The following is a 57,384-nucleotide window of genomic DNA, read 5'->3' on the forward strand; positions in this document are numbered from 1 at the left end:
GCCGGCGATGGGCCGCGAAGCGGCCCCGCGATTTCAAGGTTGTTACATAAATTGCCGGGGCCGCTTTGCGGCCCATCGCCGGCAAGCGCGGCTCCCACAGGGTCAGTGCAGGGCTACTGCTGGCCGATGGACTGCAGGTACTCCGAGCGATCATCACTGCGCTGTGCCACGCAGGTATCCCAGGCGGCCTGGAACGCCTTGCTGCCAGGCTTCTCGGCATAGGTCTCGACCTTGCAGTCGGCATCACGCAGCTGCGCCCACAGCTTCTCGGCGGCCTCCATGCGCCCGACCAGGGCCGTGGCCTTGTCGCCTTCGTCGGCATATTGGTCGCGAATGCGCTGGATCAGGTCGTCATACGCCGATTTCAATTCGCGCTCGGCGGTCTGCTTGTTGAATGCCGCGCAAGCGAAGGTCTGCTGGTCGCTCTCGACGTTGTCGCACGGAGTGCTTTCTTCCTCGCCGGCGTGGGCGCCCGAGACGACCGCCAGCAGTACCAGCCATGCCATTGATTTCATCCGTTTTCTCCTTAACAGGCTGACGAATCGGCTGGATTCTCGCTCAGCCGCAGAGAAGACGATAGCTCCCTGACGAAATGTTCATGAAACGGCGTGAGATGTCGTTATCGAGACTGTCTCTCATCCCCAGGCGGCGTGCCAGAGGCCGCGATGTCGCGCATTGACGCTTTCGGCAAACCCCCTGTCGTTTTTGCATCGGGGCGCCTTTGGGCACAGGCATATGCTGGCCCCAAAGCGCCGGCAGAAGATTCGGCGCGGCCCAAATCAACAAAGGGGACAGCCTGATGAGCCCAGCCGAACTTCACGCCGACAGCATCGTCATCGACGGCCTGATCATTGCCAAATGGAACCGCGAGCTGTTCGAGGACATGCGCAAAGGCGGGCTGACTGCGGCCAACTGCACGGTGTCGGTCTGGGAAGGCTTCAAGGCGACGGTCGACCAGATCGCCGCCAGCCAGAAGCTGATCCGTGACAACAGCGACCTGGTGATGCCGGTGCGCACCACCGCCGACATCCGCAAGGCCAAGGAACTGGGCAAGACCGGCATTCTCTTCGGCTTCCAGAACGCCCATGCGTTCGAAGACCAGATCGCCTACGTCGACGTGTTCAAGCAGCTGGGCGTGGGCATCGTGCAGATGTGCTACAACACCCAGAACCTGGTCGGCACCGGTTGCTACGAGCGTGACGGCGGCCTGTCGGGCTTCGGCCGTGAGATCGTCGCCGAGATGAACCGCGTCGGCATCATGTGCGACCTGTCCCACGTCGGCTCCAAGACCTCCGAGGAAGTCATCCTCGAATCGAAGAAGCCGGTCTGCTACTCCCACTGCCTGCCTTCGGGCCTGAAGGAACACCCGCGCAACAAGTCGGACGCCGAACTGAAATTCATCGCCGACCACGGCGGCTTCGTCGGCGTGACCATGTTCGCGCCGTTCCTGGCCAAGGGCATCGACTCGACCATCGACGACTACGCCGAGGCCATCGAGTACACCATGAACATCGTCGGTGAAGACGCCATCGGTATCGGTACCGACTTCACCCAGGGCCACGGCCAGGACTTCTTCGAGTACCTGACCCACGACAAGGGCTACGCCCGTCGCCTGACCAACTTCGGCAAGATCATCAACCCGCTGGGCATTCGCACTGTCGGCGAATTCCCCAACCTCACCGAGACCCTGCTCAAGCGCGGCCATTCCGAGCGCGTGGTACGCAAGATCATGGGCGAGAACTGGGTCAACGTCCTCAAGGACGTCTGGGGCGAGTAAGCCGCTCTCCAAGCCTGATAGCCCCTGCCAGCAACGCCGGGGCACCCACATAAAAATTTTATGGAGTTGAGTTTCCATGGCCAAGATCGCCCCGCAATTGCCAATCGAAGTCGACAGCGAGACCGGTGTCTGGACCAGCGACGCCCTGCCGATGCTGTATGTGCCGCGCCATTTCTTCGTCAACAACCACATCGGCATCGAGGAAGTGCTGGGCGCCGACGCCTACGCCGAGATCCTCTACAAGGCCGGCTACAAGTCCGCCTGGCACTGGTGCGAGAAGGAAGCCGAATGCCATGGCCTGGAAGGCGTGGCGGTGTTCGAGCACTACATGAAGCGCCTGTCCCAGCGCGGCTGGGGCCTGTTCGAGATCCAGGACATCGACCTGGATAAAGGCACCTGCAGCGTCAAGCTCAAGCACTCCGCGTTCGTGTACGTCTATGGCAAGTGCGGGCGCAAGGTCGACTACATGTTCACCGGCTGGTTTGCCGGCGCCATGGACCAGATTCTCGCTGCCCGCGGCAGCAAGATCCGCACCGTGGCCGAACAGGTCTACGGCGGGTCGGAAGAAGGCCACGAAGATGGCCTGTTCGTTACAAAGCCGTTGTAAGCCGGAGATAGCGTCATGGCATTCGAAGCAATGTTCCAGCCGATCCAGATCGGCAAACTGACCATCCGCAACCGTGTACTCAGCACCGCGCACGCCGAGGTCTACGCCACTGACGGCGGCATGACCACCGACCGCTACCTGAAGTACTACGAAGAGAAGGCCAAGGGCGGCATCGGCCTGGCGATCTGCGGCGGCTCGTCGGTCGTCGCCATCGACAGCCCGCAGGAGTGGTGGGCCTCGGTCAACCTGTCGACCGACCGCATCATCCCGCACTTCCAGAACCTCGCTGACGCCATGCACAAGCACGGCGCCAAGATCATGATCCAGATTACCCACATGGGCCGCCGCTCGCGTTGGGACGGCTTCAACTGGCCGACCCTGATGTCGCCGTCGGGCATCCGTGAACCCGTGCACCGCGCCACCTGCAAGACCATCGAGGTGGAAGAGATCTGGCGCGTGATCGGCAACTACGCGCAGGCTGCGCGGCGTGCCAAGGAGGGCGGCCTGGACGGCGTGGAACTGTCGGCCGTGCACCAGCACATGATCGACCAGTTCTGGAGCCCGCGGGTCAACAAGCGTACCGACGAATGGGGCGGCACCTTCGAAGGCCGGATGAAGTTCGGCCTGGAAGTGCTGAAGGCCGTGCGTGCCGAAGTCGGTGACGACTTCTGCGTCGGCATGCGTATCTGCGGTGACGAGTTCCACCCCGATGGCCTCAGCCACGAGGACATGAAGCAGATCGCCGCGTACTACGACGCCACCGGTATGCTCGACTTCATCGGTGTGGTCGGCTCGGGCTGCGACACCCACAACACCCTGGCCAACGTCATCCCCAACATGAGCTACCCGCCGGAGCCGTTCCTGCACTTGGCGGCCGGCATCAAGGAAGTGGTCAAGGTCCCGGTGCTGCACGCGCAGAACATCAAGGACCCGAACCAGGCCACGCGCATTCTGGAAGGCGGCTACGTGGACATGGTCGGCATGACCCGTGCGCACATGGCCGACCCGCACCTGATCGCCAAGATCAAGATGGGCCAGATCGACCAGATCAAGCAGTGCGTCGGTGCCAACTACTGCATCGACCGCCAGTACCAGGGCCTGGATGTGCTGTGCATCCAGAACGCCGCGACCTCCCGTGAATACATGGGCGTGCCCCACATCATCGAGAAGACCACCGGCGTCAAGCGCAAGGTGGTGGTGGTAGGCGCCGGCCCCGCCGGCATGGAAGCGGCCCGCGTGGCAGCCGAGCGCGGCCACGACGTGACCCTGTTCGAGAAGAAAGACCAGATCGGCGGGCAGATCACCATCGCCGCCAAGGCACCACAGCGTGACCAGATTGCCGGTATCACCCGTTGGTACCAGCTGGAGCTGGCGCGCCTGAAGGTCGACCTGCGCCTGGGCACCGCCGCTGACGTGGCGACCATCCAGGACCTGCGCCCGGACGTCATCGTGCTGGCGGTGGGTGGCCATTCGTTCCTTGAGCAGAACGAGCACTGGGGCGCCGCCGAAGGGCTGGTGGTCAGCAGCTGGGACGTGCTCGACGGCAAGGTCGCGCCGGGCAAGAACGTGCTGGTGTACGACACCATCTGCGAATTCACCGGCATGTCGGTGGCCGACTTCATCGCCGACAAGGGCAGCCAGGTCGAGATCGTCACCGACGACATCAAGCCGGGCGTGGCCATGGGCGGTACCACCTTCCCGACCTACTACCGCAGCATGTACCCGAAAGAAGTGATCATGACCGGCGACATGATGCTGGAAAAGGTCTACCGCGAAGGCGACAAGCTGGTGGCGGTGCTGGAGAACGAATACACCGGCGCCAAGGAAGAACGCGTGGTCGACCAGGTGGTGGTGGAAAACGGCGTGCGTCCTGACGAGCAGCTGTACTACGCGCTGAAGGAAGGTTCGCGCAACAAGGGCCAGATCGACGTGGAGGCGCTGTTCGCCATCAAGCCACAACCGATCCTCAGCCAGCCGGGCGAGGGCTACCTGCTGTACCGCATCGGCGACTGCGTGGCCCAGCGCAACGTGCATGCGGCGATCTACGACGCCTTGCGCCTGTGCAAGGACTTCTGATCGATCTGTTGGCACACACCGGCCCCTGTGGGAGCGGGCGTGCCCGCGAAAGCGTCAGCATGAACAACAGAGTTGTCTGATCTGACGCATTCGCGGGCACGCCCGCTCCCACAGGGCCGGTGCAGGATTCCAGGGGCCTGAACCCCTTGCAACCGCTGTTGTGGGAGCCTCCCATGTTGAACACCCTTCTACCCATCCTGCTGTTCGCTGCCCTTGGCCTGGCAGTGCTCGGCGCCCTGCGCCGGGTGCGCATGTGGCGGCGTGGTCGGCCGAGCCAGGTCAACCTGATCGGCGGCCTGCTGGCCATGCCGCGGCGCTACCTGGTCGACCTGCACCACGTGGTCGAGCGCGACAAGTACATGTCCAAGACCCACGTGGCCACCGCTGGCGGCTTCGTGCTGTCCGCACTGCTGGCGATCCTGGTGCACGGCTTCGGCCTGCAGAGCAAGATCCTCGGCTACGCGCTGCTGGTCGCCACGGTGATCATGTTCACCGGCGCCATCTTCGTCTTCAAGCGCCGCCTGAACCCGCCTTCGCGCCTGTCCAAGGGCCCGTGGATGCGCCTGCCGAAAAGCCTGCTGGTGTTCGCCGCCAGCTTCTTCATCGCCACCTTGCCGGTTGCCGGCATCCTCCCGGCCAACACTGGCGGCTGGGTCATGGTCGGCATCCTCGGCCTGGGCGTGCTGTGGGGTGTGTCGGAGCTGTTCTTCGGCATGACCTGGGGCGGCCCGATGAAGCACGCTTTCGCCGGTGCCCTGCACCTGGCCTGGCACCGCCGCGCCGAACGCTTCGGGGGCGGGCGTTCCACCGGCCTCAAGCCGCTGGACCTGGAAGACCCGAGCGCGCCGTTGGGCGTGGAAAAACCGGTGGACTTCACCTGGAACCAGCTGCTCGGCTTCGACGCCTGCGTGCAGTGCGGTAAATGTGAAGCGATGTGCCCGGCATTCGCGGCCGGCCAGCCACTGAACCCGAAAAAGCTCATCCAGGACATGGTCATCGGCCTGGCCGGCGGCAGCGATGCCAATTTTGCCGGTAGCCCGTACCCCGGCAAGCCGATCGGCGAGCACAGCGGCAACCCGCACCAGCCGATCGTCAACGGCCTGGTCGACGCCGAGACGCTGTGGTCGTGCACCACCTGCCGCGCCTGCGTCGAGGAATGCCCGATGATGATCGAGCACGTCGATGCCATCGTCGACATGCGCCGCCACCTCACCCTGGAAAAGGGCGCGACCCCGAACAAGGGCGCCGAGGTGCTGGAAAACCTGATCGCCACCGACAACCCTGGCGGCTTCGCCCCGGGCGGGCGGATGAACTGGGCAGCCGACCTCAACCTGCAACTGCTGTCGGAGGTGAAGTCCACCGAAGTGCTGTTCTGGGTCGGTGACGGTGCCTTCGACATGCGCAACCAGCGCACCCTGCGTTCGTTCGTCAAGGTGCTCAAGGCGTCGGGCGTGGACTTTGCCGTGCTCGGCCTGGAAGAGCGCGACAGCGGCGACGTGGCGCGCCGCCTGGGCGATGAAGCGACCTTCCAGCAACTGGCCAAACGCAATATCCAGACCCTGGCCAAGTACAAGTTCCAGCGCATCGTCACCTGCGACCCGCACAGCTTCCATGTGCTGAAGAACGAGTACGGCGCTCTGGGTGGCGAGTATCAGGTCCTGCACCACAGCACCTACATCGCCGAACTGATCGCGGCCAAGAAGCTGAACCTCGGCCAGCACAAGGGCGGCAGCGTCACCTACCACGACCCGTGCTACCTGGGCCGCTACAACGGCGAATACGAAGCCCCGCGTGAAGTGCTCAAGGCGCTGGGTATCGAAGTGCGCGAAATGGAGCGCTCGGGCTTCCGTTCCCGTTGCTGCGGTGGCGGTGGCGGTGCGCCGATCACCGACATCCCGGGCAAGCAGCGGATTCCGGACATGCGCATGGACGACATCCGCGAGACCCAGGCCGAGCTGGTGGCCGTGGGTTGCCCGCAGTGCACCGCGATGCTCGAAGGCGTGGTCGAACCGCGCCCACAGATCAAGGACCTCGCCGAGCTGGTGGCCGATGTGCTGATCGAAGAGGAAACCCCTGCGGCCCCAAAGTCGCCAACGGTTAAACGCGAAACTGCGGAGGTGCATTGATGAGCGACATCATCCGCCGCGATCCACGCGCCGAGTGGATCGCCCGTAACCGTCTGCATCCGCTGCACGCGGCGATGCAGACGCAACAGACCCGCTGGATGGGGCCCAACGGCCTCATTCGCAAGAACCCCCATGCCATCGCCGCAGGTTTCATCGGCCCGGCCGGCCTCAAACGCATCGACCGCAGCGGCGCCCAGCAGGGCACGGGTGTCGGCGGGCGGCGCACGGCGGCAGCCGAAGTGCAGCTGCCGCTGCATCAGGTACCGGCGCCGGCGTTCTACATCGCCGTGGTGCCGGACATGGTTGGCGGCCGCCTGAGCAGCCACGACCGCGACCTGCTGGGCTTGGCCCACGGCCTGGCTGGCAGCGACGGCGCAGTGCTGGCGGTGGTGTTTGGTGAACACAAGGAGAGCAACTTTTCCACAGCCGGCGTCGACCGCCTGCTGGTGCTCGAAGGCGAAGAATTTGAAGGTTATGCACCGGAGCAACTGGTCCAGGGCCTGCGTGCTGTGGATAACCAGTTCACCCCGCGCCACTGGCTGCTGCCCGACAGCCGCAGCGGTGGCGGTGAGCTGGGGCGGCGCCTCGGCGCGTCGCTTGGCGAGCGCCCGGCGACGCGGGTCTGGCAGGTCAAGGACGGCCAGTGCATCGGCCGTGCCGGTGCTGGCCAGCAAGACCTGCAGCGCGCCGTGCCGCGGCTGATCCTGGGCGCGGCGGAGTGTGCCGAGCCGGTCAGCGAAACCCGTCACGAAGCGCTGCCGGTGGAGTTGTCCACAAGCGTGGTGCGCAGCCTGTCGCGCATCGAGGACCTGGGCTCGGTGGCCGTCGACCCGGCGACCATCGCCATGGCCGAGGCCGAATTCATTGTCTCGGGCGGCAACGGCGTCAAGGATTGGGACCTGTACCACAAGGCCACGGCGGCCCTCGGCGCCACCGAAGGCGCCTCGCGGGTGGCGGTGGACGACGGCTTCATGCCGCGCAACCGCCAGGTCGGTGCCACCGGTACCTGGGTGACTGCGCGGGTCTATGTGGCTGTGGGTATCTCGGGCGCGATCCAGCACCTGCAGGGCATCGGCGCCTGCGACAAGGTGGTGGCGATCAACATGGACCCAGGCTGCGACATGATCAAACGGGCCGACCTGTCGGTGATTGGCGACAGTTCGGCGATTCTCCAGGCACTGATCGAGGCTGTGGACAACTTCCGCAGCGGCGGCCAGCGCGACGCGGCATAAGGGCACGAGCATGAGTACGAAAGTGATCAGCCTGGTTTCCATTGGTGCCCACCCCAGCTCCGGCCGCGCCCGCCGCGCCGAGCAGGATGCCCGCGCCGTGGAGTTGGGCTTGCAGCTGGCTGGGGATAACTTGCAGGTGGTGCATGCCGGCGACCCGCGGGAAGAGGCGCTGCGCGCCTACCTGGGCATGGGCCTGGACCACCTGGATGTGCTGGAACAGCCGGCTGGCGCCGATGTGCTGGGCGTGCTGGGGGATTACCTGCGCGATGCTGGCGCCCAGCTGGTGCTGACCGGCAGCCAGGCCGAGACCGGTGAAGGGTCGGGCATGCTGCCGTTCCTGTTGGCCGAGAAGCTCGGCTGGCCGCTGGTGGTGGGGCTGGCCGAAGTGGAGTCGATCGACAACGGTACTGCCCAGGTGCTGCAAGCGCTGCCACGTGGCCAACGGCGCCGTCTGAAGGTGCGCCTGCCGTTGCTCGCAACTGTGGATAACGCTGCGGCCAAACCGCGCCAGAGCGCCTTCGGCCCGGCACGCCGGGGAGTGTTGGCGGCGCGCAACGTGACGATTATCGAGGATGAACTGCTGGCCGAAGCCGAGCTGCAGCCGGCAAGGCCACGGCCCAAGCGGCTCAAGGTGATCAAGGCCAAGAGCGGCGCGGACCGGATGAAGGCCGCCACGGCCAAGGCCAGTGGTGGCGGCGGCAAGGTGCTGAAGGATGTTTCTCCACAGGAAGGCGCTGAAGCCATCCTCAAGCTGCTGGTGGAGGAGGGCGTGTTGCGCTAAGCCTGACCGCGCTTTTTTTGTAGGAGCGGCCTTGTGTCGCGAAAGGGCTGCAAAGCAGCACCGGCAATATGTGCAACTGCGCTGATATCCTGGGGCTGCTACGCAGCCCTTTCGCGACACAAGGCCGCTCCTACAAAAAGCGGTTATTGCCGGACCACGTTGAACGCCCAGTTCGCCAGCCCTTCGGTCACCGCTTCGAATGACACCCTCTGCCCCGCCGACAATCCCTCGTTTCTTGTTGCACAGCGCAGCACCAGGTAGTCCGCCTGCTGTCCCTCGGCACTGATCACGCCCATCCCGTGACCGTCATGAAACCATTTCACAGAGCCTGTCTGGCGGCTGTGCATAAGTCGTTCCTTCGAGTGATGTCTAAATGATGGCTTTCACTCAAACATACGGTGGATTTCAGGGATACTGGCAAAAATGCTAGGTCTCTGTGGTTTTGCCCACGGAATCTGTTCGCCAAGGTGTGGATAAAGTGTTTGTGATTTGCTGAAGCCAGCGTATTTAAAAGGCTCCAAGAACTTGATCAGAAAATGAACAGGCTTTTGGATGAGCGCTTTCCCAGATCTGAGGTTGCGCCTTCATAGATTGCCCACAATCACTGTTGGTGACCTTGTGGATAACATGTTTGGACTCGTTGGCAGGCACCGTGATTCAAGGCCTATGGCAATTTGATCAAAAAACGATCATTTGTCAGTTGGCAACGCTGGATACCGTGTGAATTGGGCGTATCAGGTACTTATGCACAAGGCGAGACGAGCAGTTTAGGGAGTTGTTAAGAATTTCTGTTCATCGATCTGTGGACAAGGTGTTCGAGTTTACCAGCAGGCCTTATGGAATAAGGCTTCCAGGGAATTGAGCAAATTTTGTACAGTGGTGTGAAAAGCGCTGCGCCCGCACAAGGATCGCCATTACCACAACTGCTATAGAGAGGGCTGTGGATAAACTGTCTGCTTTATTGGTCTGCCGGCAGAATCCACGCGTTCGTCTGATCGAGCAAAGAGTACACACCTGAGCACCTAGCATTTCTGCCAGTTTCGCAAGCTGGCAAACCCGATTAGTTTTGTCGTTGACAGACTCCTGTAACGCGAACGCAAAAATATGCCTCCTGTTCGTTTGTTAACGACCTATCACAACCGTTCAATGTTCGCTGAAGTCGAAGCGTCCATGCGCGCCTATACACCTTACGGTTATCGTGCTGATCAAGGTGGTCCAGTCTTGGGGTTCACTGGGCAACCACGTGATGCAATCACCGGCTGTTATCTGCTTGGTAATGGCAGGCGTGCATTCAATCCCCGCTTGATGCGTTTTCACAGTCCGGATGACACGAGCCCTTTCTCAGCGGGTGGGCTAAATGCCTACGCATATTGTGCTTGTGATCCGATCAATCGCAGTGATCCGTCTGGGCGGTCATGGTTGAATTGGCTGGTGCAAGGCATCTTTGCGACCGGTAATGCAGTAACGATCGGCGCAGGCGTGAGCTTCAGGGGGAATCACCATGCCAATCCTTCTGCCGGATTGGTCTCTCGGACTCAGCGCCTGACCGATCAATACATCCCTCGCGCCTTAACCGCTGGCGGCGTTTCGGGTTTGGTCGCACGTGCCGCCGCAGTTGGCTCAATGATCAATCCCGCTCGTGCGCCAATGTTTACTCAATTAGGCAGTATCGCAAATGCTGTTTCCGGAACGCTGGTCGTTTCGGCAGCGCTCATCTACGAGGGGCGTGCTGCTTATCGCTGGTGGAATCAGGCTGCTGTCGCAGGGCGTCGACCTGGCCATGCCTTGATGCGCGGCGCTTATGAGGCCACAAGCCTCGATTTGGTGGGCAGTGCAGCAAGGTTTGTTGGGCGCGGTGTCGCTCGTGCATGGAGTGCTGTCGTTGCTTTTGCGGGGAGGGTGGCGAATGTCGTAATTGGGGCGGAAGAGAGAGCAAACGATCCCGTTGCCCGTCACTGGGGCCTGCACACGAGTACCTATGACATCAGGCACACAGACCAAGAAAGCCATTTGTGAACATTGCCAATTCCTGAGCCTGTGCCAGGCGAGTTCCAGCAATAGGTGGCCCCTGGCATTGGAGACGTATTGATCATGGACTATTTGCCTTATGGCCACTCATCTCGTTTGGGTCGCAGCGGGTTGGCATTCTGTGGAGAACATCGTGACGCAATGAGCGGTGTCTATCACTTGGGCAATGGTCATCGCACCTATAACCCAAGACTCATGAGATTCCACAGTGCTGATGCTCTGAGCCCATTCGCTGTTGGTGGCATCAATGCCTATGCCTATTGCTCCAACGACCCCGTCAATCGAGTCGATCGCAATGGCGCGTTCTCCGTAACTAACTCAATCTTCCTGACAGTCTTGGTAGAAGGCGCACTTAACGTCATCGACGGGGTCTTTTCAGCGCTTAAGGTAGTCGTTCAGGGGCGTTTGCAGAATTCCGCGCCTTCACTTCCCCAACAACTCCAGGTATTAGCCAAGACTCACAAGGGGACTTTGAAAGTCGTGGCATCTGCTTTGGTTTGGGGCGAGCAAGGGGGGCCAGCCATCCCATTGCTAAAGAACAGTATCGTGGTAGGGGCTGCGGCCACGGGCCTAGGTGTCGCGGAGCGTCTTGTGAACATCCAGCAGCACGCGGCAGTGGTGGCTCCCTATCTGTGGGAAAACCCCGCCCAGATCCCCGGTGTGGCTTTGGATGCGCTGGGAATTCTGACAGGAGTAACTCAGGTGCTGACCTTAAGTCGCATTGCTCTTCGGACGATTCGTGAAAACCGGGGGGGGCCCGTTACTCGCCTGTGAAGGTAAGAACCAGGCAACCAATCGCTTGCTTGCCTGGTTCAAACCTGTTTATTGCGCCTGCACTTCCTTCAGATACGGCGCCGGCTCCGCCCCCAGGTTGTTGAGCAACCGCTGGCTGTACCAGTCGATGAAGTTGACCACACCAAACTCATAAGTCTTCGAGTAAGGCCCAGGCTGGTAAGCCGTGGAGTTGATCCCGCGTTGGTTCTCTTCGGCCAGGCGACGGTCCTGGTCGTTGGTGGCGTCCCACACCTTGCGCATGCGCTCCGGGTCGTAGTCCACGCCTTCGACGGCATCCTTGTGCACCAGCCACTTGGTGGTGACCATGGTCTCCTGGGCGCTGATCGGCCACACGGTGAACACGATCATGTGGTCGCCCATGCAGTGGTTCCACGAGTGCGGCAGGTGCAGGATGCGCATCGAGCCGAGGTCCGGGTTCTTGATGCGGCCCATCAGCTTCTGGCAGGCCTGCTTGCCGTCCATGGTCATCGACACGGTGCCCTTGAGCAGCGGCATGCGCACGATGCGGTTACGCAGGCCATGACTCTTGTGCAGGTACGGGATCTTCTCGGCTTCCCAGGCGGCGGCGGACGCGGCCACATGGTCCTTGAAGGCCTGGTCGGCGCGCGGGTCGTTGGTGTCGTCCCACTCCAGCAGGGTCTGCAGCAGCTCTGGGTGCGAACCGGAGCAGTGGTAGCACTCGCGGTTGTTCTCCAGCACCAGCTTCCAGTTGGCCTTTTCCATCAAGGTGGTCTGCACCGCCACCTTGGTGTTTTCCATGTCGTACGGTTCCATGTAGTGGTCCAGGGTGGCCAGGAACTCGTCGATGGCAGGCGGGTTTTCCGCCAGGCTGATGAAGATGTAGCCGCCGGCGACCTTCACGTGCACAGGCTTGAGGCCGTACTCCTTCATGTCGAAGTCGGCGCCCATTTCGGTGCCGGCGAACAGCAGGCGGCCATCCAGCTCGTAGGTCCACTGGTGGTAGTGGCAGACCAGCTTGGCCACCTTGCCTTTGTCGCTGACGCACAGGCGCGAGCCGCGGTGGCGGCAGACGTTATGGAAGGCGTGCACCTTGCCTTCAGCACCACGCACCACCAGGATCGGGTTCTTGCCGATCTGCAGGGTGATGTAGTTGCCCTTGGCCGGGATCTCGCAGGTCATGCCGGCGATCAACCATTCCTTCTGGAAGATCTCCTGCATGTCGATCTGGAACAGACGCTCGTCGGTGTAGAACGGCTGGGGCAGCGAGTAGGTGCGCTCGCGGGTCTGCAGCATCTCGGCGGTGGCCTTGCGTGCAGGTTCCAGTGGATCGCCCAGGCTCAGGGTTGCGGTGACGTCCATCGTGTATTCCTCGGGGCCGCGTGCGGCCGGCAAAAGGTGGCTAATCGTTATTGTGGTGCCGCAAGGCTGCTCTTGAAAAAACAGCGAATTCTTTTGCCGTGGAGTGTGCGTCCGAAGACGCCATGAACCGTATCCATGGGCGACATGGCCGATTTGAATTACGACGCGCCAGCCCTTGTAGCGCGGGGCTGGTCGCGATAAGCACGTCGATGTCGCTGGCAGGAATGTACGCAGCCGGAAGCTTGCGCATTATCCAAGCCATAAAAAGGGCCATAGTCGGCCGCTGGAGATGAACATGTCCGATACCTTCCTCAATCCGGTCACCACCCAGACCTGGGCCAACGGCCGCCACATCGTGCGCTGCGTCAAGGTCATCCAGGAGACCTGGGACGTGCGCACCTTCTGCTTCATGGCCGACCAGCCGATCATGTTCTTCTTCAAGCCCGGGCAGTTCGTCACCCTGGAGCTGGAGATCGAAGGCAAGCCGGTGATGCGCTCGTACACCATCTCCAGTTCGCCGTCGGTGCCCTACAGCTTCTCGATCACCGTCAAGCGCGTGCCGGGCGGGTTGGTGTCCAACTTCCTCCACGACACCATGCACGAAGGCGCCGAGCTGCCGGTGCACGGGCCGGTGGGGCTGTTCAACGCCATCGACTTCCCGGCGGGCAAGGTGCTGTACCTTTCCGGTGGCGTGGGCATTACCCCGGTGATGTCGATGGCGCGCTGGTTCTACGACACCAACGCCAACGTCGATATGGTCTTCGTGCACAGCGCCCGCTCGCCGAAAGACATCATCTACCACCGCGAGCTGGAGCAGATGGCTTCGCGCATCCCCAACTTCAGCCTGCACATCATCTGCGAGAAGCACGGGCTGGGTGAGCCGTGGGCGGGTTATCGCGGCTACCTGAACCAGCGCCTGATGGAGCTGATCTCGCCCGATTACATGGAGCGCACGATCTTCTGCTGCGGCCCGACGCCGTACATGACCGCAGTCAAGCGCATGCTCGAGGCGGTTGGCTTCGACATGAAGAACTACCACGAGGAATCGTTCGGCGCGACGCCAGCGGAAGCCAAGGCCGATGCGGTGGAGCATGCCGAACAGGCGGCCGATGCGCCGGAAGTGGCGGCTTCGGACCTCAACCTGGTGGAGTTCATCGGCAGCGAGAAGAGCATCCGCGTCGCCCCGGGCGAGACCGTGCACGCGGCGGCGGCGAAAGTCGGGCTGATGATTCCGAAAGCCTGCGGCATGGGTATCTGCGGGACCTGCAAGGTGCTCAAGCTGGGCGGCGAAGTGGAGATGGAGCACAACGGCGGGATTACCGAGGAAGACGAAGCCGAGGGCTACATCCTGTCGTGCTGCAGTGTGCCGAAAGGGGATGTGCGGATCGATTACTGATCCAGTGGCCAGTCTGGACTCTTCGCGGGCACGCCCGCTCCCACAGGGTCTGCGGTGAACCTTGTGGGAGCGGGCGTGCCCGCGAATGCTTTCAGGTGCGGAACCGGGCTACCAGGCCATTGAGGTCTACGGCCAGGCGCGACAACTCGGCACTTGCCGCACTGGTCTGATGCGCCCCGGTAGCACTCTGCACCGACAGGTCGTTGATGTTCACCAGGTTGCGGTCCACCTCCCGCGCCACCTGGGCCTGTTCCTCGGCCGCACTGGCGATCACCAGGTTACGCTCGTTGATCTGCGCCACAGCCCCGGCAATGGTATCCAGCGCCATGCCCGCACCCTTGGCGATGTTCAACGTCGACTCGGCGCGCTCGGTGCTGGTGCGCATCGACTCCACCGCCTGTTCGGTACCGCCCTGGATGCTGCCGATCATGCGCTCGATTTCACTGGTCGACTGCTGGGTGCGATGGGCCAGCGCCCGCACCTCGTCCGCCACCACGGCAAAGCCACGACCGGCCTCACCGGCACGTGCCGCTTCGATCGCCGCGTTCAGCGCCAGCAGGTTGGTCTGGTCGGCCAGGCCGCGGATCACGTCGAGCACCTTGCCGATGTCGCGCGACTGCTCGGCCAGGTGAGTGATCAGCTTGGCGGTGGCCTGCACGTCACCGCTCATGCGCTCGATGGCACCCACGGTTTCCATGACCAGGTCACGACCGTCGCCGGCCGAGCGGCTGGCTTCGCTTGAAGCCTCCGAAGTGCTGACCGCATTACGCGCCACTTCTTCCACGGCGCTGGTCATCTCGGTGACGGCGGTGGCGGCCTGTTCGATCTCGTTGTTCTGCTGCTGCAGGCCGCGAGCGCTTTCGTCGGTGACGCAGTTCAGCTCTTCGGCTGCCGAGGCCAGCTGGGTGGCGGAACCGGCGATCAGTTGCAGGGTGTCGCGCAGCTTGTCCTGCATACGGGCCATGGCGCGCTGCAGGCGGGCCGCTTCGTCGGTGCCTTCGGCGCGGATGACCTTGGTCAGGTCGCCGTCAGCCACCTGTTCGGCGGCCTGCAGCGCTTCTTCGATCGGCTTGACGATGCTGCGGGTCAGCAGGAAGGCGCAGAGGAACGTCAGCACGGTCGCGGCAATCAACAGGCCGATCACCAGGGCGAAGGCGGCGGAATACTGGCTGGCGGCGGTTTCATTGGTGACGCGGGTCTGGTCAGTGTTGATCTGCACCAGAGTGTCCATGATCTTGTTGATCTGTTCGGAGTTGGCCAGCAGGTCACGGTTGAGCAGGTCGCGCAGTTCGTCCAGGCGGTCGGCCTGGCTCAGGCTGCGCATGCGCGACTCGAGCTGGCGGTACTGGCTGAGCAGCTGGGTGTACTGGTCGAACGCAGCCCGCTCGTTGGCGGCGCCGATCATCGGCAGGTAGGCCTGGTGGGCGCGGTCGATCTGGGCGTTGCGCTGGTCCAGCAGGTTGAGGGTGTCGCGCAGGGTCTCAGGCTCGCGGTTGAGCAGCAGCCGGTACGACAGGGTACGCATGCGCAGGTTGAGCGCGGTCAGCTCGTCCAGGGTCTTGATGCTGGGGACGCTGTTTTCTTCGATGGTCACGCCAGCCTGTCGGATGTTGCCCATCTGCATGAGCGAAAAGATACCAAGGCCGAGCATGAGCACGCCGATCAGGGCGAACCCGAGCAACGCGCGCGGGGCGATGTTCATGTTGCGTAGAGACATGGGGAAGAGTCCGGAAGGGGATAGGGAGGCGCGGTCCGTGCGACGAAATATGACCTACCTGTCTATCGGTCGTGACTGAGCAGTCTTGAGCCCGGGCAAGGGAAAATGTGAGCCAGCTAACTATTTACCTGACCGGCGGTTGATCCAGGTCGGAACAAGGGGCCCGATACCCTGTCAATCTGCGGGGTAGAAACCTTATGAATCCGATATTTAATGGCGGGGGCTCACGCTTTTCTTTATCGTGTGCGCCCTTTGCAACAACCCGAGATAGACCCATGCTGGAAGCCTCCCTGAATCAACTCGAGCAACTGGTCAGCGACCTGATGCAGAAAAACGCTCAACTCACCGAGCAGAACACCACCCTCGACCAGGCACTGGCCCAGGCCAAGGAAGAAAACGAAACCCTGCAGCTGTCGCTGATGGAGCAGGAAGAGAAGCACGGTGCCACCGCTGCGCGCATCCAGGCGCTGGTTGACCGCGCCAGTGCAGGCGTCGTCGGCGCATGAGATTGCAAGCGCAGCCGATCAATGTCGTGTCGATCCTCGGCAGCGACTATTCGATCAAGGCGCCCGAAGGCCAGGAAGAGACCTTGGCCCAGGCAGTGCGGATGCTCAACACCGCGCTGAACGAGACCAAGCGCCAGTACCCGACCCTGATCGGCGACAAGTTGCTGGTGCTGGCCGCGCTGAATCTGTGTTCCAAGCAGGTTGAACTGCAAAAGGAACACCAGCAGACCCTCGCGCGTACCCAGGCGCAGATCGACGCCACGGTGGACGCCATCGTTCGGACCATCGCCGAACAGTAAGAATCTGCACTGGCCCCCTGTGGGAGCGGGTAAACCCGCTCCCACAGGCGCCATATGATTGTTCCAGATCACTGGATTAACTGAATACGCAAGTGTATACACTTCTCGCAAAACAATAATGAGCGGGGAGCGGGGCATGCGTATCTGGCGTAAGAGCATCCAGTGGCAATTGATTGCGAGCATGGGCGCTGCCCTGCTGGCGAGCATCCTGGTGGTTGTGATCATCTTTACGGTGGCACTCAACCGCCTGACCGAACGTTACCTGGTCGATACCGCTTTGCCGGCCAGCATCGAAGCTATCCGCAACGACATCGAGCGCATGCTCGGCCAGCCCCTGGTGGCTGCGGCTGACATCGCGGGCAACACGCTGCTGCGTGACTGGCTCGCCGCCGGCGAAGATCCCGCTCAAGCCCCGCAATTCCTGGAATACCTGCAGGCTGCCAAGCAACGCAACCATGCATTTACCACGCTGTTCGCCTCGACCGAAACCGGCAACTACTACAACGAGAATGGCCTTGACCGTGTCCTCAGCCGTGGCAACCCCAATGACAAGTGGTTCTACGGCTACATCGACAGCGGCGCCGAACGCCTGGTGAATATCGACATCGACCATGCCACGGGCGAACTGGCGCTGTTCATCGATTACCGGGTGGAAAAGGCCGGCAAGCTGGTCGGTGTGGCCGGTATGGGCCTGCGCATGACCGAGCTGTCGAAGCTCATCCACGACTTCAGCTTCGGCGAGCACGGCAAGGTCTTCCTCGTGCGCAACGACGGCCTGATCCAGGTGCACCCGGACGCGGCCTTCAGCGGCAAGCGCCAGCTCGCCGAGCAAATGGGCGAGGACGCAGCCAGGGCTGTATTGGCCAAGGGGGGGCAACTGCACAGCGGCCAGTTCAGCCGAGACGGCGAAGACTATCTGGCGCTGGGGTTGCCCTTGCGCGACTTGAACTGGACCTTGGTGGCCGAGGTGCCGAAGGCGGAAATCTACGCGCAGATGCGTCAGGCGGTGTGGCTGACCAGCCTGATCGGCGGTGCGGTTGCGTTGATCTCGCTGCTGCTGGTGGTACTGCTGGCGCGTGGCCTGGTGCGGCCGATTCGCCGCGTCACCGCTGCGCTGGTAGAGATTGGCGGTGGGAGCGGGGACCTCAGCCATCGCCTGGACGATGCCCGCCAGGATGAACTGGGCGACCTGGCCCGTGGTTTCAACCGCTTCCTCGACAGCCAGCGCGGCCTGATTGGCGAAGTGTTGCGTACCAGCCAGCGGCTGCACCTGGCTGTGGAGCAGGTCACCCAGGTGGTGGATAACACGGCCGAACGCTCCGGTCGCCAGCAGGAAATGACCGAGATGGTCGCTACCGCCGTGCACGAGATGGGCCTGACCGTGCAGGACATCGCCCGTAACGCCGGCGATGCAGCCCAGGCCTCGCAATCGGCGCGGGAGGAGGCGTTGCAGGCACGCGAAGTCGTGCAGCGTTCGATCCGAGGTATCGAGGGCATGTCGGGCGATATCGGCAAGGCGGCCGATGCCGTCAGCCAGTTGGCGGATGAAGTTGCCTCGATCGATGAAGTGCTTGCGGTAATCCGCAGTATTTCCGAGCAGACCAACTTGCTGGCGCTGAACGCAGCCATTGAGGCCGCGCGGGCAGGGGAGATGGGCCGCGGGTTTGCCGTTGTGGCCGACGAAGTGCGCACGTTGGCCCGGCGTACTCAGCTGTCCACCGACGAAGTGCAGCAGATGATCCAGCGCCTGAAGCAGGGGGCGGGTTCGGCAGTGAGTTCGATGCAGGCGGGGCAGCAGGCTACGGGCAGCGGGGTTGAATCGAGCTTGCGCACGGGCACATCGTTGGGCGCGATTACCGATCAGGTGGAGCACATCAGCGACATGAACCACCAGGTGGCCACGGCGACCGAGGAGCAGTCGGCGGTGACCGAGGAGATCAACCGGACGGTGCAGGGCATTTCCGACCTGGCGCGGGAGACGGCGGCCGAGGTGCAGGGGTGTCGCGAGGAATGTCAGGCGTTGCGTGGGCTGGCCGATGATCTGGCGCGGCAGATGGGTGGTTTCAAGCTCTAGATTGCCGGGGCCGCTTCGCGGCCCTTTCGCGACACAAGGCCGCTCCTACAGGTAATGCGTTCCCCTGTAGGAGCGGCCTTGTGTCGCGAAAGGAGGGCGAAGCCCTCCCGGCAATCTGTCAGGCGGTGATGATGCTGCGGATATCCGCTGCCAGCTCACGCACCCGCTCTTCCTCGGTATCCCACGAGCACATGAACCGCGCGCCGCCGCTACCAATGAAGGTATAGAAACGCCAGCCCCTGCCGCGCAGTGCTTCAATGGCATGCTCAGGCATCTGCAGGAACACCCCGTTGGCCTCCACCGGGAACATCAGCTCGACCCCTGGCAGATCACTCACCAGCGACGCCAGCAACTGCGCGCAACGGTTGGCATGGGCGCCATGGCGCAACCAGGCGCCATCTTCCAGCAGCCCGACCCACGGCGCCGACAGGAAGCGCATCTTCGACGCCAGTTGCCCGGCCTGCTTGCAGCGGTAGTCGAAGTCTTCGGCCAGCTGGCGGTTGAAGAACAGGATCGCCTCGCCCACCGCCATGCCGTTCTTGGTGCCGCCAAAGCACAGCACATCGACGCCGGCCTTCCAGGTCAGCTCGGCCGGGCTGCAGCCGAGGAACGCGCAGGCGTTGGTGAAGCGCGCGCCGTCCATGTGCAGGTTCAGGCCCAGCTCCTTGCAGGTGGCGCTGATCGCCTTGAGCTCGTCGGGGCGATAGACGGTGCCGACCTCGGTGGCCTGGGTGATGGTGACCACCCGCGGCTTGGGGTAGTGGATGTCCTGGCGCTTGAGCGCCACTTCGCGGATCGATTCCGGCGTCAGCTTGCCGTTGACGCTGGGTGCGGTGAGCAGCTTGGAACCGTTGGAGAAAAACTCCGGCGCGCCGCACTCGTCGGTTTCGACGTGGGCGGTCTCGGAGCAGATCACGCTGTGGTAGCTCTGGCACAGCGAGGCCAGGGCCAGGGAGTTGGCAGCGGTGCCGTTGAAGGCGAAGAACACTTCGCAGTCGGTTTCGAACAGGTTGCGGAAGTACTCCGACGCACGCTCGGTCCACTGGTCGTCGCCGTAGGCGCGGTCGTGGCCCTGGTTGGCCTTTTCCATCGCGGCCCAGGCTTCGGGGCAGATGCCGGAATAGTTGTCGCTGGCGAATTGTTGGCTCTTGTCTGTCATGGCACTGTCCTGTGAACGACGCAGAACAGCACTCTAAACCATCGATTCAGCGGTTGCCTATACAAGCTGTGCATAGGCTCGATTCTGGGTTGCCTGTGCTGGCCTCTTCGCGGGCACGCCCGCTCCCACAGGGTGAGCGCGGTCCCTGTGGGAGCGGGCGCGCCCGCGAAGAAGCCAACACCACAGCGAATGTCGTAAACGCGCCATTGCAAGGCGTGCGCAGGCATCTGACCCGCCCCGGCCAGTCATAACATCGCCACAAAGGGCCACAGTGCCCCACGACAAAAAACGATCGCTGCCGGGAGAGACACGATGTTCAGCAAGCAAGACCAGATCCAGGGTTATGACGATGCACTGCTGGCGGCGATGAATGCCGAAGAACAGCGTCAGGAAGATCACATCGAGCTGATCGCTTCGGAAAACTACACCAGCAAGCGCGTGATGCAGGCCCAGGGCAGCGGCCTGACCAACAAGTACGCCGAAGGCTACCCGGGCAAGCGCTACTACGGTGGCTGCGAGCACGTCGACAAGGTCGAGGCGCTGGCCATCGAGCGCGCCAAGCAGCTGTTCGGCGCCGACTACGCCAACGTCCAGCCGCACTCCGGTTCCTCGGCCAACGGCGCGGTCTACCTGGCCCTGCTGCAGGCCGGTGACACCATCCTCGGCATGAGCCTGGCCCACGGCGGCCACCTGACCCACGGCGCCAAGGTGTCGTCCTCGGGCAAGCTGTACAACGCCGTTCAATATGGCATCAATACCGACACCGGCCTGATCGACTACGACGAAGTCGAGCGCCTGGCTGTCGAGCACAAGCCGAAGATGATCGTTGCCGGTTTCTCGGCCTACTCCAAGACCCTCGACTTCCCACGCTTCCGCGCCATCGCCGACAAGGTCGGTGCGCTGCTGTTCGTCGACATGGCCCACGTTGCCGGCCTGGTTGCCGCTGGCCTGTACCCGAACCCGATCCCGTTCGCCGACGTGGTCACCACCACTACCCACAAGACCCTGCGCGGTCCACGTGGCGGCCTGATCCTGGCCAAGTCCAACGAAGAGATCGAGAAGAAGCTCAACGCCGCGGTATTCCCGGGCGCCCAGGGCGGCCCGCTGATGCACGTGATCGCCGCCAAGGCGGTGTGCTTCAAGGAAGCGCTGGAACCTGGCTTCAAGGCCTACCAGAAGCAAGTGATCGAAAACGCCCAGGCCATGGCCCAGGTATTCATCGACCGCGGCTACGACGTGGTCTCCGGCGGTACCGACAACCACCTGTTCCTGGTCAGCCTGATCCGCCAGGGCCTGACCGGCAAAGATGCCGACGCTGCCCTGGGCCGCGCGCACATCACCGTCAACAAGAACGCCGTGCCGAACGACCCGCAGTCGCCGTTCGTCACCTCCGGCCTGCGCATCGGCACCCCGGCCGTCACCACCCGCGGCTTCAAGGTCGCTCAGTGCGTGGCCCTGGCCGGCTGGATCTGCGACATCCTCGACAACCTCGGTGACGCAGACGTCGAAGCCGATGTGGCGAAGAACGTCGCGGCCCTGTGCGCCGACTTCCCTGTTTACCGCTGAGTGGAGTAAACGAACATGCAACGCTACTCGGGCTTCGGCCTTTTCAAGCACTCCCTCAGCCACCACGAAAACTGGCAGCGCATGTGGCGCACGCCGACCCCTAAAAAGGTCTACGACGTGGTCATCGTCGGCGGTGGCGGCCATGGCCTGGCCACGGCCTATTACCTGGCCAAGGAACACGGCATCACCAACGTCGCGGTGATCGAGAAGGGTTACCTGGGCGGCGGCAACACCGCCCGTAACACCACCATCGTGCGTTCCAACTACCTGTGGGACGAGTCGGCGCACCTGTACGAGCACGCCATGAAGCTGTGGGAGGGCCTGTCCCAGGACCTCAACTACAACGTGATGTTCTCTCAGCGCGGCGTCTACAACCTGTGCCACACCCTGCAAGACATGCGTGACTCCGAGCGCCGCGTCTCCGCCAACCGCCTCAATGGCGTCGATGGCGAACTGCTGAACACCGCCCAGGTCGCGGCTGAAATCCCGTACCTGGACTGCTCGAAGAACACCCGCTACCCGATCCTCGGCGCCACTGTTCAGCGCCGTGGCGGCGTAGCCCGTCACGACGCCGTGGCCTGGGGCTTCGCCCGTGCCGCCGACGCCCTGGGCGTGGACCTGATCCAGCAGACCGAAGTGATCGGTTTCCGCAAGGAAAACGGCGCGGTCATCGGCGTGGAAACCAACAAAGGCTTCATCGGCGCCAAGCGCGTCGGCGTGGTCACCGCCGGTAACTCCGGGCACATGGCCAAGCTGGCCGGCTTCCGCCTGCCGCTGGAATCGCACCCGCTGCAGGCGCTGGTCTCCGAGCCGATCAAGCCGATCATCGACAGCGTGATCATGTCCAACGCCGTGCACGGCTACATCAGCCAGTCCGACAAGGGCGACCTGGTGATCGGTGCCGGTATCGACGGCTGGGTCGGCTACGGCCAGCGCGGTTCGTACCCGGTGATCGAGCACACCCTGCAGGCCATCGTCGAGATGTTCCCCAACCTCTCGCGCGTGCGCATGAACCGCCAGTGGGGCGGCATCGTCGACACCTCGCCGGACGCGTGCCCGATCATCACCAAGACCCCGGTCAAGAACATGTTCTTCAACTGCGGTTGGGGTACCGGCGGCTTCAAGGCGACCCCGGGTTCGGGCAACGTCTTTGCCGCGAGCCTGGCCAAGGGCGAAATGCACCCACTGGCCGCGCCGTTCTCCATGGACCGCTTCTACAACGGCGCACTGATCGACGAACACGGCGCTGCCGCCGTCGCCCACTAACCGGAGCCACCGTCATGTTGCATATTTTCTGTCCCCACTGCGGCGAGCTGCGCTCCGAAGAAGAGTTCCACGCCTCTGGCCAGGCGCACATCCCTCGCCCGCTGGACCCCAACGCCTGCTCCGACGAGGAGTGGGGCACCTACATGTTCTACCGTGACAACCCACGCGGTATTCACCACGAACTGTGGGACCACGTTGCCGGCTGCCGCCAGTACTTCAACGTCACCCGTAACACCGTGACCTACGAAATTCTGGAAACCTACAAGATTGGTGAGAAGCCGCAAGTGACCGACGCCGGCAAGCCAAGCAGCGCACCGTCGACCGTCAAAGGCCAAGGGGAAAAAGTATGAGCCAGACCTATCGCCTCGCCAGCGGCGGCCGTATCGACCGCAGCAAGGTCCTGAACTTCACCTTCAACGGCAAGACCTACCAGGGTTATGCCGGTGACAGCCTGGCCGCCGCGTTGCTGGCCAACGGCGTCGACATCGTTGGCCGCAGCTTCAAGTACTCGCGCCCACGCGGCATCATCGCCGCCGGTACCGAAGAGCCGAACGCCATCCTGCAGATCGGCTCCAGCGAAGCCACCCAGATCCCCAACGTGCGTGCCACCCAACAGGCGCTGTACGCAGGCCTGGTCGCCACCAGCACCAACGGCTGGCCGAACGTCAACAACGACGTCATGGGCATCCTCGGCAAGGTGGGCGGCAGCATGATGCCGCCGGGCTTCTACTACAAAACCTTCATGTACCCGAAATCGTTCTGGATGACTTACGAGAAGTACATCCGCAAAGCCGCCGGCCTTGGCCGTGCGCCGCTGCAGAACGACCCGGACAGCTACGACTACATGAACCAGCACTGCGACGTGTTGATCGTCGGTGCCGGCCCTGCTGGCCTGGCCGCCGCGCTGGCCGCTGCCCGCAGCGGTGCCCGCGTGATCCTGGCCGATGAGCAGGAAGAGTTCGGCGGCAGCCTGCTCGACACCCGCGAAACCCTCGACGGCAAGCCTGCCGCCGACTGGGTCAACGCCGTGGTCAAAGAGCTGGAAAGCCTGCCGGAAGTGACCCTGCTGCCCCGCGCCACGGTCAACGGCTACCACGACCATAACTTCCTGACCATTCACGAGCGCCTCACCGACCACCTCGGCGACCGCGCCCCGATCGGTCAGGTACGTCACCGCGTACACCGCGTCCGCGCCAAGCGCGTGGTGCTGGCTGCCGGCGCCCACGAGCGCCCGCTGGTGTACGGCAACAACGACCTGCCGGGCAACATGCTGGCCGGTGCCGTGTCCACCTACGTCCGCCGCTACGGCGTGGCCCCGGGCCGCAAGCTGGTGCTGTCGACCAACAACGACCACGCCTACCGCGCCGCGCTGGACTGGCACGATGCTGGCCTGCAAGTGGTCGCCATTGCCGACGCCCGCCACAACCCACGCGGTTCGCTGGTTGAGGAAGCACGTGCCAAGGGCATCCGCATCCTTACCTCCAGCGCCGTGATCGAGGCCAAGGGCACCAAGCATGTCAGCGGCGCCCGCGTGGCCGCCATCGATGTGCAGGCGCACAAGGTCACCAGCCCTGGCGAAACCCTCGAATGCGACCTGATCGCCACCTCCGGCGGCTACAGCCCGATCGTGCACCTGGCGTCGCACCTGGGCGGTCGCCCGGTCTGGCGTGAAGACATCCTCGGCTTTGTGCCGGGCGATGCCCCACAGAAACGTGAATGCGTGGGTGGCATCAACGGCGTCTACGCCCTCGGCGATGTGATTGCCGATGGCTTCGAAGGCGGCGCCCGCGCAGCCACCGAAGCGGGCTTCAAGGCCACCGTTGGCAGCCTGCCGAAAACCGTGGCGCGCAAGGAAGAGGCCACCGTGGCGCTGTTCCAGGTGCCGCACGACAAAGGCACTGCCCGCGCACCCAAGCAGTTCGTCGACCAGCAGAACGACGTTACCGCGGCGGCCATCGAACTGGCCACCCGCGAAGGCTTCGAGTCGGTCGAGCACGTCAAGCGCTACACCGCGCTGGGCTTCGGTACCGACCAGGGCAAGCTGGGCAACATCAACGGCCTGGCCATCGCCGCCCGTTCGATCGGCATCACCATCCCTGAAATGGGTACCACCATGTTCCGCCCGAACTACACGCCGGTGACCTTCGGCGCGGTAGCCGGTCGCCACTGTGGCCACCTGTTCGAGCCAGTGCGCTTCACCGCCCTGCATGCCTGGCACGTGAAGAACGGCGCCGAGTTCGAAGACGTCGGCCAGTGGAAGCGCCCGTGGTACTTCCCGAAAGCCGGTGAAGACATCCATGCCGCCGTAGCCCGTGAATGCAAGGCCGTGCGCGACAGCGTGGGCCTGCTGGACGCCTCGACCCTGGGCAAGATCGACATCCAGGGCCCGGACGCACGCGAGTTCCTCAACCGCATCTACACCAACGCCTGGACCAAGCTCGACGTGGGCAAGGCCCGCTACGGCCTGATGTGCAAGGAAGACGGCATGGTCTTCGACGACGGCGTGACCGCCTGCGTCGGCGACAACCACTTCATCATGACCACCACCACCGGCGGCGCCGCCCGCGTGCTGCAGTGGATGGAGCTGTACCACCAGACCGAATGGCCAGAGCTGAAGGTGTACTTCACCTCGGTCACCGACCACTGGGCGACCATGACCCTGTCCGGCCCCAACAGCCGCAAGCTGCTCAGCGAGCTGACCGACATCGACATGGACAAGGAAGCCTTCCCGTTCATGACCTGGAAGGAAGGCAACGTCGGCGGCGTGCCGGCCCGCGTATTCCGCATCTCGTTCACCGGTGAGCTGTCGTACGAAGTCAACGTGCAGGCCAACTACGCCATGGGCGTGCTGGAACAGATCATCGAGGCCGGCAAGAAATACAACCTGACCCCGTACGGCACCGAGACCATGCACGTACTGCGTGCCGAGAAGGGCTTCATCATCGTTGGCCAGGATACCGATGGCTCGATGAACCCGGACGACCTCAACATGAGCTGGTGCGTGGGCCGCAACAAGCCGTTCTCGTGGATCGGCCTGCGTGGCATGAACCGCGAAGACTGCCTGCGCGACAACCGCAAGCAGCTGGTAGGCCTGAAGCCGATCGACCCGAACAAGTGGCTGCCGGAAGGCGCCCAGCTGGTGTTCGATCCGAAGCAGCCGATCCCGATGGACATGGTGGGCCACGTCACCTCCAGCTACGCCTCCAACTCCCTGGGCTATTCGTTCGCCATGGGTGTGGTCAAGGGCGGCCTCAAGCGCATGGGCGAGCGTGTGTACTCGCCGCAGGCCGATGGCAGCGTGATCGAGGCGGAGATCGTGTCTTCGGTGTTCTTCGATCCGAAGGGTGAGCGGCAGAACGTCTAAGGCCCCGGTACCAACCGATGCCCAGTTTGGAATGAGGTCTCTGTGGGAGCGGGCGTGCCCGCGAAGAGGGCGGTGAATCCACCATCGCATTCGCGGGCATGCCCGCTCCCACAGGATGATCGTCTCCGGCAGGCATCGTGGTCGAATCCAGAATTCAAGGCAGGTAAGAAATGAGCGCTATCAACGTCTTCCAGCAAAACCCCGGCGCCGAGGCCAAGGCCCAGTCGCCACTGCACCACGCCGACCTGGCCAGCCTGGTTGGCAAAGGCCGCAAGAACGCAGGCGTGACCCTGCGTGAAAAGAAATTCCTCGGTCACCTGACCATTCGTGGCGATGGCCACAACCCGGAATTCGCCGCTGGCGTGCACAAGGCCCTGGGCCTGGAGCTGCCGGTTGCCCTGACCGTGGTCGCCAACAACGAGATGTCGCTGCAATGGGTCGGCCCCGACGAGTGGTTGCTGATCGTCCCGGGCGGCCAGGAACTGGCGATCGAACAGAAACTGCGCGCGGCCCTCGACGGCCAGCACATCCAGGTGGTCAACGTCAGCGGCGGGCAGAGCCTGCTGGAGCTGCGCGGCCCGAACGTGCGCGAAGTGCTGATGAAGTCCACCAGCTATGATGTTCACCCGAACAACTTCCCGGTCGGCAAGGCCGTCGGCACCGTGTTCGCCAAGTCGCAACTGGTGATCCGCCGTACCGCCGAAGACACCTGGGAACTGGTGATCCGCCGCAGCTTCGCCGATTACTGGTGGCTGTGGCTGCAGGACGCTTCGGCCGAGTATGGCCTGAGCATCGAGGCTTAAGGAGAGCAGAACATGAGTCGGGCACCGGATACCTGGATTCTCACCGCCGACTGCCCGAGCATGCTCGGCACCGTCGACGTGGTGACGCGTTACCTCTACGAGCAGCGCTGCTACGTCACGGAGCACCACTCCTTCGATGACCGGCTGTCGGGGCGCTTCTTCATTCGCGTGGAGTTCCGCCAGCCGGACGATTTCGACGAGGCGGGCTTTCGTGCCGGCCTCGCCGAGCGCAGCGATGCGTTCGGCATGACCTTCGAGCTGACCGCACCCAATCACCGCCCCAAGGTGGTGATCATGGTGTCCAAGGCCGACCATTGCCTGAACGACCTGCTGTATCGCCAGCGCATCGGCCAGCTGGCCATGGACGTGGTCGCGGTGGTGTCCAACCACCCGGACCTCGAACCCCTGGCGCACTGGCACAAGATTCCCTACTACCACTTCGCCCTCGACCCGAAGGACAAGCCGGCGCAGGAGCGCAAGGTGATCCAGGTGATCGAGGAAACCGGCGCGGAGCTGGTGGTGCTTGCCCGCTACATGCAGGTGCTGTCGCCGGAGCTGTGCCGGCGCCTGGATGGTTGGGCGATCAACATTCACCACTCGTTGCTGCCCGGGTTCAAGGGCGCCAAGCCTTATCACCAGGCCTACAACAAGGGCGTGAAGATGGTCGGCGCCACGGCGCACTACATCAACAACGACCTCGACGAAGGGCCGATCATTGCCCAGGGCGTCGAGGTGGTGGACCACAGCCATTACCCCGAAGACCTGATTGCCAAGGGGCGGGATATCGAGTGCCTGACCTTGGCGCGCGCGGTGGGCTATCACATCGAGCGGCGGGTGTTCCTCAACGCCAACCGGACCGTGGTTCTGTAGTTTTTTATTGGTAGCCACGAACTACAGCCGTTTTGCGGCGTAGTTCGTGGTGTGCTTCAAGCCTCCGACGCAGAAAGCGGAGCATCACTGGCGAGTATCGGCAATGCTGTACCGGCCAAGGGCACGCCAGTCGGCCAGCGATAGCCACTGACTCGGCTCAGCTCGAAGGCCCGGATGTTCACTGCATCGCTTTGGTTGCCGCCCAGGACCATCAAGTTGCCATTCGCCGCCTTGCCGACCACGAAGCCGACATGGCCGCCACCGACACGCGTGAACACTACAATGCAGCCCACGGCTGGCTGTTCCAGCTGGGTGCCCCAGTCGAGGTAGGATTTCGCGCTTTCGAAACGGCTGGACCTGATACCCGCGCGCTCCAGCATTGCGCCGACAAATGCCGCGCACCAGGGCGTTTCGTCATCTTTTATCCCCCCGCGCTTGATGTCCTTCCACATCTGCAGGATTTCCGGGTGGTGCTGGCTGCCAGGTATCTCGCTGATTCCAATCAGTTTACGTGCTTCGTTCAGCCAAGGTAGTTCGTTCATTGTGCTACTTCCAGAAGTTGAGGAGACGGCTGGCCAGCGGGCCGTGAGGCCGACGTGACCCTGGCCCAGCCTCCTCCTCAGCGGCGGTAGCGACTATGGCCAATGGCGACAGCACTGCCGTAAAAAGGCATCTGTCTGTCGTTTCCAGTCAGCGTGATCAGCCGTATCAGGCCCACAATTCCTGCACTCCAGTAACACATGCCGCCCATGGACGGCGGCGCGTTCACCACCGCTGCATACATAAAAATCAAGCGAGGTAAGAGCATGTCTGGCAATCGTGGAGTGGTGTATCTCGGCGCGGGCAAAGTCGAGGTGCAGAAGATCGACTACCCGAAAATGCAAGACCCACGCGGCAAGAAGATCGAGCACGGCGTGATCCTCAAGGTGGTTTCCACCAACATCTGCGGCTCCGACCAGCACATGGTCCGCGGCCGCACCACTGCCCAGGTCGGCCTGGTTCTGGGCCACGAAATCACCGGTGAAATCGTCGAGATGGGGCGTGATGTAGAGCGCCTGAAGATCGGCGACCTGGTGTCGGTACCGTTCAACGTCGCCTGCGGCCGCTGCCGCTCGTGCAAAGAGATGCACACCGGTGTCTGCCTCACCGTCAACCCGGCCCGCGCCGGCGGTGCCTACGGCTACGTCGACATGGGCGACTGGACCGGCGGCCAGGCCGAGTACGTGCTGGTGCCGTACGCCGACTTCAACCTGCTGAAACTGCCGGACCGCGACAAGGCCATGGAAAAGATCCGTGACCTGACCTGCCTGTCCGACATCCTGCCAACCGGCTACCACGGCGCCGTCACTGCCGGCGTTGGCCCTGGCAGCACCGTCTACGTTGCCGGTGCCGGCCCGGTCGGCCTGGCCGCCGCTGCCTCGGCGCGCCTGCTGGGCGCCGCCTGCGTGATCGTCGGTGACCTGAACCCGGCCCGCCTGGCTCACGCCAAGTCCCAGGGCTTCGAAGTGGTCGACCTGTCCAAGGACACCCCGCTGCACGAGCAGATCGTCGACATCCTCGGCGAACCGGAAGTGGACTGCGCCGTTGACGCCGTCGGCTTCGAGGCCCGTGGCCATGGCCACGAAGGTGCCAAGCACGAGGCCCCGGCCACCGTGCTGAACTCCCTGATGCAAGTGACCCGCGTGGCCGGCAACATCGGTATCCCGGGCCTGTACGTGACCGAAGACCCGGGCGCGGTGGACGCCGCCGCCAAGATCGGCGCGCTGAGCATCCGCTTCGGCCTGGGCTGGGCCAAGTCGCACAGCTTCCACACCGGCCAGACCCCGACCATGAAGTACAACCGCCAGCTGATGCAGGCGATCATGTGGGACCGCATCAACATTGCCGAAGTGGTCGGCGTGCAGGTGATCAACCTGGATCAGGCGCCGGAAGGTTACGGCGAGTTCGATGCAGGTGTGCCGAAGAAATTCGTGATCGACCCGCACAAGATGTGGGGCGCGGCGTGATCGCGTGATGTGACAAAGAGCCCCTCGATTCGAGGGGCTTTTTCATGGCTGTTCGGCTGGGCCTTGCACGACAAAGACCGAGCCTTTGTCATCGGTGGCCAGCAGGCCCCCGGCTTGAGTGTCGTCTGTGCTCAGCTCTGCCAGTGGTTGATCCGCATTGCGGAAAATGGCGCGACCCTGGTCGCCTTCTTTCACGGTAATGAGCTTGTCGCCCTGGAAGAAGAAAAGCGAACGTTTCGATGCTTTGCTCATGTTTCAAGTCCCTGCCGTGCTGGATGAATGGAGGCTACTTGAAGCCCATTCTGAACAACCGCAGGAATTTTGATACTGGCAGAAATAACAGTTTTTGAAGTACACGCGGCCCCTGTGGGAGCGGGCGTGCCCGCGAAGAGGCCGGCCCAGCCAATACAAGACTCAGTGCTTCATTCCCAACTCAGCATCATCCATCAGCGCCTTGGCCAAAGCACTCAGATAATGTGAAGCCCAAAGCAACTGCGGTTTGTTGTCCATCAGGCCATCAATGGTCAAATCCCGCACATAACCCATCAGCTCCGAAGCCTGTTCCCGCGCACTCTGGCAGGGAATGCCCGGGGCAATGCAGAACAACGGGTGGGTATGGCCTTCGCCCTGGTAGAAAAAGGTCGTGCCTACGGTGGTCTTGGTGTCGTCGCTGGTCATCTTACTATCTCCCTGAAGTTACTCGACTGCCAGGCTCGGCCCTATCGCGGCTAAAGCCGCTCCTACAGGCCGCGCCAAGCCTGAGGCCAGCACTGACCCTGTAGGAGCGGGCTTGTCCCGCGAAGAGGCCAGGCCAGGCAACGCAAGGCTTTGAGCCCTTAATGCAAAGTCCGCGGCTCAGCAGGCAACTGCACTTGGATCAAGGCAGTCTCAAGCAGCACCCGCAGCGTTTCGAGCTCATGCATCGTGGCCATGATCAGAATCGAAGCCGGTGACTTGGGCTGCAACAGAATCGCCTGATGCGCGACGGTCTGGGCGCACAGCGCATAGTCCGTGGCCTGGATGAGAGTGTCTTCGAGGGAATGGGAGGTGTGGGGTGGATCGGGGACAATCTTAAGCATTGGTTTTTTCTCGATTGGGGCCACCACCCTCTGCTGTCAAACAAAAGGGTGGCAGCTGTGCATGGGTTGACAGACCGGTAGAAAAACCAAAAACCCGGCGCACACGAAGTGCCCCAAACACAGCCGCCATCGAAGGCGAAAGCCATGAGGATTTTCTGGTCGGCCTGTCAAAGCCGGTCGCTGATTTCGCAACGACCGCCCGAGACTAGAGTGCTGCCCAGATCATCGTAATGGCTTAAGCGGCTTGGGACTTTAATTCGGAAACGTCCTACAAGTAAGCGGAAAAAACGGAAAACCTGAGGAGGATTAGCGCGCTGAGCAGCTGCTTTGGCCTGGAGTAAGCGAAGTCGCACAGCTTCCGTACCGGCCAGACCCCGGCCATGAAGTACAACCGCCGGTTGATGCGGGCGATCATGTAGGAACGGGTCAACATCACCGAAGTGGTGGGTGTGCAAGTGATCAAGCCTCGACCAAGCGCCGGGAGACTACAGCGAGTTAGATGCTACTGTGCCTAAGAAGTTTGTGGTCGACCCGCACAAGATGTGCGGCGCGGTGTAACCATACGAAGTAGGAAAGAGCCCCTCAGTCAGAGAGGCTTTCTTTAGTTGCGTGTGAGTCTTGCACGACAAGCACTGATCCTTTGCCATCGGTGGCGGCAAACCAGTGGCCTGGGTTGCGTCTGTGCTCAGCTCTGCAAGCGGCAATGTCGCATTGCAAAAATTTGGAGCACTCCTCATCGACGTCATTTCACAGAAATTAGCTCTCGCCTTGGTAGAAGAAAGGCGTTTGGCTCACTTTTTTACTCATGATTTAAAGTCCGTCTTGGAGGCAAGTGGGATCTACTTGAAGTCAGTTTTGATCCGACATCGAGATTTAGATATTGGCAGAAATAACGGGTTTATGACCTCACGCGAGAGGTTTCTTCAGCTGCCTTGTATGCCTTGTCGAAGGTGGCTGTACCTACTTCTTTTTCTAGGTTTTCTATTTCGTCGCTTAGTCTGTTGTATTCCAGCGCCACACTTTTTAGTTGTTTTTTTAATGCGTTATTTTCTTCGATTGCTAAAGTTCCTTGATTTCTTGATTCGGTCCTTTTGTTTTTTGCTTCTGCGAAGCGACGATCTGGTGCTCGAACTTTGACGCCGTTAATTTTTCTATAAAGCCCATATGTTTCTTCGATATTTGCAAGTTTCTCCGAAATTTGTTCGGTTTCGGCTGTTTTCTGGGCGATTTTACTTTTAAGCGTACTTTCTTCGGACTCGAGTTTTTTTCTTCTAGATAAAATCTTTGTGAGCCTCTGCTGCAGTGTAGGTCCTGAATTTTGCACCTTCCTCATATGTCCAGAGGGGTCTGTGTAATTGATTGGATCATTGGAGCAGTAAGCGTAGCAATTGATTCCACCTTCACCGAATGGAGAAATACTGTCCGGTGAAAGAAATCGCATGAGTAGGGTGGAAAATAATCTGTGGCCGTTGCCAAGTATATAAGAATTTCCGAGGGTTGGAACTTCTCCATTGTAGCCGAGTATCGATTGTGACGAGGGTATGGTGGTGGAGCTCCCATATGCTGAATAGCAGTGAGTTTCACGTGAGGTCGCATCGCTTGTATTAAAAACTGAGGCTTTGGTATCAGTTGCCAAAAGCTTGTGGTACGTTCCGTTGCCTAAATGATTTTGAGCAAGTGGCAATTGGATGCCTCGGAAGACTGAGTTTTGTTGCTGCCCCGTTTTTACGGTATGGACCTGTTTGTTTTTATAAAATATATTGGTAGTGGTCATGGGCTGGGTTCCGTTTCTGAGGACGCATAATGGTGGTGGCGGCACTATTATCGAACGGCCCCATTTTTGGGCGCTACTGGCAAAAATGATAGGTGGGTGCTTTGTTGCTTTGAAGTTCTCGCTGATATGCGTCAAGCACTCTTTCCCGATATGTGGCTTGGAACAATCTCTCAGATTCCCAGTCGAACAGATCGTTTCCCAGGCCATCCCGGCCAACCGAGGTCCCTCCCGATGAAAGCATTCACCCTGGCAACCCTGATGACCCTGGCCGCAAGCCCGGTGTACGCCTTCAACCTCAGCGATGCCGCCAACGCCGTCTCCGCCATGCAGAACCAGCAGCAACAAGGCCAGGTACAGGCGCCCGAAGCTCAGGCCAACCTGCTCAACACCCTGGGCAGCCAGCTGAACATCACCCCCGAACAGGCCGTAGGCGGGGCAGGGGCCATGCTGGGGCTGGCGCGCAACAACCTGAGCAGCGACGACTATGGCCAGCTGACCAAGGCCGTGCCGGGCCTGGACCTGCTGTCGGGCGCAAATGCCCTGGGCGGGTTGAGTGGGTTGGGTGAGTTGCTGGGCAACAACAAGGGCAGCCAGTCAGCCCTGGACAAAGCGCTGGGCAACGATGTGGAGAACCGCGGCGACCTGGACAATGCGTTCAAGGCGCTGGGGATGGACACCGGGATGATCGGGCAGTTTGCGCCGTTGATTCTGCAGTACCTGGGGCAGCAGGGGATTGCTGGGTCTTTGTTGCAGAATCTGGGGAGTTTGTGGACTACTCCTGCGCCGTTGGCACAGCCTTCGGTCTGATGATTTGTAGCGCCAGCGCCGGCCTCTACAGGATTATCACCCGCGTCCAGGCCTGCGCTGTACTTGTGGGAGCCGCGCTTGCCGGCGATGGGCCGCGAAGCGGCCCTCGATTTCAAGGTTGTTGCATAAATTGCCGGGGCCGCTTTGCGGCCCATCGCCGGCAAGCGCGGCTCCCACAGGGATCGCGCCAGCTTTAAACAATTGAGCAAAACAGTTGAAACGCAGCATCGCGTTTGGTCAGGCAGCTTCGGTGAAGTCCACCAAGCGCACCGGGCGGCGGAAGCCGGCGGTCAGTACCGCCAGGTAGGCCAGGCCGAAGGCAAACCAGCACAGGCCGATCACCAAGGTCAGGGCCGACAGGCTGGTCCACAGCCACAGGGTCAGCGCCAAGCCCACCAGCGGCACCAGGCCATAGCACAGCAGCCCCTTGAGATTACGCTGGGCGCCATCGTCCATCAGGTGGGTCTTCACCACGGCCAGGTTCACCGCCGAGAACGCTACCAGCGCACCAAAGCTGATCAGCGAGGCGAGGGTAGCCAAGTCGATCACCAACGCCAGCAGCGAGAACGCCGACACCAGCGCAATGGCAAATACCGGTGTGCCAAAGCGTGGCGACAGGTAACCGAAGCTGCGCCGTGGCAGCACGTTGTCCCGACCCATGGTGAACAGGATGCGCGACACCGCCGCCTGGGAGGCCAGCGCCGAACCCAGGCTGCCAGCGACATACGCGGCCGTGAAGAAGTTGGCCAGGAACTGCCCGCCCGCCTTGAACATCACCTCGTTGGCGGCTGCATCGGCATTGGCAAAGGTGGTGCCCGGCATGACCAGCTGGCTGACGTAAGCCAGCACGGTGAACAGCACACCAGCGAACAGAGTGGTGAGGATGATCGCCCGTGGCACGTCGCGGCGGGCATCGCGGCATTCCTCGGCCAGGGTCGAGACGGCGTCGAAGCCGAGGAACGATAGGCACAGCACCGCTGCGCCGGCCATGATCGCGCCAAAACCAGGCTTGGAGCCATCGCCCATCAGCGGCGACAGCAGGTCCAGCGGCTGGCCGGCCAGCGACTGGCACGACAGCGCGACGAACACCCCGATGAAGACGATCTGCGCGCCGACGATCAGGTTGCTGGTCTTGGCCACCGAGTGGATGCCGACCACGTTCAGCACCGTTACCAGCACGATCGAGGCCAGGGCGATGGACCAGGCCGGGATGGCCGGGAAGGCGATGTTGAGGAACAGGCCGATCAACAGGTAGTTGATCATCGGCAGGAACAGGTAATCCAGCAGCAGCGACCAGCCGGCGAGGAAGCCGACGTTGGGGCCGAAGGCCATGTTGGTGTAGGAATACGCCGAGCCCGCGACCGGGAAGCGCTTGACCATGAAGCTGTAGGATGCGGCAGTGAACAGCATGGCCACCAGGGTGACCATGTAGGCGCTGGCGGTGCGGCCGCCAGTGAGTTCGGTGACGATGCCGTAAGTGGTGAAGATGGTCAGCGGGACCATGTACACCAGGCCGAAGAACACCAGGGCGGGGAGGCCGAGGACACGGCGCAGTTGGGCGGAGTTGGAGCTGGGTGGGTTGGCCATCGATCGATCCAGGCATTTTTGTAGTTGTGCTTTGGTCGATTTTTATCCACTTAGGTGTGTGAAGACAAAAAAGTATTACTTATTCTAATTATTAGCCTGGGTTTTAATCAGGGTTGCGCGCATTCCTGGGCCGGCCTCTTCGCGGGCTCGCCCGCTCCCACAGGGACTGCGCAAAGCTCAAGACCTGCGCAACCCCTGTGGGAGCGGGCGTGCCCGCGAAGAGGCCAGTACAGGCAATACACTCAGTTCATGTCAGCGCGCAATTGCTCAATCCGCTGGTCCTTGTCCGCCCACAGCTGGTTGACCCAGGCCTGCACGGTCTGGCGGAAGGCCGGGTCATTTTCGTAATCCCCATCCCACAAGGCCGGGTCCAGCTCACGCACCTGAATGTCGATAATCACCCGGCTGATGCTGCCATTGAGCAGGTCCCAGAACCCGGGCGCCTTGTTGCCGGGATAGACGATGGTCACGTCCAGCAGTGCATCCAGCTGCTCGCCCAGCGCCGCCAGCACGAACGCCACGCCGCCGGCCTTGGGCTTGAGCAGGTAACGGTAGGGCGATTGCTGTTCGCGGTGCTTGGCCTCGGTGAAGCGGGTGCCTTCGAGGTAATTGACCACGGTCACCGGCTGGCGCTTGAACAGCTCGCAGGCGGCCTTGGTGATTTCCAGGTCCTTGCCCTTGAGCTCTGGGTGCTTTTCCAGGAACGCCTTGCTGTAGCGCTTCATGAACGGGTAGTCGAGGCCCCACCAGGCCAGGCCCAGCAGCGGTACCCAGATCAGCTCCTTCTTGAGGAAGAACTTGAAGAACGGCGTGCGGCGGTTGAGGCTTTCGATCAGCGCCGGGATGTCGACCCAGGTCTGGTGGTTGCTGACGGCCAGGTAGGAGGTGTCCTTGCGCAGGTTCTCGACGCCACGAATGTCCCATTTGGTGGGGATGCACAGGGCGAAAATGGCCTTGTCGATCTCCGACCAGGTTTCGGCGACCCACATCACCGCCCACGAGGCATAGTCCCGCCCACGGCCTGGCAGCACCAGCTTGAGCAGGGCGAAGACCATCAGCGGGCAGATCATCACCACGGTGTTGAGCAGCAGCAGGGTGGTTGTGAGAATGCCGGTAAACAGGCGACGCATAAGGAAACTCTTGTTGTGGGAGGTTGGCAGGGCGCAATGATAAGCAGCGCCGGGGCCTACGCCAAATGTCCAATGCCCGACGGTGGGGACAAATGTTTCACAACATGTTGGTTAGGCTTGTGACAGCGAACCTATCTTGCCAGTGCAGTCTAAGCACTGACCCTTTTCAAGGAAGCCTGCCTGTGAAATCTCTGCTTGCCCTGTTATCGCTGCTGGCGTTGCCGGTGATGGCCGCCGAACCCACGGTCTATGGCCGTTACGAGAACATCAAGTTGCCCGAGCTGGGCCAGACCTTTAAGGCCAAGATGGACACCGGTGCCTGGACTGCCTCGCTGTCGGCCAAGGACATCGAGCTGTTCACCCGCGATGGCGAGGAGTGGGTACGGTTCCGCCTGGCAACCAAGGACGCCGACGGCAAGGTCTATGAGCACCCGGTCTCGCGCATCAGCAAGATCAAGGGCCGTGTTGATGAAGAGGATGAGGGCGATGCGCCGGAGATCTCCAAAAGGCCAGTGGTCGACCTGGAGATGTGCCTGGGTGGCCAGAAGCGCACCATGGAGGTCAACCTGGTGGACCGCAGCCACTTCAACTACCCGCTGCTGATTGGTTCCAAGGCGCTGCGCCAGTTCAAGGCGGCGGTGAACCCGGCCAAGAAATTTACTGCGGGCAATCCTGACTGCTGATTGTTGTTGCCTGTACCGGCCTCTTCGCGGGTAAACCCGCTCCCACAGGTATTGCACAGCCCTTGAGACCTGTGCGGTACCTGTGGGAGCGGGCTTGCCCGCGAAGAGGCCCTTCAGGCCACCGGAACCGTGGCAACCATCGACGGCCGCTTGGCCACCTCGGCATACCATGCCGCCAAGCCAGGCTGGCGCTCACGCCAGCCGAACTGTGGCTGACGCAGGTCCAAGTACCCTAGTGCACAAGCCACGCCGATCGCCGCGAGATCGAAACCGCTAGCCAATTCAGCCAGGTGCTCCTGCTCCAGGTTCGCCAAGCTGCGGCGAATCTTCTCGCATTGCGCTTCGAGCCAGCCCTCCCAGCGTTTCTCTTCAGGCCGCAGGAAGCTCTCGTAACGGCTCGACACCGCCGCATCCATGATCGCATCCGCCTGCGAAGCCAGGGTCATGCGCCGCCAGCGCGCCGAGCCCTCGCGCGGCAGCAGCGGCAGGCCGACATGCTGCAGGTCGAGGTACTCGCAGATCACCCGGCTGTCATGCAGCACGGTGCCGTCTTCCAGGCGCAGGGCGGGGATCTTGCCGATCGGGTTGCCCTGGTTGAGTTGCTCGTCGCCGCTCACCGGGCTGATGTTCACTGGCTGTAGCGCGACACGGTCAAGCTGGCCAGTCTCGTGCAGCACCACCATGACCTTGCGCACGAAGGGCGATAGCGGCGAGTGGAACAGGGTCATCGTGCTCATGGTTCAGTTGCCCTGCAGGCTCGGTGGCAGGCACACGCCGGTACCGCCGATGCCGCAGTAGCCGTCCGGGTTCTTGGCCAGGTACTGCTGGTGGTAGGCCTCGGCGAAGTACACGGTCGGCGCCTGGTCGATTTCGGTGGTGATTTCGCCGAAGCCGGCCTTGCTCAGTTCGGCCTGGAAGGCGTCGCGGCTGGCCTTGGCCTGCTCCAGCTGCTCAGGGCTGGTGCAGTAGATGGCCGAACGGTACTGGGTGCCGACATCGTTGCCCTGGCGCATGCCCTGGGTCGGGTTGTGCAGTTCCCAGAACATCGCCAGCAGTTCGCGGTAGCTGACCTTGTCCTTGTCGAACACCACCAGCACCACTTCGGTGTGGCCGGTCAGGCCCGAGCAGACTTCTTCGTAGGTCGGGTTCGGGGTGAAGCCGCCGGCGTAGCCGACCACGGTGCTGACCACGCCTTCACGCTGCCAGAAGCGGCGCTCGGCGCCCCAGAAGCAGCCCAGGCCGAAGATGGCGAAGTCGATGGCGCCTTCGAAGAACGGGCCGAGTAGCGGGGTGCCTTCGAACACGTAGTGGAATTCGGGCAGCTGCATGGGCGTCTCGCGGCCAGGCAGGGCCTGCTCCGCAGTAGGCATGACGTTTTTGTTCACCAGGATTTCCGAACGCAGGACCATGGCCGTTCCTCTGTATGTCAGTTGGATAGGTGTTGGGGCCTTCGCGGGCAAGCCCGCTCCCACAGGGACCGCCACAGGACAGAGAGGTGTGGAGTACCTGTGGGAGCGGCGGTGCGGCGATCCGATTTACCCGCGAATGGGCCCGAATGGGATCTAGTGTGCCCGAGCTTGGCGCTGCTGTCAGGCCATTGGACCGCGCGGATAGCGCTTGAGTTTTTCTGCAAGCTCACGGCCCGGGATTGGCCGGTCGAACAGGTAGCCCTGGCCGACGTCGCAGCGGTGCCGGCGCAGGAACGCCAGTTGCTCTGGCGTCTCGATGCCCTCGGCCACCACCTTGAGCTTGAGGTTGTGGGCCATGGCCACCACCGCCGAGGTGATTTCCATGTCGTCCTGGTTGTCGGGGATCTCGTTGATGAAGCTGCGGTCGATCTTGATGATGTCGATCGGAAACTTCTTCAGGTAGCTCAACGACGAATAGCCGGTGCCGAAGTCGTCCATAGCCAGAGTCAGGCCCAGCGCCTTGAGCTCGTCGAGCTGGCGGTGGGTGTCTTCGGTGGCTTCCAGCAGCAGGCCTTCGGTCAGCTCCAGCTCCAGCAGGTGCGGGGGCAGGCCTTCTTCCTTGAGGATCGTGCCGATCGAGGCCACCAGGTCGGGGTCGGAGAACTGCTTGGGCGACAGGTTGATGGCCACGTGCAGGCAGCCCATGCCGGCTTCCTGCAGTTGCTGGCTCATGCGGCACGACTGGCGCACCACCCATTTGCCGATGGGGATGATCAGGCCGGTCTCTTCGGCCACGCTGATGAACTGGTCCGGGCGGATCATGCCGCGCTCGGGGTGGTTCCAGCGCAGCAGCGCCTCAAGGCCCAGCAGGCGACCGCTGCGCAGGCACAGCTTGGGCTGGTAGAACACTTCCAGCTCATTCTGGGTCAGGGCACGGCGCAGGTTGTTCTCGACGAACAGCTTGTAGCTGGCTTCGGCGTTGAGCACTTCGGTGAACACCTGCACCTGGTGCTTGCCGTTGGCCTTGGCCTTGTGCAGGGCGAGGCCGGCGTTCTTCATCAGGGTGGTCGGGTCGCTGCCGTGCAGCGGCGCGCAGGCCAGGCCCACCGAGGCGGTGACGTTGATCAGCTGGTTGTCGACGAACATCGGCTTGTCGAGGGTGCGCAGCAACTGCAGGGCAACGCCCTGGCCGTCTTCCAGGCTGGTGTCGTCGAGCAGCACGGCGAACTCGTTGCTGGCAAAACGGGCGAGTACACCGTTGACGCTCAGGCTGTTGCGCAGGCGCCTGGCCAGGCTGATCAGCAGCTTGTCGCCGGTCTGGTGGCCGAGGCTGTCGTTGATCCGCTTGAAGTTGTCGATGTCCACCAGCAGCAGGCAGATCGGGTTCTCGCTGTCGCGGGCGAAGCGCTCGTCGAGCTTGCGGATGAACGCCGGGCGGTTGCCGAGGTTGGTCAGGTTGTCGGTGTAGGCCAGCCGCTCGATGCGCTGCTGGGCCAGCTTGGTCTGGGTGACGTCTTCATAGATGCCGATGTAGTGGGTCAGCTCACGGTTGTCGCCGTACACCTTGGAGATCGACAGTTGGCCCCAGTAGGGTTCGAGGTTCTTGCGCCGGCTCTTGAACTCGCCCTGCCAGCTGTTGCCCATGGCCAGGCTCGACGGCGAGTCGAACAGCAGCTCGCTGAGGTTTTCCAGGGCTGGCAGCTCGGCCAGGTGGTGGCCCTGGACTTCCTCGGTGCTGTACTGGGTGATGGCTGTGAAGCTTGGGTTGACGTACTCCACCACGCCGTCGCGGTTGACCAGCAGGAAGGCGCTGGCGCTCTGTTCCACGGCCCGCTGGAACAGGTGCAGGGCGCTGGCAGCGGTGCGCCGGTTGTGGTTGGTGATGACCTGGGCGAACTGGTCGGCCAGTTCACCGGCAAAGGCGATTTCATCGGACTGCCATGCGCGCGGCTGGCCGGTCTGCTCCAGGCACAGCACGCCGACCACCTGGCCATCGACGCGAATGCTGGCGTCGAGCATGGCGTTGTTGTCGGCATACAGGCTCTCGGCCAAGTCACGGGTGCGCGGGTCGTGGTTGGCGTTGTGCGCGTCAATGGCACGGCTGGCGTGCAGGGCTTCCAGGTAGTCGGGGAAGCGGCTGGCATCGATTGGCTCGGGCAGGCGGTGCACTTGCTCGTTGCGCAGCCAGGCACTGATCGGCTCCAGGCGCTGTTCGTCCAGGTGCCAGATGCTGGCGCTGTCGACCTTGTAGATTTCGCAGGCGCTGCGGGTGATCAGCTGGGCGGCTTCGAGCAGCGAGTTTTCGGCACTGTAGCGCTGGCGGGCAAGGCGCAGGATGAGGTCCTGCTGGGCGCGCACGCGCTCCAGGTGCTCAAGCTGCTCCTGCTGGGCGCGCTGGTTGATCTGCAGGGCCAGTTGCAGGCGGTTGTTGCGCGATTCCAGGTCGTTGGTGTCGAGGTCGCTGTCGTCTTCGTCATCGAGCACCGTCAGGAAGCCGCGCAGCAGCTGGCGGTTGTGCTGCTTGAACGCTTCGCCGGCTTCCAGCAGGCGCAGCGCGCGGTCCTGGGTATGCAGGGTATAGCGCACGCGGTAGTAGCCACGGTTGCTCAGTTGCAGCTGGATTTCATCGTGCAGCCGGTAGCGTGCTTCGGGTTCCATCAGGCTGGCATAGGGCGAATCGATCAGTGCGCACAGCTCGGACGCGGGCAGGCCGAACTGGCGGTCGCAGGCCGGGTCCAGGTAGAGCATCGCCCAGTTGGCTTCGTTCAGCCTTTCGAAACGCAGCATGCCGAGCCGCGAGGGCACGGGAAGCTGCGTGACGACCTCGGCCGCCACACGGCTGGCGGCATCGGGTTGGCTTTTCATCGAAGACTCGCTTGAAGGGGACGCGGCCTGGGCGGCGGCGCATCTGGCAAGGTTGCATCATGTCCCTGAGGCTGGCAAGCGGCCATGAGGGCTGTCATGTATATGTTTTCGGCCGGCGGGCTGAAATCCTTAGTTTGGCTTGAGGATTTGGGGGCTGGCAGGCAAAAAAAAGCCCCGCCATCTGGCGGGGTTGAGGTACGAGCGTGGCAGCTCGAAAAGGGTACCTGCCTCCCCGAGGAGAGGCAGGCGGGCTGCGTGTTACAGCAGCATGGTGCGGATATCGCCCAGCACGTCGCCCAGGCGCTTGGTGAAGCGCGCGGCGGCAGCGCCGTTGATCACACGGTGATCGTAGGACAGCGACAGTGGCAGCATCAGCTTCGGCTGGAAGGCCTTGCCATCCCAGACCGGCTGCATGGTCGCCTTGGAGACGCCCAGGATCGCCACTTCCGGCGCGTTGACGATCGGCGTGAAGCCGGTGCCGCCAATGTGGCCGAGGCTGGAGATGGTGAAGCAGGCACCTTGCATGTCGTCGGCCGACAGCTTCTTGGTGCGCGCCTTCTCGGCCAGTGCAGCGGCTTCGGCAGCCAGTTGCAGCAGGCTCTTCTGGTCGACGTTCTTGATCACGGGGACCAGCAGGCCGTCCGGGGTGTCCACGGCGAAGCCGATGTGCACGTACTTCTTGCGGATGATGGCCTTGCCGCTTGGTGCCAGCGAGCTGTTGAAGTCCGGCAGTTCCTTGAGCAGGAAGGCGCAGGCCTTGAGCAGCAGTGGCAGCACGGTCAGCTTGACGCCAGCCTTCTCGGCCACGGCCTTCTGCGCAACGCGGAAGGCTTCCAGCTCGGTGATGTCGGCGGAGTCGAACTGGGTCACGTGCGGCACGTTCAGCCAGCTGCGGTGCAGGTTGGTGGCACCGACCTGCATCAGGCGGGTCAGGGCGACTTCTTCCACTTCACCGAACTTGCTGAAGTCCACGGCCGGGATCGGCGGGATACCAGCGCCACCGGTTGCGCCAGCGGCGGCTGGTGCTTCCTTGGCCTTCTGCATCATCGCCTTGACGTAGACCTGCACGTCTTCTTTCAGAATGCGACCGTGCGGACCGGTGGCGGCCACTGCGCCCAGGTCGACACCGAATTCACGGGCCAGCTGGCGAACGGCCGGGCCGGCGTGAACCTTGGCGTTGCTGCCGGCAGCCGGTGCGGTAGCGACCGGCGCAGGAGCGGCGGCCGGAGCAGCCGCTGGAGCGGCAGCGGCAGGCGCGGCAGCCGGGGCAGGTGCAGCGGCGGCCGGAGCCGGGGCAGCAGCAGGCGCGGCGCCAGCCACCTTGAGCTTGAAGATCAGGTCGCCAGTGCCGACTTCGTCTTCCAGCTTGCACAGGACTTCTTCGACCACGCCGGCAGCCGGCGACGGGATTTCCATGGAGGCCTTGTCGGACTCCAGGGTAATCAGCGACTGGTCGGCTTCGACGGTATCGCCGACCTTGACCAGCACTTCGATGATCTTGGCCTTGCCCGACGAACCGATGTCCGGTACGTGGATGTCCTGCACGCTGGCGGCAGCCGGGGCTGCTGCCGGAGCAGGGGCGGCTGCAGCGGCCGGAGCCGGCGCAGCAGCTGGAGCCGGAGCAGCGGCGGCGGCCGGAGCCTCAGGGGCCGCAGCAGCGGCGCCCTCGGCTTCCAGAACCAGCAGCTCGTCGCCTTCTTTCAGGCGGTCGCCCAGCTTGACCTTCAGTTCCTTGATCACGCCGGCTTTAGGAGCCGGGATCTCCATGGAGGCCTTGTCGGACTCCAGGGTCAGCAGGCTCTGGTCAGCCTCGATACGATCACCGACCTTGACGAACAGCTCGATGATTTCACCTTCACCGCTGCCGATGTCAGGTACGCGAATGAGTTCGCTCACTTAAAAATACTCCTCAGCAGTCCAGTGGGTTGCGCTTGTCCGGGTCGATGCCGAACTTGACGATGGCGTCAGCCACAACCTTGGGTTCGATCTCGCCGCGGTCAGCCAGGGCTTCCAGGGCAGCCAGCACCACGAAGTGGCGGTCGACTTCGAAGAAGTGACGCAGCTTCTTGCGGCTGTCGCTGCGACCGTAACCGTCGGTACCCAGGACCTTGAACTCTTTGCTCGGCACCCACTGGCGAATCTGCTCGGCGAACAGCTTCATGTAGTCGGTGGAGGCGATGACCGGGCCTTTGCGACCGTTCAGGCACTGCTCGACGTAGGTCTGCTGTGGCTTCTGGCCAGGCTTCAGGCGGTTGGCGCGTTCCACGGCTAGGCCGTCGCGACGCAGTTCGTTGAAGCTGGTGACGCTCCACACGTCGGCGCCGACGTTGAACTCTTCACGCAGGATCTTCGCAGCTTCGCGGACTTCGCGCAGGATGGTGCCGGAGCCCATCAGCTGTACGTGGTGCGCGGCTTCGCGGGTGTCTTCTTCGAGCAGGTACATGCCCTTGATGATGCCTTCCTCGACACCGGCCGGCATGGCTGGCTGCTGGTAGGATTCGTTCATCACGGTGATGTAGTAGAAGATGTCCTGTTGCTCTTCGGTCATCTTCTTCATGCCGTCCTGGATGATCACCGCCAGCTCGTAGCCGTAGGTTGGATCGTAGGTGCGGCAGTTCGGGATGGTGCCCGCCATCATGTGGCTGTGACCGTCTTCGTGCTGCAGGCCTTCACCGTTGAGGGTGGTACGGCCGGCGGTACCGCCGATCAGGAAACCACGGGTGCGGCTGTCGCCGGCAGCCCAGGCCAGGTCGCCAATGCGCTGGAAGCCGAACATCGAGTAGAAGATGTAGAACGGCAGCATCGGCTGGTTGTGGCAGCTGTACGAGGTACCGGCAGCGATGAACGACGACATGGCGCCGGCTTCGTTGATGCCTTCCTCGAGGATCTGGCCCTTCTTGTCTTCGCGGTAGAACATCACCTGGTCTTTATCGACTGGCTCGTAGAGCTGGCCGACCGACGAGTAGATGCCCAGCTGGCGGAACATGCCTTCCATACCGAAGGTACGGGCTTCGTCCGGGATGATCGGGACGATGCGCTGGCCGATGTCCTTGTCCTTGACCAGCTGTGCCAGGATGCGTACGAAGGCCATGGTGGTGGAGATTTCGCGGTCGCCCGAGCCGTCCAGGATCGCTTTCAGCGTTTCCAGTGGCGGGGTCGGCACGCTGAAGCTCTGGGCACGGCGCTGTGGCACGAAACCACCCAGGGCATTGCGGCGCTCGGCCAGGTACTTGGCTTCGGCAGAACCTTCTTCCGGCTTGAAGAACGGCAGGTTCTCAAGGTCGGCATCCTTGACCGGGATGTCGAAGCGGTCACGGAAGTGACGCAGGCTGTCGACGTCGACCTTCTTGGTGTTGTGCGCGGTGTTCTTGGCTTCGCCGGCACCGGTACCGTAACCCTTGATGGTCTTGGCCAGGATGACGGTTGGCTGATCCTTGTGGTTCACAGCCTGGTGGTAAGCCGCGTAGACCTTGTACGGGTCGTGGCCGCCACGGTTGAGCTTCCAGATCTCGTCGTCGGACAGGTCTTCGACCATGGCCTTGAGTTCTGGAGTGTTGAAGAAGTTCTCACGAACGTACGCGCCGTCTTTGGCTTTGTAGTTCTGGTACTCGCCGTCGATGACTTCGTCCATGCGGCGCTGCAGGGCACCGTTGGTGTCCTTGGCGAACAGTGGGTCCCAGAAGCGGCCCCAGACGACCTTGTTGACGTTCCAGCCACCGCCACGGAACACGCCTTCGAGTTCCTGGATGATCTTGCCGTTGCCGCGAACCGGGCCGTCGAGGCGCTGCAGGTTGCAGTTGATGACGAAGATCAGGTTGTCCAGCTTCTCGCGGCCGGCCAGGGCGATTGCGCCCAGGGATTCCGGCTCGTCGCACTCGCCGTCGCCCATGAAGCACCAGACCTTCTGCTTGCCGGCCGGGATGAAACCACGGGCTTCCAGGTACTTCATGAAGCGCGCCTGGTAGATAGCCTGGATCGGGCCCAGACCCATCGAAACGGTCGGGAACTGCCAGAAGTCAGGCATCAGCCATGGGTGCGGGTACGAAGACAGGCCGTTGCCGTCCACTTCCTGACGGAAGTTGTTCATCTGGTCTTCGTTGATGCGGCCTTCCATGAAGGCACGGGCGTAGACGCCTGGCGATGCGTGGCCCTGGAAGAAGATCAGGTCGCCGCCATGTTCTTCGGTCGGCGCCTGGAAGAAGTAGTTGAAGCCGATGTCGTACAGGGTGGCACTGGAGGCGAAGCTGGAGATGTGGCCGCCCAGGTCCGAGTCCTTCAGGTTGGTGCGCATCACCATGGCCAGCGCGTTCCAACGCACCATCGAGCGAATGCGGCGTTCCATGAACAGGTCGCCAGGCATGCGTGCTTCGTGGGTGACAGGGATGGTGTTGCGGTATGGCGTGGTGATTGCGTACGGCAGCTGGGAGCCACTGCGGGTGGCCAGCTCGCCCATGCGGGTCATCAGGTAATGAGCGCGGTCTTCGCCTTCTTTGTCGAGGACCGACTCCAGGGCATCCAGCCATTCCTGGGTTTCGATTGGATCGAGGTCTTGCATGGCTTGCTCCAGGGCGGAAAGGCCACCAGAATCGGGGGCCTGAGTTTGCGACTGGCCTTATGGGCAGACGTCGTGAATTCTTGGATTACCGGGGTGTCTCCCGGCGCCGTGTAGTTTTACTACATTTGCTTCGGCATTTCATGCTTTTGCACGCCATGGGTAGTAGTAAAACTACACAAATGCGACGTTTGGTCGCACCTCGGCTTGTGAGGAAAAACGTTCATGTTGGTTGGCGGTGTGTCGCGAACAGGTGAATCTTGATGTTTCTTGCCAATGATTCGTTTTTTTCAGCTATTTCCAACTTTTGTATGACAGTCCAACCGAGGTCCGGCTTCCTCTTGGCCGCTTTTTCCCCTTCATTTCACGCCGATCAAGGATAGACCATGCGCCTACCTTTGCCGCTCGAACTGCCTGCTTCCCTGCAACCGCTGGTCGTTCGCAACCAGCAGTTCCTGAGCGATGCCGTGGCAGGCCACGCTGACCTCGACCTGCACAGCTGGACCCCGTTGCACCGGCAACAGTTCGATCAGGTTGCCGCTGCCAGCGACTTCGTCCTTGGCGTGGCCCAGCGCGAACCGGCCATGCTTTTTGCCCTGATCGCCAGCGGTGAGCTGGACCGCCGCTACGCCCCGGGCGAGCTGCGCGGGCAGATCGCCGCTGCGGCCCAGGCCGCGCAGAGCGAGGACGAGCTCGCGCGCAACCTGCGCCGCGAGCGCAACCGCCAGCAGCTGCGCATCATCTGGCGCGACATCACCCGCCAGGCCGAACTGGGCGAGACCTGCCGCGACCTGTCGGACCTCGCCGACGCGGCCATCGACGAAGCCTACCAGTGGTTGTACCCGCGCCATTGCCAGCAGTTCGGCACGCCGATCGGCAACCGCAGCGGCCTGCCGCAGCACATGGTGGTGCTGGGCATGGGCAAGCTGGGCGCGGTGGAGCTGAACCTGTCGTCGGACATCGACCTGATCTTCGCCTTCCCCGAAGGCGGCGAAACCGAAGGCGTCAAACGCTCGCTGGAAAACCAGGAATTCTTCACCCGCCTGGGCCAGCGCCTGATCAAGGCGCTCGACCCGGTGACCGTCGACGGTTTCGTGTTCCGCGTCGACATGCGCCTGCGCCCCTACGGCTCGTCCGGCGCGCTGGTGCTCAGCTTCAATGCGTTGGAGCAGTACTACCAGGACCAGGGCCGCGACTGGGAACGCTACGCGATGATCAAGGCGCGGGTGGTGGCCGGAGACCAGGCCGCCGGCGCGCAGTTGCAGGAAATGCTGAAACCGTTCGTGTACCGGCGTTACCTGGACTTCTCGGCGATCGAAGCACTGCGCACCATGAAGCAGCTGATCCAGCAGGAGGTGCGGCGCAAGGGCATGGCCGACAATATCAAGCTCGGTGCCGGTGGCATCCGCGAGGTCGAGTTCATCGCCCAGGCCTTCCAGCTGATCCACGGCGGCCGTGACCTGAGCCTGCAACTGCGGCCATTGCTCAAGGTGCTGGCGACCCTGGAAGGCCAGGGTTACCTGCCGCCGGCTGTGGTGACGGAGCTGCGCGAAGGTTATGAATTCCTGCGTTACACCGAGCATGCCATCCAGGCCATCGCCGACCGCCAGACGCAGATGCTGCCGGACAGCGAACTGGACCGTGAGCGGGTCGCCTATATCCTTGGCTTTGCCGACTGGCAAAGCTTCCACGATCAGTTGATGTACTGGCGCGGCCGGGTCGACTGGCACTTCCGCCAGGTTATCGCCGACCCGGATGAAGACGAAGGCGAAGGCGAGCTGGTGGTGGGCGGCGAGTGGTCGCCGCTGTGGGAACAGGCACAAGATGAAGAGGCCGCCGGCCGCCAACTGGAGGAGGCTGGCTTCAAGCAGCCGGCCGAAGCCCTGCGCCGCCTGGCCGCGCTGCGCGCCAGCCCGCAGTTGCGCTCGATGCAGCGCATCGGCCGCGAGCGCCTGGATGCGTTCATTCCACGCTTGCTGGCCCAGGCCGTGGAGCATGACAACCCGGACCTGGTGCTGGAGCGCGTGCTGCCGCTGGTCGAAGCCGTGGCGCGGCGTTCGGCCTATCTGGTGTTGCTCACCGAAAACCCGGGGGCGCTGCGGCGCTTGCTGACCCTGTGCGCCGCCAGCCCATGGATTGCCGAGCAGATCGCCCGCTACCCGTTGCTGCTCGATGAGCTGCTCAACGAAGGCCGCCTGTTCAGCCCGCCACTGGCGCCGGAGCTGGCCGCCGAGCTGCGCGAGCGGTTGACGCGGATCCCCGAGGACGACCTGGAACAGCAGATGGAGGCGCTGCGCCACTTCAAGCTCGCCCACAGCCTGCGCGTGGCCGCGTCGGAAATCAGCGGCAACCTGCCGTTGATGAAAGTCAGCGACTACCTGACCTGGCTGGCCGAAGCCATTCTCGACCAGGTACTGGCCCTGGCCTGGCGCCAGACCGTGGCCCGCCACGGCCAGCCCAAGCGCAGCGACGGCAGCCTGTGCGACCCAGGCTTCATCATCATCGGCTATGGCAAGGTCGGCGGCCTGGAGCTGGGCCATGGTTCGGACCTGGACCTGGTGTTCATTCACGATGGCGACCCGCAAGCGGAAACCGACGGCGCCAAGCCGATCGACAGCGCGCAGTTCTTCACCCGCCTGGGCCAGCGCATCATCCACCTGCTGACCACCCAGACCAACTCCGGCCAGCTGTATGACGTCGACATGCGCCTGCGCCCGTCCGGCGCGGCGGGGCTGCTGGTCAGCTCGCTGGGGGCGTTCGAGCGTTACCAGCAGAGCGAAGCCTGGACCTGGGAGCACCAGGCCCTGGTGCGCGCCCGTGTGCTGGTGGGCTGCAAGCAGGTGGCGACGGCGTTCGAGGGCGTACGCGCCAAGGTCCTGGGCCAGGCCCGTGACCTGGGCAAGTTGCGCAGCGAAGTGAGCGAGATGCGCGCCAAGATGCGCGACAACCTCGGCACCAAGGCCACGCTGGCCGGTACCGCGGCCAATGCCTTCGATGCCGGTGTGGCGTTCGATATCAAGCAGGATGCCGGCGGTATCGTCGATATCGAATTTATGGTGCAATACGCCGCTTTGGCCTGGTCTCACGAGCACCCGGCCATACTCCGATGGACCGATAACATCCGCATTCTGGAAGAGCTGGAGCAGGCAGGTTTGATGCCGGCCAGTGACGCGGTGCTGTTGCGTGAGGTGTACAAGGCGTTCCGCTCGGCGTCGCACCGCCAGGCCCTGCAGAAGCAGGCCGGGGTGATCGATGCGGCGCAGTTTGCCGATGAGCGCCGCGAAGTGCGGCGGATCTGGGGCGAATTGGGCCTGACTTGAGATCGCCGGGGCCGCTTTGCGGCCCTTTCGCGACACAAGGCCGCTCCCACATTTGATCGGCGTATGCAGCGCCTTTGTGGGAGCGGCCTTGCGTCGCGAAAGGGCTGCAAAGCAGCCCCAAAGGCTCATGCCTCAGCTCCAGTGGTACACTGTCCGCCACATAGCCTGAATATAAAGAGGGGAGGCCAGGCTGTATGCAGCCTGTAGCCTCCCCGAGCGTTTCTGGACTAAGCATGAGAATACTGATCATTGGCCCCAGCTGGGTCGGCGACATGGTGATGGCGCAGACCCTGTTCCAGTGCCTGAAACAGCAGCACCCCGACTGCGTGATCGACGTGCTGGCACCCGAGTGGAGCCGGCCGATCCTCGAACGCATGCCCGAAGTGCGCCAGGCCTTGAGCTTCCCGCTCGGCCACGGCGCGCTGGAGCTGGCCACGCGTCGGCGCATCGGCAAGTCCCTGGCCGGCCAGTACGACCAGGCCATCCTGCTGCCCAACTCGCTGAAGTCGGCACTGGTGCCGTTCTTTGCCGGCATCCCCAAGCGCACCGGTTGGCGTGGCGAAATGCGTTTCGGCCTGCTCAACGACGTGCGCAAGCTGGACAAGACCCGCTACCCACTGATGATCGAGCGCTTCATGGCCCTGGCCTACGCGCCCGGTGCCGAGCTGCCGCAGCCGTATCCGCGGCCGAGCCTGCAGATCGAAGCGCAGAGCCGTGAAGCCGCCATGGCCAAGTTCGGCCTGGCGCTGGACCGGCCGGTGCTGGCGCTGTGCCCGGGCGCCGAATTCGGCGAGGCCAAGCGCTGGCCGAGCGAGCACTACGCCGCCGTGGCCGACGCGATGATCCGCCAGGGCTGGCAGGTGTGGCTATTCGGCTCGAAGAACGATCACCCGGTTGGCGAGCAGATCCGTGACCGCCTGATTCCGGGCTTCCGCGAAGAGTCGTACAACCTGGCGGGCGAAACCTCGCTGGCCGAGGCCATCGACCTGATGTCCTGCGCCGATGCCGTGGTCTCCAACGACTCGGGGCTGATGCACGTAGCCGCCGCGCTGAACCGCCCGCTGGTCGCGGTATACGGTTCCACTTCGCCAGGCTTCACGCCGCCGCTGGCCGAACAGGTGGAAGTGGTGCGAACCGGCATCGAGTGCAGCCCGTGCTTCGACCGCACCTGCCGCTTCGGCCACTACAACTGCCTGCGCCTGCTCGAACCTGGCAAAGTCATCGCTGCCCTGCACAGCCTGGGTGGTCCGAACCTGATCGATACCGTGGCCGAGGTCGACTAAGTGCGGGTACTGATCATCAAGACCTCGTCGCTGGGTGATGTGATCCACACCTTGCCGGCGCTGACCGACGCCGCCCATGCCATTCCGGGCATCCGTTTCGACTGGGTGGTGGAAGAAGGCTTCGCCGAGATCCCCAGCTGGCACCCGGCGGTCGACCAGGTCATCCCGGTGGCGATCCGCCGCTGGCGCAAGAACATCTGGCAGACGATCAAGAGCGGCGAGTGGAAGGCGTTCAAGCAGCGCGTTCGCGAGCGCAAGTATGACCTGGTGATCGACGCCCAGGGCCTGGTCAAGTCGGCCTGGCTGACCCGCTACGTCAAGGCCCCGGTCGCCGGCCTGGACCGTTACTCGGCCCGTGAAGGCTGGGCCAGCCGTTTCTACGACCGGCCGCTGTCGGTCGCCGTCGGCCAGCATGCCGTGGAGCGTGTGCGCCAGCTGTTCGCCATGGCCCTGGCCTACGACTTGCCGGAAGGCATCGGCCACTACGGCCTCGACCTTGACCGCCTGCAACTGCCGCCGGCTGCGCCCTACGTGGTGTTCCTGCATGGCACGACCTGGGCGACCAAGCACTGGCCCGAAGCCTACTGGCGTGAACTGGCCGAGCGCCTGGGCCGGCGCAAGCTGCAGGTGCGCCTGCCGTGGGGCAACCCGGCCGAGAAGGCCCGCGCCGAGCGCATCGCTCAAGGCTTGAACAACTGCCAGGTGCTCCCCAGATTGAACCTTGCCGGCGTCGCCCGTGTGCTGGCGGCGGCCAAGGCCTGTGTGGCGGTGGATACCGGCCTCGGCCACCTGGCCGCAGCGCTGGACGTGCCGACCATTTCGCTGTTCGGCCCGACCAACCCGGGCCTGACCGGCGCCTACGGCCGTGTGCAGGTTCACCAGGCCAGCGACTTCCCTTGCGCGCCGTGTCTGCAGAAGAAGTGCACCTACAAACCGAGCGCTGACGACCGGCGCCGGTTCGATCTGAAACGCGAGTGGCCGCTGTGCTTCACTCGCCTGAATCCCGAGCATGTAGCGAGCCGCCTGAGCGCGCTGCTGCTGGCTGAGGATGTTCGTTGATGCAACTGGCTTTCGTGCTTTACAAATATTTCCCCTTCGGCGGGCTGCAGCGCGATTTCATGCGCATTGCCCTGGAATGCCAGAAGCGGGGCCACCAGATCCGCGTGTACACGCTGATCTGGGAGGGTGACATTCCGCCGGGCTTCGAGGTGCTGGTGGCGCCGGTCAAGGCGATCTTCAACCACCGGCGCAACGAGAAGCTCAGCGCCTGGATGGAAGCGGACCTGGCCAAGCGCCCGGTCGACCGCCTGATCGGCTTCAACAAGATGCCGGGGCTGGACGTGTATTACGCCGCCGACGGCTGCTTCGAGGACAAGGCGCAGACTCTGCGCGGCGGTCTGTACCGCCGCTGGGGCCGCTACCGGCACTTCGCCGAGTACGAGCGTGCGGTGTTCGCCAAGGACGCGCGTACCGAAGTGCTGATGATTTCCGAAGTGCAGCAGCCGCTGTTCATCAAGCACTACGGCACCCCCGTGGAGCGCTTCCATCTGCTGCCACCGGGCATTTCCCAGGACCGCCGCGCGCCGGCCAATGCCGCCGAGATCCGCGCCGAGTTCCGCAAGGAATTCAACCTGGGCGATGACGACCTGCTGCTGGTGCAGATCGGGTCGGGCTTCAAGACCAAGGGCGTCGACCGCAGCCTCAAGGCCCTGGCCGCGCTGCCATCGGCGCTGCGCAAGCGCACCAAACTGATGGTCATCGGCCAGGACGACCCCAAGGTGTTCCAGCTGCAGAGCGCCACCCTGGGCCTGGGCGAACAGGTGCAGTTCCTCAAGGGCCGCAGCGACATCCCACGCTTCCTGCTGGGCGCCGACCTGCTGATCCACCCGGCGTACAACGAGAACACCGGCACGGTGCTGCTCGAGGCCCTGGTGGCCGGCCTGCCGGTGCTGGTGTCCAAGGTCTGCGGTTACGCCCACTACATCGCCGAGGCCGACAGTGGTCTGGTGCTGGACGAGCCGTTCGAGCAGGAGCAGCTCAATGCTTACCTGCAGCGCATGCTCGAAGACGGGCAGGCCCGCGCCGACTGGTCGCGCAACGGCCTGGCCTTCGCCGACAGCGCCGACCTGTACAGCATGCCGCAGCATGCTGCCGATGTGATCCTGGGGCAGGAGAACGCATGAAGCTGATAGTGGCCGAACCCTTCAAGCGCCTGTGGGCCGGGCGTGATGCCTTCGAGGCCGTGGAAGCGCTGCAAGGCGAGGTCTATCGCGAGCTGGAAGGCCGCCGCACGCTGCGTACCGAGGTCGAGGGCGAAGGCTTCTTCGTCAAGATCCACCGTGGCATCGGCTGGGGCGAGATCTTCAAGAACCTGCTCACCGCCAAACTGCCGGTGCTGGGTGCCGGCCAGGAATGGCAGGCCATCCAGCGCCTGCATGAAGTGGGCGTGCCGACCATGACCGCCGTCGCCTATGGCGAGCGTGGCAGCAACCCGGCCAGCCAGCATTCGTTCATCGTCACCGAAGAGCTGGCGCCGACCATCAGCCTGGAAGACTTCAGCATCGACTGGGTGAAGAACCCGCCCGAGCCGCGCCTGAAGCGCGCGCTGATCGCCGAGGTGGCGAAGATGACCGGTGGCATGCACCGCGCCGGGGTCAATCACCGCGACTGCTACATCTGCCACTTCCTGCTGCACACCGACCGCCCGGTGACGCCGGAAGACTTCAAACTGTCGGTCATCGACCTGCACCGCGCCCAGACCCGGGCGAAAATCAGCCGCCGCTGGCGTGACAAGGACCTGGCCGCGCTGTACTTCTCGGCGCTGGACATCGGCCTGACCCGGCGCGACAAGCTGCGCTTCCTGCGCGGTTATTTCCAGCAACCGTTGCGGCAGATCCTGGCCGAGGAAGCTGCGCTGCTTGCCTGGCTCGAACGCAAGGCGCAGAAACTCTACGATCGCAAGCAACGCTATGGGGATGCACTCTGATGGCGGGTTGGACACTGGCGCCAGGCTACGAACATCTGGCGTCGGACTTCGGCAGCCTCGATGCGGTCTTTGCCCTCAAGGGCGAGCACCTCACGCGTGACCCGCTCAGCGAGGTCATCCGCATCGAACGCGACGGGGTCAACTACTACGTCAAGCGCTACACCGGCGCTGGCAAGCACATGCGTCGCTACCTGGGCCGGCCACGCATCAAGGCCGAATGGCAGAACCTCAAGCAGTTCGCCAAGTGGGAGATTCCCACGGCCGAAGTGGTGGCCTGGGGCCTGGAACGCAAAGGCCTGGCCTTTGGCCGTGGCGCGATGATCACCCGCGAACTGCCGCGCACCGAAGACCTCTCGGCCTTGGCCGAGCGCAACGACCCACGGCTGGCCGACCGGGTCTGGGTCGACAAGCTGAGCCGTCAGCTGGCGCGCCATACCCGGGTGATGCACGAGCACCGTTTCGCCCACAACGACCTGAAATGGCGCAACCTGCTGGTCGACGACCTGGGCACGCTGTTCTTCATCGACTGCCCGACCGGCGACTTCTGGCGTGGCTTCATGTGGCGCCACCGCATGATCAAAGACCTGGCCTGCCTGGACAAAGTGGCCAAATATCACCTGTCGGCGACCCAGCGCCTGCGCTTCTACCTGCAGTACCGTGGGCGTCAGCGCCTGAATGTGCGCGACAAGCGGCGCATTCGTCAGGTGCTGAGCTTCTTCGAGGGAAGGGAATGACCGATTACCTGGCCAGCGCAGACCTCGCGCTGCTCAAACGCCATGGCTTGAACGACTTTGAAGCGCTGTGGGCGCTGCAGCTCGACGCCGTGGACGAACCCAACACCGGCCGTGGCGGCTGGAGCAGCGTCTTCCGCCTGGAGCTTGAAGGCAAAGGCTATTACCTCAAGCGCCAGAGCGATTACCTGACCCGCACCTTGCACCGGCCGTTTGGCGAACCGACCTTCGCCCGCGAATTCCGCAATATCAGCCGCTACCAGAAACTGCAAATCCCGGCCTTGCAGGCCGTGTTCTACGGCGAGCGCAAGCAGAACGGCCAGCACCGGGCGATCTTGATGACCCGTGCGCTGGACGAATGGAGCGACCTGGAGGGCCTGCTGGCGCAGTGGCCACAGCTTGCCGATGACGCCCGGGTGGGCATCCTCAAGGCCTGCGGCCAACTGGCGCGCACGCTGCACGGTGCCGGCCAGGTGCACGGCTGTTTCTATCCCAAGCACATCTTCCTGCGCCAACGCCGCGAAGGCTGGGAAGCGCAACTGATCGACCTGGAAAAGACCCGGCCGTTGCTGTTCGGCATGCGTGACCGCCTGCGCGATCTGGAGCCGCTGCTGCGCCGTACCGGTGCCTGGAGCGAGGCGGACGTGCGCCAGTTGCTGGCCGCCTACCTGCAGCAGCCTGCCGACAGCGCCCTGGTCGGCACCTGGCTGCAACGCCTGACGCAACGCCGTCGTGAAAAAGAGGCCCGCTGATGCGTTTGTCCGAACTCAAAAACGCCGGGCGCAGCCCGACGCTGCCCTTGAGCATCACCCTGGCCGATGCCGCTGGCACGGCTGACCTGCAACTGCTCAGCCTGCTGCGGGTGCTGCCGGGTCAGCGCTATGTCGGCGCCGGCATCTGGCGCGGCACCCCGGTGCTGGCCAAGCTGTTGGTCGGCAGCAATGCCGCACGGCATTTCCAGCGCGAACTGGATGGCGTGAAGCTGCTGGCCAAAGAGGGCCTGACCACACCGCAACTGCTGGCCGACGGCCTCAAGGAAGGCGAGGGCGGCTGGCTGTTGTTCGAATTCCTCGATGGCGCTGAGAGCCTGGCCGATGCCTGGGCTGCGGTGGAAAACCTGCCGGTACTGGCCGACGAGCAGCACCTGGTGCTGGGCGAAGCCCTCACGGCCGTGGCACAGATGCATGCACAAGGCCTGTGGCAGGAAGACCTGCACCTGGACAACCTGCTGCGCCACGGCGGCAAGCTCTACCTGATCGACGGCGCCGGCATCAAGGCCGAGACGCCGGGCCAGCAACTGTCGCGGCCACGCGTGCTGGAGAACCTCGGGGTGTTCTTCGCCCAGTTGCCCAAGCGCCTGGAACCGTTCATCGAAGAGTTGCTGGTGCACTACCTGTTGGCCAACGCCGAGCATGCGCTACCGATGGAAGCGCTGCAGAAGCAGGTGGACAAGGTGCGCAGCTGGCGGCAGAAGGACTACCTGGAAAAGGCCGGTCGCGAGTGCAGCCTGTTCAGCGTCGAGCGCAGCCTTTCGGGCCTGCGCGCGATTCGCCGCAGCGAAGTGGACGCCATGCTGCCGGTGCTGCAGCAAGCCGACGCGCTGATCGACAAGGGCCACCTGTACAAGACCGGTGGTGCGGCCAGCGTGGCGCGCATCGAGGTGAACGGTCGCAAGCTGGTGCTCAAGCGCTACAACATCAAGAACACCGCGCACTGGTTCAAGCGCTTCTGGCGCCCGAGCCGCGCCTGGCATTCGTGGATTGAAGGGCACCGCCTGGAATTCCTCGACATCGCCACGCCCCGCCCGCTGGCGGTGCTGGAACAACGGGTGATGGGCCTGCGCAGCCGCGCCTACCTGGTCACCGAATATGTCGATGGCCCGGACCTGACCGCGTGCTTTGCGCCCTACGTGGAAAATGGCGATGCGCCTGAGGAGCAGGTCGATGCGCTGGTGCACGTGATGCAGCAGCTGATTCGCGAGCGCATCAGCCACGGCGATTTCAAGGGGCACAACCTGTTCTGGGACAACGGCCAGTGGTCGCTGATCGACCTTGATGCCATGTGCCAGCACGCCACCCAGCTCAGCTTCGCCCCGGCCTATGCCCGTGACCGGGCGCGCTTGCTGCGCAACTGGCCTGCGGGCAGTGCCTTGCATCAGCGGCTCGACCGCCTGCTGCCCAAGCTGACCGAGTAAGCCTCGGGCAGGCTCAGCCAGTCACTGCTGCGCCCAGCCTGGCGCAGGCGGATGCGCCACTGGCCATCCCGCCAGCGCAGGATGGCCCAGGGCACGACGCCAGCGGTGTTGGCCCCGGGGATCTGCAAGTGATAATGCCCGGCCAACAGGTGGCGACGCAGGGGTAGCTGACCGCCCTGGGTCTGCAGGTAAAGCTGTTCATGATCCTCGAACAGGCCCTCGGCGTCGCTGCTTGGCAAACCGGCCAGCTGTATCTGCAGGCGGCAATCGTCGAACAGGCGCAGCAGGTCAGGAAGGCCGTCGTACCAGTGCAGCGGCGAGTCGATGACCCAATTGCCGTCCGCCAGGCGCTTGATTGGCTGCGTGAGGTAGGCATCCGGGCGGTCAGGGTCGATGGCCCGCCAGCGGCTGCCATCGAACGAGACCTTGAAGTAGCGCCCTTGGGCATCCTGAATGAAGTACTCGGACAAGCCGTCGAAGGCGGAAGTTTTTTCAAACACTTCCTCACCGTACACGCCGTCGATGCGATAGCGCAGGTTGCTCGTTTCAGGGGTAGCGCTGAACCGTGGCGGCAGTGGTAGCGGCGGTTGCTTGGGCATTCCACGCAGCATGCGGCGCATCAGCCCCGTGCTGGCCAGGCTGGTGCCTGCATCGTTGAGGTGGCTCAGGGCATTGTAGGCATGGTTGAGCACCCCATTGAGGTCCTCCTGGCGGTAGGCTTCGATGCCGTTCCAGATTTCCAGTGCCATGCGCCCGAGTGCCAACGGAATCATGACTTTGGTCGGCAGGAAGATGCTGATCAGGTCCAGCAAGGTCCAGCCCAGTTTCAGCGCCTGTTCGGCATCCACTTCGGCAGTGCTGTGGCTGTTGGCGTCTGCCGCTGCCAGCATGCCGCGAACTTCGGCCATGTAGCAGGCCAGGAACAGGTCGTCGTCGATGGCCGGTGTCTGCAACACTTGGCCCAGGCGCCCCTTGAGCAGCAGCTTTTCGACCCGCGAAGCGAGCAGGAGCGGCAGGCGCTGGGCGAAGTAGGTGCGCAGCAGAGGCTTGTTGCGCAGCAGGCGCAGCAGTGCGCGGGGGTTGGCAAATGAGCGCCAGGCGCGTCGGTCCGGTGCGTCGGGTGTGTAGAGCACGAAGGCGGTGATGTTGCGTGAGTCACTGGCCAGCAATAGCACGCCCTGCACGGTGGTGCCCTGGATCAGCAGTTGGCGGGCAG

General features: G+C 63.1%; 47 protein-coding genes and 1 pseudogene (1 of these 48 only partly in view). 30 read left to right on the forward strand and 18 right to left on the reverse strand.

The features are described from left to right. Window positions 1-113: 113 nt before the first annotated feature. Window positions 114-515 (reverse strand): lysozyme inhibitor LprI family protein, encoded by a 402-nt coding sequence (locus J7573_RS18605; RefSeq protein WP_294338479.1) that lies wholly within the window; start codon window positions 513-515, stop codon window positions 114-116. A 284-nt stretch (window positions 516-799) separates the two neighbouring features. Here J7573_RS18605 and J7573_RS18610 point away from each other — a divergent pair, with 284 nt between their 5' ends. The 6 genes from J7573_RS18610 (at window position 800) to J7573_RS18635 (ending at window position 8,599) form a co-directional block, all read left to right on the forward strand. Then, window positions 800-1,777 carry a dipeptidase gene (locus J7573_RS18610; RefSeq protein ID WP_009682902.1) on the forward strand — a complete coding sequence of 326 codons (978 nt, stop codon included), beginning with the start codon at window positions 800-802 and terminating at the stop codon, window positions 1,775-1,777. Between the two features lie 76 nt (window positions 1,778-1,853). Continuing rightward, window positions 1,854-2,384, forward strand: coding sequence for a DUF5943 domain-containing protein (locus J7573_RS18615; protein ID WP_008091518.1), 531 nt, complete (start codon window positions 1,854-1,856; stop codon window positions 2,382-2,384). A 15-nt stretch (window positions 2,385-2,399) separates the two neighbouring features. Beyond that, a complete protein-coding gene (dgcA, locus tag J7573_RS18620) occupies window positions 2,400-4,460 on the forward strand; it encodes a dimethylglycine demethylation protein DgcA (protein ID WP_294338502.1) in 2,061 nt (686 codons plus the stop codon). 173 nt (window positions 4,461-4,633) lie between these two features. Continuing rightward, window positions 4,634-6,586, forward strand: a complete 1,953-nt coding sequence (gene dgcB, locus J7573_RS18625) for a dimethylglycine demethylation protein DgcB (protein WP_294338503.1) — start codon at window positions 4,634-4,636, stop codon at window positions 6,584-6,586. Further along, a complete protein-coding gene (locus J7573_RS18630; protein WP_294338505.1) occupies window positions 6,586-7,818 on the forward strand; it encodes an electron transfer flavoprotein subunit alpha/FixB family protein in 1,233 nt (410 codons plus the stop codon). Before dgcB ends, J7573_RS18630 begins: the two co-directional genes overlap by 1 nt. 10 nt (window positions 7,819-7,828) lie before the next feature. Continuing rightward, on the forward strand, window positions 7,829-8,599 hold the full coding sequence (locus J7573_RS18635) for an electron transfer flavoprotein subunit beta (RefSeq protein ID WP_294338508.1): 771 nt from the start codon (window positions 7,829-7,831) through the stop codon (window positions 8,597-8,599). A 143-nt stretch (window positions 8,600-8,742) separates the two neighbouring features. On the opposite strand, the gene J7573_RS18640 is transcribed toward J7573_RS18635, so the two are convergent. Beyond that, window positions 8,743-8,946 (reverse strand): cold shock domain-containing protein, encoded by a 204-nt coding sequence (locus J7573_RS18640; RefSeq protein ID WP_294338510.1) that lies wholly within the window; start codon window positions 8,944-8,946, stop codon window positions 8,743-8,745. 799 nt (window positions 8,947-9,745) lie between these two features. Here J7573_RS18640 and J7573_RS26330 point away from each other — a divergent pair. Together J7573_RS26330 and J7573_RS18650 are read left to right on the forward strand one after the other, a co-directional pair. Further along, on the forward strand, window positions 9,746-10,615 hold the full coding sequence (locus J7573_RS26330) for an RHS repeat-associated core domain-containing protein (protein ID WP_363264154.1): 870 nt from the start codon (window positions 9,746-9,748) through the stop codon (window positions 10,613-10,615). A gap of 75 nt (window positions 10,616-10,690) precedes the next feature. Then, entirely contained in the window at window positions 10,691-11,401 is a 711-nt protein-coding gene (locus tag J7573_RS18650; RefSeq protein ID WP_294338512.1) for an RHS repeat-associated core domain-containing protein, read from the forward strand. A 48-nt stretch (window positions 11,402-11,449) separates the two neighbouring features. Here J7573_RS18650 and gbcA read toward each other — a convergent pair whose 3' ends face one another. Next, window positions 11,450-12,742: a glycine-betaine demethylase subunit GbcA gene (gene gbcA, locus J7573_RS18655; protein WP_294338514.1), complete on the reverse strand. Its 1,293-nt coding sequence runs from the start codon at window positions 12,740-12,742 to the stop codon at window positions 11,450-11,452. Window positions 12,743-13,037: 295 nt separating this feature from the next. On the opposite strand from gbcA, the gene gbcB reads away from it, so the two are divergent. Continuing rightward, on the forward strand, window positions 13,038-14,138 hold the full coding sequence (gbcB, locus tag J7573_RS18660; RefSeq protein ID WP_294338517.1) for a glycine-betaine demethylase subunit GbcB: 1,101 nt from the start codon (window positions 13,038-13,040) through the stop codon (window positions 14,136-14,138). Between the two features lie 91 nt (window positions 14,139-14,229). Here the strand turns inward: gbcB and J7573_RS18665 are convergent, their stop codons facing one another. Next, the gene (locus tag J7573_RS18665) at window positions 14,230-15,855 is read right to left on the reverse strand and encodes a methyl-accepting chemotaxis protein (protein WP_294338518.1); all 1,626 of its coding nucleotides are present in this window, start codon (window positions 15,853-15,855) and stop codon (window positions 14,230-14,232) included. A 275-nt stretch (window positions 15,856-16,130) separates the two neighbouring features. Here J7573_RS18665 and J7573_RS18670 point away from each other — a divergent pair, with 275 nt between their 5' ends. From J7573_RS18670 to J7573_RS18680, 3 genes are all read left to right on the forward strand, one after another. Then, window positions 16,131-16,361 carry a hypothetical protein gene (locus J7573_RS18670; RefSeq protein WP_110639187.1) on the forward strand — a complete coding sequence of 77 codons (231 nt, stop codon included), beginning with the start codon at window positions 16,131-16,133 and terminating at the stop codon, window positions 16,359-16,361. Continuing rightward, window positions 16,358-16,660 (forward strand): cell division protein ZapA, encoded by a 303-nt coding sequence (locus tag J7573_RS18675; RefSeq protein WP_294338522.1) that lies wholly within the window; start codon window positions 16,358-16,360, stop codon window positions 16,658-16,660. Before J7573_RS18670 ends, J7573_RS18675 begins: the two co-directional genes overlap by 4 nt. Before the next feature lie 136 nt (window positions 16,661-16,796). Further along, window positions 16,797-18,734: a methyl-accepting chemotaxis protein gene (locus J7573_RS18680; RefSeq protein ID WP_294338525.1), complete on the forward strand. Its 1,938-nt coding sequence runs from the start codon at window positions 16,797-16,799 to the stop codon at window positions 18,732-18,734. Between the two features lie 118 nt (window positions 18,735-18,852). On the opposite strand, the gene J7573_RS18685 is transcribed toward J7573_RS18680, so the two are convergent. After that, complete coding sequence (locus J7573_RS18685) at window positions 18,853-19,893, reverse strand: low specificity L-threonine aldolase (protein ID WP_294338527.1); 1,041 nt, start codon at window positions 19,891-19,893, stop codon at window positions 18,853-18,855. A 312-nt stretch (window positions 19,894-20,205) separates the two neighbouring features. On the opposite strand from J7573_RS18685, the gene J7573_RS18690 reads away from it, so the two are divergent. The 6 genes from J7573_RS18690 (at window position 20,206) to purU (ending at window position 27,762) form a co-directional block, all read left to right on the forward strand. Beyond that, window positions 20,206-21,459 (forward strand): serine hydroxymethyltransferase, encoded by a 1,254-nt coding sequence (locus J7573_RS18690; RefSeq protein ID WP_103448655.1) that lies wholly within the window; start codon window positions 20,206-20,208, stop codon window positions 21,457-21,459. Window positions 21,460-21,474: 15 nt separating this feature from the next. Then, a complete protein-coding gene (locus tag J7573_RS18695; protein WP_003255680.1) occupies window positions 21,475-22,725 on the forward strand; it encodes a sarcosine oxidase subunit beta family protein in 1,251 nt (416 codons plus the stop codon). Window positions 22,726-22,739: 14 nt separating this feature from the next. Beyond that, window positions 22,740-23,075, forward strand: a complete 336-nt coding sequence (locus J7573_RS18700; RefSeq protein WP_294338552.1) for a sarcosine oxidase subunit delta — start codon at window positions 22,740-22,742, stop codon at window positions 23,073-23,075. After that, complete coding sequence (locus J7573_RS18705; protein WP_294338555.1) at window positions 23,072-26,089, forward strand: sarcosine oxidase subunit alpha; 3,018 nt, start codon at window positions 23,072-23,074, stop codon at window positions 26,087-26,089. The genes J7573_RS18700 and J7573_RS18705 overlap by 4 nt, the downstream gene beginning before the upstream one ends. A gap of 170 nt (window positions 26,090-26,259) precedes the next feature. After that, window positions 26,260-26,892: a sarcosine oxidase subunit gamma family protein gene (soxG, locus tag J7573_RS18710; protein WP_294338558.1), complete on the forward strand. Its 633-nt coding sequence runs from the start codon at window positions 26,260-26,262 to the stop codon at window positions 26,890-26,892. Window positions 26,893-26,904: 12 nt separating this feature from the next. Beyond that, entirely contained in the window at window positions 26,905-27,762 is an 858-nt protein-coding gene (gene purU, locus J7573_RS18715; protein ID WP_294338559.1) for a formyltetrahydrofolate deformylase, read from the forward strand. 56 nt (window positions 27,763-27,818) lie between these two features. On the opposite strand, the gene J7573_RS18720 is transcribed toward purU, so the two are convergent. Further along, window positions 27,819-28,304, reverse strand: a complete 486-nt coding sequence (locus tag J7573_RS18720; RefSeq protein WP_294338561.1) for a TIGR02594 family protein — start codon at window positions 28,302-28,304, stop codon at window positions 27,819-27,821. Between the two features lie 264 nt (window positions 28,305-28,568). Here J7573_RS18720 and fdhA point away from each other — a divergent pair, with 264 nt between their 5' ends. Next, the gene (gene fdhA / locus J7573_RS18725) at window positions 28,569-29,768 is read left to right on the forward strand and encodes a formaldehyde dehydrogenase, glutathione-independent (RefSeq protein ID WP_060480490.1); all 1,200 of its coding nucleotides are present in this window, start codon (window positions 28,569-28,571) and stop codon (window positions 29,766-29,768) included. 42 nt (window positions 29,769-29,810) lie between these two features. On the opposite strand, the gene J7573_RS18730 is transcribed toward fdhA, so the two are convergent. The 3 genes from J7573_RS18730 to J7573_RS18740 form a co-directional block, all read right to left on the reverse strand. Further along, window positions 29,811-30,020 carry a hypothetical protein gene (locus J7573_RS18730; protein ID WP_294338568.1) on the reverse strand — a complete coding sequence of 70 codons (210 nt, stop codon included), beginning with the start codon at window positions 30,018-30,020 and terminating at the stop codon, window positions 29,811-29,813. A gap of 162 nt (window positions 30,021-30,182) precedes the next feature. Beyond that, complete coding sequence (locus J7573_RS18735; protein ID WP_294338570.1) at window positions 30,183-30,446, reverse strand: DUF3077 domain-containing protein; 264 nt, start codon at window positions 30,444-30,446, stop codon at window positions 30,183-30,185. Between the two features lie 158 nt (window positions 30,447-30,604). Further along, a complete protein-coding gene (locus J7573_RS18740; protein ID WP_294338573.1) occupies window positions 30,605-30,847 on the reverse strand; it encodes a hypothetical protein in 243 nt (80 codons plus the stop codon). A gap of 302 nt (window positions 30,848-31,149) precedes the next feature. Between J7573_RS18740 and J7573_RS18745 the strand changes: the two are divergent. Next, window positions 31,150-31,405 (forward strand): annotated as a pseudogene (locus J7573_RS18745) (formaldehyde dehydrogenase, glutathione-independent); the annotation flags it as partial. 340 nt (window positions 31,406-31,745) lie between these two features. On the opposite strand, the gene J7573_RS18750 reads toward J7573_RS18745, so the two are convergent. Further along, entirely contained in the window at window positions 31,746-32,621 is an 876-nt protein-coding gene (locus J7573_RS18750) for an RHS repeat-associated core domain-containing protein (RefSeq protein WP_294338576.1), read from the reverse strand. A 231-nt stretch (window positions 32,622-32,852) separates the two neighbouring features. On the opposite strand from J7573_RS18750, the gene J7573_RS18755 reads away from it, so the two are divergent. Then, window positions 32,853-33,428, forward strand: a complete 576-nt coding sequence (locus tag J7573_RS18755; RefSeq protein WP_294338580.1) for a DUF2780 domain-containing protein — start codon at window positions 32,853-32,855, stop codon at window positions 33,426-33,428. Between the two features lie 237 nt (window positions 33,429-33,665). On the opposite strand, the gene J7573_RS18760 is transcribed toward J7573_RS18755, so the two are convergent. Together J7573_RS18760 and J7573_RS18765 are read right to left on the reverse strand one after the other, a co-directional pair. Then, window positions 33,666-35,015: an APC family permease gene (locus J7573_RS18760; protein WP_294338582.1), complete on the reverse strand. Its 1,350-nt coding sequence runs from the start codon at window positions 35,013-35,015 to the stop codon at window positions 33,666-33,668. A gap of 242 nt (window positions 35,016-35,257) precedes the next feature. Continuing rightward, complete coding sequence (locus J7573_RS18765) at window positions 35,258-36,145, reverse strand: acyltransferase (protein WP_294338584.1); 888 nt, start codon at window positions 36,143-36,145, stop codon at window positions 35,258-35,260. Between the two features lie 182 nt (window positions 36,146-36,327). Between J7573_RS18765 and J7573_RS18770 the strand changes: the two genes are divergently transcribed. After that, window positions 36,328-36,828, forward strand: a complete 501-nt coding sequence (locus tag J7573_RS18770) for an ATP-dependent zinc protease (RefSeq protein WP_294338587.1) — start codon at window positions 36,328-36,330, stop codon at window positions 36,826-36,828. Window positions 36,829-36,941: 113 nt separating this feature from the next. Here J7573_RS18770 and J7573_RS18775 read toward each other — a convergent pair whose 3' ends face one another. The 5 genes from J7573_RS18775 to aceE form a co-directional block, all read right to left on the reverse strand. Then, window positions 36,942-37,565 (reverse strand): glutathione S-transferase, encoded by a 624-nt coding sequence (locus J7573_RS18775; RefSeq protein WP_294338590.1) that lies wholly within the window; start codon window positions 37,563-37,565, stop codon window positions 36,942-36,944. Between the two features lie 3 nt (window positions 37,566-37,568). Continuing rightward, window positions 37,569-38,237 carry a peptide-methionine (S)-S-oxide reductase MsrA gene (gene msrA, locus J7573_RS18780; RefSeq protein WP_294338592.1) on the reverse strand — a complete coding sequence of 223 codons (669 nt, stop codon included), beginning with the start codon at window positions 38,235-38,237 and terminating at the stop codon, window positions 37,569-37,571. 180 nt (window positions 38,238-38,417) lie between these two features. After that, complete coding sequence (locus J7573_RS18785; protein WP_294338594.1) at window positions 38,418-41,102, reverse strand: GGDEF and EAL domain-containing protein; 2,685 nt, start codon at window positions 41,100-41,102, stop codon at window positions 38,418-38,420. Between the two features lie 258 nt (window positions 41,103-41,360). Beyond that, window positions 41,361-42,998 carry a dihydrolipoyllysine-residue acetyltransferase gene (aceF, locus tag J7573_RS18790; protein WP_294338597.1) on the reverse strand — a complete coding sequence of 546 codons (1,638 nt, stop codon included), beginning with the start codon at window positions 42,996-42,998 and terminating at the stop codon, window positions 41,361-41,363. A 13-nt stretch (window positions 42,999-43,011) separates the two neighbouring features. Continuing rightward, window positions 43,012-45,657 carry a pyruvate dehydrogenase (acetyl-transferring), homodimeric type gene (gene aceE / locus J7573_RS18795; protein ID WP_294338599.1) on the reverse strand — a complete coding sequence of 882 codons (2,646 nt, stop codon included), beginning with the start codon at window positions 45,655-45,657 and terminating at the stop codon, window positions 43,012-43,014. A 383-nt stretch (window positions 45,658-46,040) separates the two neighbouring features. Here aceE and glnE point away from each other — a divergent pair, with 383 nt between their 5' ends. The 8 genes from glnE to J7573_RS18835 all read left to right on the forward strand — a co-directional run bounded on the left by glnE (window position 46,041) and on the right by J7573_RS18835 (window position 56,168). After that, window positions 46,041-48,974: a bifunctional [glutamate--ammonia ligase]-adenylyl-L-tyrosine phosphorylase/[glutamate--ammonia-ligase] adenylyltransferase gene (gene glnE, locus J7573_RS18800; protein ID WP_294338602.1), complete on the forward strand. Its 2,934-nt coding sequence runs from the start codon at window positions 46,041-46,043 to the stop codon at window positions 48,972-48,974. Window positions 48,975-49,207: 233 nt separating this feature from the next. Next, entirely contained in the window at window positions 49,208-50,257 is a 1,050-nt protein-coding gene (gene waaF / locus J7573_RS18805; protein ID WP_294338606.1) for a lipopolysaccharide heptosyltransferase II, read from the forward strand. After that, window positions 50,258-51,316 (forward strand): lipopolysaccharide heptosyltransferase I, encoded by a 1,059-nt coding sequence (gene waaC, locus J7573_RS18810; protein ID WP_294338609.1) that lies wholly within the window; start codon window positions 50,258-50,260, stop codon window positions 51,314-51,316. Then, window positions 51,316-52,440: a glycosyltransferase family 4 protein gene (locus J7573_RS18815; RefSeq protein ID WP_294338611.1), complete on the forward strand. Its 1,125-nt coding sequence runs from the start codon at window positions 51,316-51,318 to the stop codon at window positions 52,438-52,440. The genes waaC and J7573_RS18815 overlap by 1 nt, the downstream gene beginning before the upstream one ends. Further along, complete coding sequence (gene rfaP / locus J7573_RS18820) at window positions 52,437-53,243, forward strand: lipopolysaccharide core heptose(I) kinase RfaP (RefSeq protein ID WP_294338614.1); 807 nt, start codon at window positions 52,437-52,439, stop codon at window positions 53,241-53,243. Before J7573_RS18815 ends, rfaP begins: the two co-directional genes overlap by 4 nt. Further along, window positions 53,243-53,977: a lipopolysaccharide kinase InaA family protein gene (locus J7573_RS18825; RefSeq protein ID WP_152957949.1), complete on the forward strand. Its 735-nt coding sequence runs from the start codon at window positions 53,243-53,245 to the stop codon at window positions 53,975-53,977. Before rfaP ends, J7573_RS18825 begins: the two co-directional genes overlap by 1 nt. Next, window positions 53,974-54,726, forward strand: a complete 753-nt coding sequence (locus J7573_RS18830; protein ID WP_294338617.1) for a lipopolysaccharide kinase InaA family protein — start codon at window positions 53,974-53,976, stop codon at window positions 54,724-54,726. The genes J7573_RS18825 and J7573_RS18830 overlap by 4 nt, the downstream gene beginning before the upstream one ends. Continuing rightward, window positions 54,726-56,168: a lipopolysaccharide kinase InaA family protein gene (locus J7573_RS18835; protein ID WP_294338621.1), complete on the forward strand. Its 1,443-nt coding sequence runs from the start codon at window positions 54,726-54,728 to the stop codon at window positions 56,166-56,168. Before J7573_RS18830 ends, J7573_RS18835 begins: the two co-directional genes overlap by 1 nt. Here the strand turns inward: J7573_RS18835 and J7573_RS18840 are convergent. Next, a protein-coding gene (locus tag J7573_RS18840) for a DUF6543 domain-containing protein (RefSeq protein WP_294338623.1) crosses the window boundary here: on the reverse strand, window positions 56,129-57,384 show its final stretch. 1,549 nt of this gene lie beyond the right edge of the window; only the last 1,256 of its 2,805 coding nucleotides appear in the window; the start codon falls outside the window, past its right edge; the stop codon is at window positions 56,129-56,131. The two genes, J7573_RS18835 and J7573_RS18840, sit on opposite strands and share 40 nt — an antisense overlap.

The sequence above is a fragment of the Pseudomonas sp. genome, from assembly GCF_017744435.1.
GTDB lineage: Bacteria > Pseudomonadota > Gammaproteobacteria > Pseudomonadales > Pseudomonadaceae > Aquipseudomonas.

What these genes read in the sequence shown, in the direction of transcription:
- J7573_RS18605 (WP_294338479.1), bottom strand. Translation starts at nt 515, where the DNA reads ATGAAATCAATGGCATGGCTGGTACTGCTGGCGGTCGTCTCGGGCGCC.
- J7573_RS18610 (WP_009682902.1), top strand. Translation starts at nt 800, where the DNA reads ATGAGCCCAGCCGAACTTCACGCCGACAGCATCGTCATCGACGGCCTG.
- J7573_RS18615 (WP_008091518.1), top strand. Translation starts at nt 1,854, where the DNA reads ATGGCCAAGATCGCCCCGCAATTGCCAATCGAAGTCGACAGCGAGACC.
- dgcA (WP_294338502.1), top strand. Translation starts at nt 2,400, where the DNA reads ATGGCATTCGAAGCAATGTTCCAGCCGATCCAGATCGGCAAACTGACC.
- dgcB (WP_294338503.1), top strand. Translation starts at nt 4,634, where the DNA reads ATGTTGAACACCCTTCTACCCATCCTGCTGTTCGCTGCCCTTGGCCTG.
- J7573_RS18630 (WP_294338505.1), top strand. Translation starts at nt 6,586, where the DNA reads ATGAGCGACATCATCCGCCGCGATCCACGCGCCGAGTGGATCGCCCGT.
- J7573_RS18635 (WP_294338508.1), top strand. Translation starts at nt 7,829, where the DNA reads ATGAGTACGAAAGTGATCAGCCTGGTTTCCATTGGTGCCCACCCCAGC.
- J7573_RS18640 (WP_294338510.1), bottom strand. Translation starts at nt 8,946, where the DNA reads ATGCACAGCCGCCAGACAGGCTCTGTGAAATGGTTTCATGACGGTCAC.
- J7573_RS26330 (WP_363264154.1), top strand. Translation starts at nt 9,746, where the DNA reads ATGTTCGCTGAAGTCGAAGCGTCCATGCGCGCCTATACACCTTACGGT.
- J7573_RS18650 (WP_294338512.1), top strand. Translation starts at nt 10,691, where the DNA reads ATGGACTATTTGCCTTATGGCCACTCATCTCGTTTGGGTCGCAGCGGG.
- gbcA (WP_294338514.1), bottom strand. Translation starts at nt 12,742, where the DNA reads ATGGACGTCACCGCAACCCTGAGCCTGGGCGATCCACTGGAACCTGCA.
- gbcB (WP_294338517.1), top strand. Translation starts at nt 13,038, where the DNA reads ATGTCCGATACCTTCCTCAATCCGGTCACCACCCAGACCTGGGCCAAC.
- J7573_RS18665 (WP_294338518.1), bottom strand. Translation starts at nt 15,855, where the DNA reads ATGTCTCTACGCAACATGAACATCGCCCCGCGCGCGTTGCTCGGGTTC.
- J7573_RS18670 (WP_110639187.1), top strand. Translation starts at nt 16,131, where the DNA reads ATGCTGGAAGCCTCCCTGAATCAACTCGAGCAACTGGTCAGCGACCTG.
- J7573_RS18675 (WP_294338522.1), top strand. Translation starts at nt 16,358, where the DNA reads ATGAGATTGCAAGCGCAGCCGATCAATGTCGTGTCGATCCTCGGCAGC.
- J7573_RS18680 (WP_294338525.1), top strand. Translation starts at nt 16,797, where the DNA reads ATGCGTATCTGGCGTAAGAGCATCCAGTGGCAATTGATTGCGAGCATG.
- J7573_RS18685 (WP_294338527.1), bottom strand. Translation starts at nt 19,893, where the DNA reads ATGACAGACAAGAGCCAACAATTCGCCAGCGACAACTATTCCGGCATC.
- J7573_RS18690 (WP_103448655.1), top strand. Translation starts at nt 20,206, where the DNA reads ATGTTCAGCAAGCAAGACCAGATCCAGGGTTATGACGATGCACTGCTG.
- J7573_RS18695 (WP_003255680.1), top strand. Translation starts at nt 21,475, where the DNA reads ATGCAACGCTACTCGGGCTTCGGCCTTTTCAAGCACTCCCTCAGCCAC.
- J7573_RS18700 (WP_294338552.1), top strand. Translation starts at nt 22,740, where the DNA reads ATGTTGCATATTTTCTGTCCCCACTGCGGCGAGCTGCGCTCCGAAGAA.
- J7573_RS18705 (WP_294338555.1), top strand. Translation starts at nt 23,072, where the DNA reads ATGAGCCAGACCTATCGCCTCGCCAGCGGCGGCCGTATCGACCGCAGC.
- soxG (WP_294338558.1), top strand. Translation starts at nt 26,260, where the DNA reads ATGAGCGCTATCAACGTCTTCCAGCAAAACCCCGGCGCCGAGGCCAAG.
- purU (WP_294338559.1), top strand. Translation starts at nt 26,905, where the DNA reads ATGAGTCGGGCACCGGATACCTGGATTCTCACCGCCGACTGCCCGAGC.
- J7573_RS18720 (WP_294338561.1), bottom strand. Translation starts at nt 28,304, where the DNA reads ATGAACGAACTACCTTGGCTGAACGAAGCACGTAAACTGATTGGAATC.
- fdhA (WP_060480490.1), top strand. Translation starts at nt 28,569, where the DNA reads ATGTCTGGCAATCGTGGAGTGGTGTATCTCGGCGCGGGCAAAGTCGAG.
- J7573_RS18730 (WP_294338568.1), bottom strand. Translation starts at nt 30,020, where the DNA reads ATGAGCAAAGCATCGAAACGTTCGCTTTTCTTCTTCCAGGGCGACAAG.
- J7573_RS18735 (WP_294338570.1), bottom strand. Translation starts at nt 30,446, where the DNA reads ATGACCAGCGACGACACCAAGACCACCGTAGGCACGACCTTTTTCTAC.
- J7573_RS18740 (WP_294338573.1), bottom strand. Translation starts at nt 30,847, where the DNA reads ATGCTTAAGATTGTCCCCGATCCACCCCACACCTCCCATTCCCTCGAA.
- J7573_RS18750 (WP_294338576.1), bottom strand. Translation starts at nt 32,621, where the DNA reads ATGACCACTACCAATATATTTTATAAAAACAAACAGGTCCATACCGTA.
- J7573_RS18755 (WP_294338580.1), top strand. Translation starts at nt 32,853, where the DNA reads ATGAAAGCATTCACCCTGGCAACCCTGATGACCCTGGCCGCAAGCCCG.
- J7573_RS18760 (WP_294338582.1), bottom strand. Translation starts at nt 35,015, where the DNA reads ATGGCCAACCCACCCAGCTCCAACTCCGCCCAACTGCGCCGTGTCCTC.
- J7573_RS18765 (WP_294338584.1), bottom strand. Translation starts at nt 36,145, where the DNA reads ATGCGTCGCCTGTTTACCGGCATTCTCACAACCACCCTGCTGCTGCTC.
- J7573_RS18775 (WP_294338590.1), bottom strand. Translation starts at nt 37,565, where the DNA reads ATGAGCACGATGACCCTGTTCCACTCGCCGCTATCGCCCTTCGTGCGC.
- msrA (WP_294338592.1), bottom strand. Translation starts at nt 38,237, where the DNA reads ATGGTCCTGCGTTCGGAAATCCTGGTGAACAAAAACGTCATGCCTACT.
- J7573_RS18785 (WP_294338594.1), bottom strand. Translation starts at nt 41,102, where the DNA reads ATGAAAAGCCAACCCGATGCCGCCAGCCGTGTGGCGGCCGAGGTCGTC.
- aceE (WP_294338599.1), bottom strand. Translation starts at nt 45,657, where the DNA reads ATGCAAGACCTCGATCCAATCGAAACCCAGGAATGGCTGGATGCCCTG.
- glnE (WP_294338602.1), top strand. Translation starts at nt 46,041, where the DNA reads ATGCGCCTACCTTTGCCGCTCGAACTGCCTGCTTCCCTGCAACCGCTG.
- waaF (WP_294338606.1), top strand. Translation starts at nt 49,208, where the DNA reads ATGAGAATACTGATCATTGGCCCCAGCTGGGTCGGCGACATGGTGATG.
- J7573_RS18815 (WP_294338611.1), top strand. Translation starts at nt 51,316, where the DNA reads ATGCAACTGGCTTTCGTGCTTTACAAATATTTCCCCTTCGGCGGGCTG.
- rfaP (WP_294338614.1), top strand. Translation starts at nt 52,437, where the DNA reads ATGAAGCTGATAGTGGCCGAACCCTTCAAGCGCCTGTGGGCCGGGCGT.
- J7573_RS18825 (WP_152957949.1), top strand. Translation starts at nt 53,243, where the DNA reads ATGGCGGGTTGGACACTGGCGCCAGGCTACGAACATCTGGCGTCGGAC.
- J7573_RS18830 (WP_294338617.1), top strand. Translation starts at nt 53,974, where the DNA reads ATGACCGATTACCTGGCCAGCGCAGACCTCGCGCTGCTCAAACGCCAT.
- J7573_RS18835 (WP_294338621.1), top strand. Translation starts at nt 54,726, where the DNA reads ATGCGTTTGTCCGAACTCAAAAACGCCGGGCGCAGCCCGACGCTGCCC.